The following is a 57,467-nucleotide window of genomic DNA, read 5'->3' on the forward strand; positions in this document are numbered from 1 at the left end:
GTGGACGCTCGACGGGCGGGGCGAGGACGTGGTGACGATCGCCGAGGCCGCCGCCGAGCGCCTCGGTCCGTCCGTCACGGTCGACGACGGCCGGTTCACGGACGCCGCCCTCGTCGCGGCGCGCGCCGCGGACGTCGTCGTCGCGTGCGTCGGCGAGCACCCTGCGCGGTCCGGCGAGGCCAACTCGGTGACCTCCCTCGACCTGCCGCCGGGGCAGCGGGCCGCGCTCGAGGCCCTGCGGCGCGTCGCGCGCCGGCTCGTCGTGGTCGTCGTGACGGGTCGACCGCTCGCGCTCGACGGCCTGCCCGGCGACGCGGTGCTCCTGGTGTTCCACCCGGGCGTCGAGGGCGGTCACGGCGTCGTCGACGTCCTCACGGGAGACGTGCCGGCGCGCGGCCGGCTGCCCGTGAGCCTCCCCCGCTCGACCGGTCACGTGCCGCTGCACCACGACCACCTGCCGACCGGGCGGCCGCTCGACCCCGACGGCGACGTCGACCGCTACCGCGACGACCGCGACCCCCCGCTGCACGTGTTCGGCTCGAGCGCCGCGGCGAGCGACGTCGTCTACGGACCGGTGACCACGTCGGCACCGACGGTCCGCACGGGCGGCGTCGTCACGGTGCGCGCACGGCTGACCAACGGCGGGCCGACCGCCGTGGTCGAGACCGCCCAGCTCTACGTGCGCGACGACGTCGCCGAGGTCTCGCGTCCCGTCAGCGAGCTCGCGGGCGTCCGCCGGGTCGCGCTCGACCCCGGCGCGTCGGACGACGTCGTCTTCGACCTCACCTCCGCGGAGCTCGCCCACCGGGACGCGTCGGGCCGGCCCGCGGCGGTGCCCGGCACCTTCACCGTGCGGATCGGTCCCGACGCGCGCACGGGCCCGACGGCGCGGGTCGAGCTGCTCGACGCCGACGCCGACGCCGACGCGCACGACGACGACATCGCGCTCCGGCGCCCGGCCGACGCGGGGAGGTGAGCACCGACCCCCACGACCCTGATCGACCGACGACGTTCGACGGAGGGACACGACCATGACCAGAGCACGACGAGCACGGACGGCCGCGCTGGCCACCGTGGCGCTCGCAGCGACGGGGCTGCTCGCCCTGCCGACCGCGGCCTCGGCCGGCGGAGGGCACGGCGGCGGCCACGGCTGGGGGCACGGCGGGGGCGACGCCGACCGGGCCACGCTCTACGAGTACGCCGCCGACACCTGGGCGTCGTTCGAGGCGATGGCGCACCCGGACACCGGCCTGCCGGCGGACAACGTCGCGGGCGACCTCGACCCGGCGTCCCGCAGCGGGTACACGTCGCCGACGAACATCGGCGCCTACCTGTGGAGCACCGTGGTCGCGCGCGAACTCGGCCTCATCGACCGGCGTGAGGCGCGCGACCGGCTGACGCAGACGCTGGGCAGCGTCGCGACGCTCGAGCGCCACGACGACTCGGGCATGTTCTACAACTGGTACAGCGAGGCCACCGGCGAGAAGCTGCGCGTCTTCCCGACCGACGGCGGCACGGTCTACCCGTTCCTGTCGAGCGTCGACAACGCGTGGCTCGCGACCGCCCTCGTGCTCGTGGGCAACGCCGAGCCGCGGCTGCGCGACGAGGCCGACGCGATCCGCTCGACCATGGACTTCGGGTTCTTCTACGACCCGGCCGTGCGCCAGCTGCGCGGAGGCTTCTGGGACGAGCCGCCGGCCGACACCGCCGCGGTCGTCGGGAACTACCGGGACCGCGGGCCGGACGTCTGGTACACCGGCCACCACTACGGGACGCTCAACACCGAGCCGCGCATGGCGAGCTACCTCGGCATCGCGTGGGGGCAGATCCCGCCCGAGCACTACTTCTCGATGTTCCGCACCTTCCCGGACGCGTGCGACTGGAGCTGGCCCGAGCAGCGGCCCGTGGGCGAGACGCGCACCTACCTCGGCGTCGACGTCTACGAGGGCGCGTACCGCTACCGCGACATGCAGCTCGTGCCGACCTGGGGCGGGAGCATGTTCGAGGCGCTCATGGTCGACCTCTTCGTGCCCGAGGCGGAGTGGGGCCCGCAGAGCTGGGGCGTCAACCACCCGCTGACCGTGCGCGCGCACATCGAGCACGGCATGGAGGAGGCCGGCTACGGCTACTGGGGCTTCTCGCCCGCGAGCGACCCGCGCGGCGGCTACCGCGAGTACGGCGTCGACGCGATCGGCATGGACACGAACGGGTACACGTCCGACCACGAGCGCACGAGCGTCGACCCCGGCTGGGACGACCCCGCGTGCTTCCGCGCTCCGAGCATCCCGACGGAGTACGGCGACGGCACGGTGACGGCGCACGCGTCGTTCCTCGCCCTGCCCTACGCGCACGACGAGGCGATGGACAACCTCGCGAAGATGCGGACCGAGCTGGGTGCCTACGGCCCGGGCGGGTTCTACGACTCGGTCGCCGTGCGCAGCGGGATCGTCGCGGAGCGGTACCTGTCGCTCGACCAGGGCATGATCATGGCGGCGCTGGGCAACGAGCTCCGGCACGACGCCGTGCAGCGGTACACGGTCCAGGGCCCGATCCGGCAGGCGATCCGGCCGCTCCTCGCGATGGAGGAGTTCAGCGCCGCGGGCTGAGCGGCGGGCGGCGGCCCCGGGCCGCGGAGGGAGGACGGCCGCCGGGGCCGGCGCCAGGTGCGCCGGCCCCGGCGGCGTCGGCGCCGTCCGGGAGCGCCCCGCCGTGCGTCCCCGCCAGGGCCCCCGCCAGCTCGGCCCGGGAGCGCACCCCGAGCTTCTGGTAGACGTGCCGCAGGTGGTACTCGACGGTCTTCGGGCTCAGGAACAGGGCGGCCGCCGTCTCGCGTGTCGTCCGGCCGCTCGCGAGCATCGCGGCGATCTGACGCTCCTGCGGGGTGAGTCGGTCCGCCGCGAGGGCCGGGCGACGCGTCGCGGTCTCCCCGGTGGCGCCCAGCTCGTGGGCTGCGACGTCGGCCCAGGGCGTCGCGCCCAGCGACTCGAAGGTCGCGAGCGCGGAGCGGAGCAGCGGACGCGCCTCGGTGCGCCTCCGTGCGCGCCGCAGCCACGCGCCGAACGCCAGCTCGGTGCGCGCGCCCTCATAGCGGTCCGCCGTGCGCGCATGGAGCTCGAGCGCGCTGCGGAAGTGGACCTCGCCGTCCGCCGCGGCGAGGCCGAGCGCGCGCTGCGCACGCGCGCGGGACCAGGGCTGGCCCTTGGCGTCCGCCGCCGCGGCGAAGCGCTCGGCGAGCGCTCCGGCCTCGTCCGTCCGCGCGAGGTGCACGTAGGTCTCCACCAGCTCGGGCGCGCAGGACTGGTCCGGGTCCCCGAGGCCGCGCTCGGTCAGCTGCCCGAGGAGCTGCTCGTAGTGCCGCGCGGCGTCCTCGACGCGCCCGGCGCCCGCGGCGAGGTCGCCCTGCGCGAAGGTCGCCCAGAACGACGCGAGCCGGATGTGGTGGCGTCGCGCGAGGCCCAGCGCGGCCGTGACCGCGCGCAGGCAGTCCGTCGACTCTCCCCGACGCGCGTGCAGGCACGCGAGGCCTGCGAGCGCCACCGTGAGCTCGGTGGTGTGGCCGGCCTCGTGCGCGAGCCGCACGGCCTCGAGGTAGGCGGCCTCGGCGTCGTCCCAGCGGTCCGTCGTGGCCGCGTCGCGCGCGAGGTGCATGAGCAGGTAGGGCAGGGAGCCCAGCGCCGACTGCTCGCGCAGGCGGTCGATCGTCTCGCCGACGACGTCGCGCAGGTCTCCCGCGTCGCGCAGCCACAGCGCGCCCTGGATGCGCAGCGGGAGCCGGAAGCGGTCCCCGCGCTGCACCCCGCCGTCGGGGGCGACCAGCGCGTAGGCGGCGGCGCGCAGGCGTGCGACCCCGGCCTCACCTGCGCCCGCGATGACCATGGCCATGCCGGTCGCGATGAGCCCCAGGGCGCGGGCGTCCGCGTCGGTCGTGACGTCAGCGAGCGCGTCGATCGCCTCGCTCGCGCGCATCGCCGCCGCGGGGGCGCCGAGGTAGAAGGCCACGTGCACGGCGTCGGCGAACAGGCGGACGGCGGCGTCGGGGTCGGTCCCACGGACGGCCTCGGCCGCCTCGACGAAGGTCACGAGGGCCTGGTCGAGCGAGCCGCACCGCGTCTCGACGGCGCCCCGGCGCTCCTGGATCCGCGCCCGCAGCAGGGGTGGCGGATCGGCGGCGAGGGCGCGATCGAGCAGTGCGACGGACCGTGCGGTGAGCCCTGCGAGCCACGCCGCCTCGCCGGCGGCGGCGAGGCGGCCCACCCGGCGCGTCGGCTCGGCGGTGAGCTCCGCGGCGCGCTCGTGGGTGCTCGCCGCGAGCGCGTACGCACCGCGCGCCGAGGCCTGCGCAGCGACGCGGTCGAGCGTGGCGGCCGTGTCCTCGTCGGGCGCCACCGCGCTCTCGGACAGGTGCCACGCGAGGCGGTCGGTCTCCGACCGCGGCAGCACCGCGGCGACGGCACGGTGCACCGCCCGGCGCGCGGCCGGGCCGGCCGACCCGTAGACCGCGGACCGGACGAGGGGGTGCCGGAACGTCACCCGGTCCCCCGTGACCGTGATCAGCCCGACGTCCTCGGCCTGGCCGAGCCCGGGGTCGGGCACACCGAGCGCAGCGCACGCCTCGAGCACCACCGCGAGGCTCGCGCCGTCGGCCGCCGCGACGAGCAACCCCGTCCGCGTGGCCGGGGTGAGCTCGCCCACACGCCCGAGGAAGGCCCGGCTCAGCTGCTCGGACACCGCGACCGGCGCCCCGGCGGGCGCGTCCGCGGCGGTGCCGCGTGCGCCGAGCTCGAGCAGCGCCAGCGGGTTCCCGGCGGTCGCCAGGTGCAGCCGCTCGACGCGGTCGTCCCGCAGTGCGGCTCCCGCGGCGCGCGCGAGGAGCGCTGCGGTCGCCGCGAGGTCCAGCCCCACGACCACGAGCTCCGGCAGCCCTGCCCACGCTGCGGCGCCGCCCTCGCCCGTCCGCACCCCGACGAGCACCGCGACCGGGTCGGCGACCAGGCGACGCGCGGCGAAGACGAGCGCCTCGGCCGAGGGCGCGTCGAGCAGGTGGGCGTCGTCCACGAGGACGGCGAGCGGGGCGTCCTCGGCGGCCCGGCACAGCAGGCTGAGCGTCGCCGCACCGACGGCGAAGCGGCTGGGCGGTGCCTGCGTGCCCGGGCCGGGACCGAGCAGGAGCGCCGCCTCCAGGTGGCGCGCCTGCGCGGTCGGGATCTCGTGGAGCACGCCGAGCACGGGCCGGAGCAGCTGGTGGAGTCCCGAGAAGGGCACGAACTGCTCGGACTCGACGCCCTGCGCGCGCAGCACGCGCATGCCCTCGGCGTGACGCGCGGCCTCGTCGAGCAACGCGGTCTTGCCGATCCCGGGCTCGCCGCGCAGCACCAGGACCCGGCTCTCGCCCGCCCGGGCGGCGGCCAGGAGCGAGCCGACGGCCCGCCGCTCGGACTCCCGTCCGACCAGCACGTCTGCGAGCCTACGCCCGCCCTCCGCCGACGGCGGTTACTAGGTGGGCCCCCTGATGCGACCGTCGCGGGCGGCGTCCTACGGTCGGCCGATCCCGGGGCGACGACGTCCCGGACGGCAGAGAGGACCACGATGATGACCACCGTCGAGGAGCCCGTCGGACTCGACGTCGACACGCTCATGGCCTTCGTCCTCCGCGCGGTGGACGAGGTCGGTGCGACGCTCAACGCCGGCCTCGTCGTCATGGGCGACGAGCTCGGCTACTACCGCGCGATGGCGACCGGGCCGACCACGCCCGCGCGCCTCGCGCACGACACCGGTACGGCCGAGACCTACGCCCGCGAGTGGCTCGCGGCGCAGGCAGCCGGCGGCTTCGTGGCGCTCGACCCGGTCTCGGGCGAGTACACGCTCCCGCCCGAGCACGCCGTCGCGCTCACGGACGAGCAGAGCCCGGCGTTCCTGCCCGGGCTCTTCCAGCTCGCGCTCGGCACGCTCGCCGACACGGGACGCGTCGTCGGAGCGGCGCGCGCCGGGGGCGGGCTCGGGTGGCACGAGCACGGCCCGGACGTGCACGTCGGCTGCGAGCGCTTCTTCCGGCCGAGCTACCACGCGCACCTCGTGAGCGAGTGGCTGCCCGCGCTCGACGGCGTCGTCGAGCGGCTCGAGCGCGGCGCGCGCGTCGCGGACATCGGCTGCGGCCACGGCGCATCCACCGTGATCATGGCTCAGGCCTTCCCCGCCTCGACGTTCGTGGGGTCGGACTACCACGCCGCGTCGATCGCGCACGCGCGCCGGCGCGCCGAGGAGGCGGGCGTCGCGGACCGCGTGGACTTCGAGGTGGCCCCGGCCCAGGAGTTCGGCGGGTCGGGCTTCGACCTCGTCACGACGTTCGACGCGCTGCACGACATGGGCGACCCGGTCGGGGCGGCGCGTCACGTGCGCTCCGCGATCGCCGACGACGGCACGTGGATGGTCGTCGAGCCCATGGCCGGGGACAGCGTTCACGACAACCTCACGGCCGTCGGGCGCGTGTACTACGGGTTCTCGACGCTCCTGTGCACGCCTGCGTCGCTGTCGCAGGACGTGGGTCTCGCGCTCGGGACCCAGGCCGGGCCGGCACGCCTGCGGGACGTGGTCACGACCGGCGGCTTCACGCGCTTCGCGCAGGTCGCCCAGACGCCGTTCAACCAGGTGCTCGAGGTCAGGCCCTGACGGGCCGGCGGGCGGCGGCGCACCCGGCGCCGCCGCCGCCGGGCTCACCGCGACGCGAGCAGCGTGAGGAGCGCCGTGGCGAAGGCTTCCGGGTCCTCCATGAAGCCCGCGTGACCGCCCGGCAGCACGACCGACGTCGTGCCGAGCCGGTCCGCGAGCGCGTCCGTCGCGCGCCGCGCGATCTGCGCCCCGGACGTGGCGCCGACCGCGGGCACGACGTGCGGTGTGCCGTCGCGCAGCGCCTCGACCGGGGCGTGCCACCGCGTGAACGGCACGAGCATGCGGAGGAAGAAGAGCTCGTCGTCGGCGTCGTCCTTGGCCGTGCGCGGCGGGGCGGCCGCGGCGGGGTCGCCCGTGCTGCCCGGGTCACCGCCGTCCTGCCCAGCGCCGTCCTGCCCAGCGCCGTCCTGCCCAGCGCCGTGCGGCGGCCAGGCGGCGGGCGGCACGCCGTCGGGACCGACGGGCCCCTCGTGCACGACCAGCGAGACGAACGCGCCCCACGCGGCGCCGGCGCCCGCGGCGCGGTAGGTCGCCTGGACGGCGTCGACCGCGTCGCGGAGGTGCGGCGCGTCCTCGAGCAGCTCGCAGAGCGGTGGCTCGTGCGCCACGACCGTGCGCACGTGGCCCGGGTGGCGCACGGCGAGCGCGAGCGCGGCGACGCCGCCCCCGCTGCTCCCGAGCACGTCCGCGGGTCCCCCGCCGACGGCGTCGACGACCGCCGCGAGGTCGTCCGCCTCGTCCTCGGGCGTGACGTCGCGGGCCGGGTCGTCCACCGTGCTGCGCCCCACGCCGCGCGGGTCGTAGGTCACGACGGTCCGGTGCGCCGCGAGCAGGTCCGCGACGGCAGCGAAGGGTCCGCTCGTCATGGGCTGGGCGACCGTCAGCAGGAGCGGGCCCGAGCCGCGGACCTCGTAGTGGAGCTCGGCGCCCGGGACGCGGAGGCGGTGCTCCCGCGGCGTGCGCGCCGTCGTGCCCGTCGAGGTCGGGGTGGTGGTCATCGTCGCCTCCGTCGTCTCGGGGACGTCGCGCGTCCCGGTCACCTGTCGGACCCCCGCGCCGCGCGGATCTCATCGGGTCCCGCGACCACGTGCGGCGCGGGGAGCGCCGGGCCGTACCCGTGGCGGCGGGCGCGCAGCGCGGCGACGAGCAGTCCCGGCCGGACCAGCAGGAGGGGCGAGCCCACGAGGTGGTAGACGCGGGCGACGGTCGCGCTCGCGAGCGCGTCACCGTGGCTCGCGAGCCGGTCGAGCTCCTGGGTCCACCGGCCGAGGGCGGCCTGCACGCGCGTCGGCGTGCCCTCGGCGCTCGCGTACCTCAGGTCGCTGCTCGTCGCGATGGCCCACGGCAGGGCTGCGACGCGCACGAACCGGCGCAGCAGGCGGCGCTCCTGCCCGGGCCGCCAGCCGCGCGCGAGGGCGCGGCGCAGGACCAGCGCCTCGCACGCCGCGACCGTGACGCCCTGGCCGTAGACGGGGTTGAACGCGCACAGCGCGTCCCCCAGGACCAGCAGCCCCGCCGGCCACCCGCGCACGCGCTCGTAGTGGTGCCGGCGGTTGCCGGTCTGCCGGTGCACGACGACGTCGCCCACCGGGCGGCCGGCCCGCGCGAGCCGGGCGACGGCGTCGTGCCGCAGGCCCTCGAGGAAGGCGTCGAACCCCGCCGGGTCGCGCGGAGGGCGCACGCCGCCCGCGCCCGTGGCGCCGACGAGCCACTCGCCGCCCTCCACGGGCAGGGCGATGCCGCCGGACGGGTCGCGGGGCGTCTGGAGGACGACGACCCCGGGCACGGCGACGCGGGCGCCGTCGAGCGCGTACCGGCGCGCCGCGTACCCGAGGTGCGCGTCCACCTCGGACGTCGCGGCGGGCGCCACCCCGGCCGCGGCGAGCCACGCGGGCAGCCGCGAGGAGCGGCCGGTGGCGTCGACGACGAGGTCGGCGGGCAGGGGCGCGCCCTCGGCCGGGTCGACCCACCACGCGGGCCCGCCGGGGCCGCCGCGACGCAGCCCGGCGACCCGTGTGCCGTCGCGCACGACGACGCCCGGCAGCGCGCGCACGCGCCGCAGCACGACGTGCTCGACGAGCGGGCGCGACGCGGACAGCAGCGGCAGCTGCGGCCGTCCGGTCGGCGCCCAGCCGAACTCGCCCAGCCACGCGAGGTCGCCGGTGTCGAGGGCGACCGCGCCGGCCGCCTCGAGCTCGGCGCGGAAGCCGGGCAGCAGCTCCTCGATCGCGAGCAGTCCGCGGTGGAGGTACACGTGCAGCAGGCGACCCTGCGGGACGCCGGGCCGTGGCCGGGGCGCGTCCGGCAGCTCGTCCCGCTCCACGAGCGTCACGATCCGCCCGTGACCGGCGGCGGCGGCGGCCGCGCACGCCCCTGCGAGCCCCGCGCCGAGGACCACGACCCGCAGCGGTGCGGCGGCGCGCGCCGCACGCCGCCCGGCACCGTCGGCCGCCCCCGTCGCTCTCACGCACCCTCCCGATGCCGGACGTCCCCAGCATGGGCGGCGCCGGGTCCCGGCGCCAGGGTCGACGCGCGCCGGACCCGCGCGGGACGGGACCGTCAGCCCGCCGCGACCACCCGGTTGCGACCCGCGCGCTTCGCCTCGAGCAGCGCGGCGTCCGCCGCCGCCCAGCGGTCGCCCGGGGCGCCGTCCGTCGGGCCGACGCCGATCGAGACGGTGACCTCGAGCCCGGCGGCGACCGCGGACCAGTCGTGCGCCGCGACCCCGCGCTGCACGCGCTCGGCGAACGCCGCGGCCGCGTCGCCACCGCCGGCCAGGAGCACGAGGAACTCGTCGCCGCCGAACCGGGCGACGAGGTCCGTCTCGCGCGCCTGGGACCGGACGATCCCCCCGACGGCCCGCAGGACCGCGTCGCCGACGCCGTGCGAGTAGGTGTCGTTGATCGCCTTGAAGCTGTCGACGTCCACGAACACGGCCCACGGGTAGTCGGCGTGCCGCTCGGCCGTCATGTCGATGAGACGGCGGTTGCCCAGCCGGGTCAGCGGGTCCTGGACGAGCACGCGGCTGATCCGCTCGGTCTCGGCCGTGAGCTCGCGCAGCTGGTGCCGGTCGTGGAGCGCCGCGAAGCGGCCCTCGCGCTCGGACCACACGCGCTCGAGCGCGACACGCGCGAGCGTGAGCAGGGGCTCGAGCGCCGGGTGCGGCCCGACCTCCTCCTGGTGCACCTGCGCGAGCGCCCACCGCGCGCTCGCCGCCCACACCTCGCGGCCTGCGGCGTCGGCGTCGACCACGAGGTCCTCGAGGCCCTCGCGCGCCTCGGCCCAGCGGTGCTCGTCCGCCGCCTGGCGCGCGAGCACGAGCCGCAGCAGGTGCGTCTCGACGAGCTCGGGCCGCGTGGTGAAGCGCGTGGCCGCGTCCCGGACCCGCGCGGCGGCGAGGCGGACGGTGTCCCCCGAGCCGAGCTGCATGAGCGCGAAGGCCTCGATGACCTCGCCGCGCGCGACCATCGCGGGGTCGTCGTCGGCGGCGGCGAGCGCGATCATGCGCCGGGCGGTCGAGGCGGAGTCGACGAAGCGTGCGGCGGCGTCGTCCGCGCGGCCGATGAGGATGAGGCTCGTGCCCCAGTACGCGGCGAGGAGCGCGCGCTCCTGCGCGACGAGCACGTCGATGCCCGGTCCGCCGCCGCCCGAGATGGACCGCAGGACGGCGTCGGCCTCCTCGAGCAGGTTGAGGGAGCGCAGCGCGAGGCCCACGGCCATGCTCGCCGAGAGGTGGCCGTAGGTGCGGGCGGGGACGGCCCCGAGCAGCCAGTACGCCTCGGCCACGTCCCCGATCGCCCGCGCGTCGCCGACCCGCGTGCTCGCCTCCGCGACGAGGGCGAGCGCCTTGGCACGCCACATCGGCTCGACGTCGTCGCCCAGCTCGGCCAGGAGCGCCTCGCCGGCGGTGACCGCGTCCGCGTGGCGCCCCAGCTCCTGCAGCGCGATCGCCTCGATGTACCGGAAGTAGCGCGCGCTCACGACGTCGCCGCCCGCGACCGCGAGCGCGCGGCCCGTCCGGCAGGCCACGACGGCCCGTGCGGAGAACCCCTCGATGTAGAGGCCGTGCGCGACGTCGGTGAGCGAGTCGAACGGCCCGAACTCGGGCAGCGGCACGAGCGCGCCGCGAGCGGGCAGCGGCAGGGCCGCGGCGTCGTCGGCCGCGGTCCCGTCCGCGCCGCGGGCGCGCGGCTGCCGGGGGGAGGGCATGGCCCCACGGTACGGGCGCACACCGCGTCGCGTGGGCAGGCGCGGGCCGCCGGACGCAGCCGTGCGCGCCCGAGCGGTCCGACGTCACCCACCCGGGTGTCACCCGGGTGGCCCTCAGGGGTGCTGGCGCTCCCTCGCGACGAGGACGGGGCACGAGGCGTGCAGCACGACGGCGTGGCTCACGGCGCCGAGCACCGACGGGTCGCCGCCCGTCCGCCCGTGCGCGCCGACGACGAGCAGCTCGGCGTCGCGCGCGGCGTCGAGCAGGGCGCGCGCCGGGCGGCCGCGGACGACCCGCTGGACGATCGGCACGTCGGGGTGGCGGAGGCGGACGGGGCCGAGCAGCTCGCGCAGCGCCGCGGCCTCCTGCTCGCGCAGCGCGTCGGCGAGACCGTGCCGCACGTGCCCCACCGACTCGTGGAGCTCGGGCGCGTCCCACGCCCGCACGACCTCGACGCGCGCGCCGGCGAGCTCGGCCTCGGCGACCGCGACGGCGAGCGCCGCGCGCCCGTCCGGCGAGCCGTCCACGCCGACGACGACCGTGCGCGCCGTCGAGCCGCGCCGCGCGGGCACGAGCGCGACGGGGCAGCGTGCGGCCGCGGCCAGGCGGTACCCGGCCGACCCGGCCGGCCCCCCGAGGACGTCGGGACCGCGCGAGCCGACCACGAGGAGCGCGGCGTCGTGCGCGCGCGCGAGCAGCGCACCGGTGGGGGTGTCGGTGCTGAGCACCGTGCGCACCCGCAGCCCGGGCAGCGCGCGCTCGGCGCGCTCGGCGGAGGCCTCGAGGAGGTTCTTGCCCTGCTGCTCGAGCACGTGGTCGAGGTCCATGTCGAAGCCCCAGGCGGGCTGACGGACCGCGTGCACGACCTCGAGCACGCAGCGCCGCGCCATGGCGGCGTCGGCGGCCCAGTCGAGCGCTCCCTGGCTGGCCTCGCTCGCGTCCACACCGACGACGACGTTCGCTCCCATGTGCCCCTCCTCGCGCGACCCCGGCGGGGTCCCCGCCCCCACCCTCTGCCCGGGCGGGCGGGTGCACGAGGGCCCTAGGGCCCGGGCGGGGGCTCGCGGACCGGTCACGCGCCGCTCCCCGGGCACGCCGCTCCGGTTGCGGCGGCGCGGGGGCTCCCTACGATCTCGACCACCAGGGCGCTCACGGGTCGAGGCGGGACCGATGAACGATCGCGGTGGTCACGACACGGGAGGACTAGCCATGGCAGGGCGCGGCGCGCGGGACGACCGCCTGCAGGACCCGGACGACGCCGGCGGCGCCGGGCGGGACGACGGCCGCCGTCCGGCCGGGCGGGGGCGCCAGGCCCTGAGGGTCGTGGTCGCCTTCGTCACCGGTGTGCTGCTCACCGCGGCGGCCGGCCTGGTCCTCACGTCGTTCGGCGTCATCGGCGCCGGGCGTGCACCCGAGGCCGACCCCACGAGCACGCCCACCCCGGCGCAGGCCTCGGGCGACGTGCCCGCGCCGTGCGTCCAGGCCGCCGAGTACAACGCGACGCTCACGGCTGCGCTCGACGAGGTGGCCCTCGGGCTGCGGGACCAGGACGCGCGGCGCGCCGCCGAGGCGCTCGACGCGGTGCAGGACGCCCGCCCGGGCTCGGAGCAGGCGTCGCGCGAGTGCCGCGAGCTCGCGGGCCAGGACGTCGCGGCCGCGGACCAGGACGGCAGCGAGCCGACCGACGAGCCGAGCGAGGAACCCACGGACGGGCCGACCGAAGAGGCCGACGAGCCGTCCGAGAGCCCCAGCGCCGAGCCCCGCTCGACGCCGACCGCGACGCCGTGAGCGCGCCGACGACCGCCGGCCCCGAGGCCGGCGTCACGCCCCACCGCAGCCTCGGCACCCGGCTCTGGTACGGCTACGCGCGCGTCGTCGTCGCGCTGCGCTGGCCGGTCATCGTCGCCTGGGCGGTCGCCGCCGTGGCCTCGGCCGTGCTCCTGCCCCCGCTCGGCGCCTCGGGGGACGACCTCGAGCAGCTCGGCGCCGACGACGTGAGCCTCGTCGCCGAGCGTCGCTCCACCGAGGCGTTCGGGTTCCCGCTGCTCAGCCGCGTCGCCATCGTCCAGCACGACCCCGACGGCATGGCCCCCCTCGCCCAGGCCGAGGCCGTGCTGCGCGGCGTGGCCCTGACGCAGGGCTCGTACGACACGTCGGTCCTCGGGGCCATCCCCCTGACCAACAGCGGTGGCCTCTTCCCCGGCGCGGCCGCCGAGGACACGACGGTCATGACGTTCCTGTTCCTGGACCCGGCGGACTCCTTCTTCGCGCAGCGCGACGACGCCGAGGCCTTCGCGGCCGCCGAGCTCACCGATGCCGAGGACGCGTACGTCGGCGTGACGGGCTCCGTCCCGGCGCGCGCCGCCCAGGGCGACATCGTCAACGGCTGGGTGCACGTCGTCGAGCTCGTCACCCTCCTCGCGATCCTCTCGGTCGTCGCGCTGACCTTCCGGTCCGTCGCGGCGCCCCTCGTGACGCTCGTGTCCGTGGGCGCCGCCGTCGGCGTGACCCTGGGCGTGTCGGGGTCGCTCGCGCGCATGCTCGACGTCTCGGTGCCGGCGGACCTGCGCCCGCTCATCGTGGCGCTCCTGCTCGGCGTCGTCACCGACTACTGCATCTTCTACCTCTCGGGCCTGCGCACCCGGCTCGCGGAGGGCCACTCCCGGCTCGAGGCGGCGCGCCTCGCCACGGCGTCGTTCACGCCGATCGTCACGGTCGCGGGCATCACGGTCGCCGCGGGCACGGCGTCGCTCGTCGTCGCCGGCTCGGGCCTGTTCCGCGGCTTCGGCCCCGGCCTCGCGATCACGGTGGTGCTCGGCGTGGTCGTCGCGATCACGCTCGTGCCCGCGCTCCTCGCGGTGCTCGGCCGGCTCGCGTTCTGGCCGCACGACCCGACGACCGAGACGACGCGCGGGCCGCGCGAGCGGCCGTCGGTCGTCACGCGCGCGGTCACGCGCCGCGCGTCCGCGTGGGCGGTGGCCCTCGTGTGCATCGGCGCGCTCGCCACGGCCGCGCTCCCCCTGCGCGAGCTCGACCTCGGCCTCGGCTTCGTCCAGTCGCTGCCCGACGACCACCCCGCGGCGCTCGCCGCGCAGGCGGCCAGCGACGGCTTCGCGCCCGGCATCGTGTCCCCCACCGAGATCCTCCTCCAGGGCGAGGACGTCGGCGCGGACCCCGACGCGCTCCTGCGGCTCGGCGACGCGATCGACGCCCAGGAGGGTGTCGTGGGCGTGCTCGGTCCCGGCGACATCCCCGTGGACGACGAGGAGCTCATGGTCTCGCCGGCCGGGGACGCGGCGCGCTACCTCGTCGTGCTCGACTCCTCCCCGCTCGAGTCGACGGCGATCGGCCGCCTCGCGGACCTGCGCGAGGCGCTGCCCGGGCTCGCCGACGGCGCGGGCCTCGGCGCGGTCGACATCAACGTCGCGGGCGACACGGCCCTGGCCGCGGGGATCGTGCAGGACACCACGGACGACCTCCTGCGGATCAGCGTCGCCGCGCTCGCCGTGAACCTGCTCATGCTCGTGCTCTTCCTGCGGGCCGTCGTCGCGCCGCTCTACCTGCTGGCCTCGAGCCTGCTCGCGCTCTCGGCGACCCTCGGCATCACGGTCTTCGTCTTCCAGGGCCTGCTCGGTCACGACGACCTGACGTTCTACGTCCCGTTCGCCGCCGCGGTGCTGCTGCTCTCGCTCGGCTCGGACTACAACATCTTCGCCGTGGGGCGCGTGTGGCAGCTCGCGAAGGACCGCTCGCTCCGCGACGCCATGGCCATCGGCGTGCCGCAGTCGACGCGCGCCATCACCGCGGCGGGGCTCGCGCTGGCCGCCAGCTTCGGGCTGCTCGCGCTGGTGCCGCTCCAGCCGTTCCGCGAGCTCGGCTTCGCGCTCGCGGTCGGCATCCTCCTCGACGTGTTCGTCGTGCGCGCGCTCCTCGTGCCCTCGCTGCTGACGATCGTGGGCACGGCGAGCGGCTGGCCCTCGCGGCGTCTGCGCGCGTCGGCGGCCCGCGCGTAGGCCGGCGCGGGGCGTGTCCCGACGCGCCCCCGCAGCGATCGCGGCCTACCATCGTGGGTGCGCCCGGCGCCCCCGCGCCCCGACCCCCGAGGGGTGTGCACGATGCACGACATGCAGACCGACATCGACGAGTACGCTCGCGGCGCCGCCGCGCGCCTCGGACCGAGCACGTTCTGCAGCATCACGCTGCGCTACCACGGCGAGCTCGGGTTCGTCGCCAGCAGCGACGAGCGCGCCAAGCAGTGCGACATGGTCGAGGTGCGCGCCGGTGAGGGGCCGTGCGTGGAGGCGATGCGCACGCTCCAAGGCGTGCTCGTGCCGGACCTGCACCCGGACCCGCGCTGGCCCGTGTGGCGCCAGGCCGCGCTCGACGCCGGCTTCCGCTCGGCGGCCGCGCTGCCCGCCGTCGCGGACGACGTCACCACGGTCGCGATCAACCTCTACTCCGACGTGCTCGACCCGTGGGCGCACGAGCCCCTGCTCGCCATGGACGCGTACATCCAGGAGATCGCCGAGGCGATCCGTACCCGGTTGGGCAGCTGAGCGTGGGCGCGACCGGGGACGTCGCCGGGCGGCGGCGGCGATGATGGTCCATCCTGACCCGATGGCCGTGGCGGAGATCTACCTCGACGGCCGGCCGTCCTCGATCCGGACCGCGCGGCAGTGGGCGGTCAAGCACGCCCGGGACGCGGAGGCCTCCCCCGGCGTCGTCAAGGTCGTCGAGCTGCTGACCAGCGAGCTCGCGGCCAACGCCCTGGCGCACGGTCGGGCCGAGCCCGTGCTCGTGCGCGTGGGCGTCATCGGGGACCAGTACGTCGTGCGCGTGACCGACGAGGGCGACACGCTGCCCGTCGTGCGCGACGACGGACCGCGCGTCCCGGGCGGCCAGGGGCTGCGGCTCGTCGAGCGGCTCGCGAGCGACTGGGGCGTCGACGTGCACCCGCGCGGCAAGACCGTGTGGTTCGCCGTCGCGCTCGACGCGACCACGCCGCTCGGCTGACGGCGGTCACGGGCGGGGTCGTGCCGCACCCGGGGGTCGCTCGTCGCGGCGCCGCCCCGTGCCGGCCGCGCACCCCGGGCACACCCGCCCCACGTCGTCGGCGTGGGGTCCGCTCTCCGGCTGGGCGTCCGCCCGCCTGACGTGCGGGAAGCGCTCGAGCGCCGACCGGGCTCCCGGGGCGCGCCGGCACCCGTCGTCTCGCGGCGAGCGCCCCGGAGCACGATCATTGACCCGTCCCGTCCGACCGAGGAGGCGCTGTGCCCGACGACCCCCGGTCGCACGCGACGCGCCGCCGACGCGACCGTCCGAAGGACGAGCGTCGGCGCAGCGCCGAGCGGGCCGTCGTCGACCCGTCCGAGGTGCTCACGGACCTCGCGCTCGCGGCCGCGGGCATCGGGACGTTCGAGTGGGACCTCGTCGCGAACCGGCTGCACTGGGACGACCGGATGCACGAGCTCTTCGGGTACGCGCGCGGCGAGTTCGACGGGACGCTCGGCGCGTTCAACGCGCGCCTGCACCCGACGGACCGCCCGGTGGTGGGCCGCGGCGTCCAGCGGGCGATCGACACCCTCGGCGAGTTCGAGCTCGAGTACCGGGTCGAGGTCCCCGGCGGACCCACGCGGTGGATCGTTGCCCGGGGGCGCGCCCTGCCCGGCCCGGACGGCAGCGCGGTCCGGGTGCTCGGCGTCGGGTACGACAGCACGGCCCAGGGCGACGCCGAGGTGCGGGTCACGCGCGTCCTCGAGTCGATGCCGACGGCCTTCTTCTCGCTCGCGCGGGACTGGCGCTTCACGTACGTCAACGCCGAGGCGGAGCGCCTGCTCGAGCGGCACCGCGACGAGCTGCTCGGCCAGGACCTCTGGGCCGCGTTCCCCGAGGCGGTCGGGTCGCCCTTCGAGCACGCCTACCGCGAGGCCATGTCGACGGGGTCCGCCGTCGCGTTCGAGGCGTACTACCCCGCTCCGCTGGACCGCTGGTACGAGGTCCGGGCGTGGCCGAACCCCGACGGCCTGTCCGTCTACTTCCTCGACGTGACCGCCCGGCGCGGTGCGCAGGAGGCGGCCGACGCCGCCAGCCGGAGGCTCGCGCTCACGGCGAGCGTGACGCACGCGCTGTCCGAGACGCTCGAGGCCGAGGAGGCCGTGGGGCGACTGGCGCGCCTGCTCGTCCCCGAGCTCGGCGACTGGTGCGTCGTCACGCTCGTCGAGGACCCGAGCGACGGCGTGAGCGCGCGGCGGCGCCTGCGGGACATCGCCTCGTGGCACGTCGACCCCGAGCAGCGCCCGCTCGTCGAGCGGTACGCGAGCGCACGGCTCGAGGCGCTGCGTGACGAGTCCTTCCTCGGCCGCGCGCTCGAGACGAACGACGTCGTGAACCTGCCCGTCGACGCCACCGCCGCCGTCTCCGCGGTGCTGCGCGAGGGCGAGGCGCAGGACCTGCTGCGTGCGCTCGCCCCCGAGTCGGCCGTCGTGCTGCCGCTGCGCGCCCGCGGCCGCACCGTGGGCGCGGTGAGCCTCTTCAGCGGCCCGGGACGCGCGCCGATCTCGCCGGCCGACCTCGTCAACGCGCGCGAGGTCGCCGGACGGGCGGGCCTCGCCCTCGCCAACGCGCGCCTGTACCGCCAGCAGCGCCAGCTCGCCGAGGGCTTCCAGCGGTCCTTGCTCACGGAGCCGCCCGAGCCCGACCACGTCCAGGTCGTCGTGCGGTACCGGCCCGCCGCCGAGGCGGCGAAGGTCGGCGGCGACTGGTACGACGCCTTCCTCCAGCCCGACGGCGCCACCGTGCTCGTCATCGGCGACGTCGTGGGGCACGACGTCGCCGCCGCGGCGACCATGGGACAGGTGCGGTCGATCCTCCGCGGCGTCGCCGTCACGACGGGCGCGGGCCCCGCGCGGGTGCTCGAGGACGTCGACCGGGCGCTGCGCACCCTCCAGACGGACGCGATCGCGACCGCTGTGGTCGCGCGCATCGAGCAGACCGACGACGAGCGCGCCCGCGGCGTCACGCACATCCGCTTCTCGAACGCGGGCCACCCCGACCCGATGGTCGTCAACCCCGACGGCACCGTCGCGACGCTGTCCGCCGTCCGTCCCGACGTCCTCCTGGGGGTGCTGCCCGACAACCGGCGCACGGAGTCGGAGATCACCCTCGACCGCGGCGCCACGGTGCTGCTCTACACCGACGGGCTCGTCGAGAGCCGCCTGCGGACGCTGCGGGACGGCATGGTCGAGCTGCGCGACACGCTCGTCGAGCTCGCCGCGCAGGACCTCGACCTCGACACGCTGTGCGACGAGGTCATCGCCCGGCTCCTGCCGGGCCACTCGGACGACGACGTCGCGCTGGTGGCCGTCCGGCTGCACCGCCAGGACCGCCCGCGCCCGCCCGAGGCGGGGCCGAACCGCATCCCGCCGGACGTGCCCGACACGCCACCCGTGGTCCCGCAGCCCGGCTGACGCGGCGGTCCCGCCGCCGCGTCAGCCGCGCTCGTCACGCCCGGCACCCGCGAAGGGCCCGTCGAGCACCGCCCACTGGAGCAGCACGACCGTCTTCGCGTCCGCGATCCGACCGTCCGCGACCCAGCGGCGGGCCTCGTCGACGTCGAGCTCGAGCACCTCGATGTCCTCGCCCTCGTCGACGAGGCCGCCGCCGGACGAGGTCCGCTGCCCGGCCGTGTACGGCGCTGCGTAGAGGTGGAGGCGCTCCGTGACCGAGCCGGGGCTCATGAACAGGTCCATGACGTGGGTGACCTCGCCCAACGTGACCCCGAGCTCCTCCTCCGTCTCCCGCCGGACGGCGGTCTCCGGGTCGTCGGTGTCGAGCAGGCCGGCCGCCGTCTCGACGAGCATGCCGTCGGGGTGGCCGTTGACGTACGCAGGGAACCGCAGCTGACGGGTGAGCAGCACGGTCCGGCGCGCGACGTCGTGCAGCAGGATCGTCGCGCCGTCACCGCGGTCGTACGTCTCGCGGTGCTGGGTCGTCCAGCGCCCGTCACGACCGCGGACCTCGAGCGTCGTGCGCCTCAGCACGTGCCACGCGCTCGCCACGAGCTCGACGTCGAGCACACGGACGTCGGGGTTCCGGTCGAGGTCGAGGCCGGTGCGGTCGAGGTCGGTCCGCCCCCGTGCGTCCGGCAGCGCGAGGCCGGGGCGGGCGCGGTCACAGCGGGGGTCGGTGCGAGCAGACGTCGTCGGGTCGAGGTGCATGGCGCTACGCTAGCCGGAACGTGCAGTTTCCGGTATCACTCGGCAGGATCGAGGGTTGCTCATGCTCGCAGCGCACAGACGCGACCTCCTCGTCGACCGCCTGCGACGGGACGGCCGCCTCGTCGCCAAGGAGCTCGCCGCAGAGCTGGGCGTCTCCGAGGACAGCGTGCGGCGGGACCTGCGCGACCTCGCGGCCGCGGGCCTGTGCCAGCGGGTGTACGGCGGCGCGCTCCCGGTGTCCCCCGCCGTCGCGGACCACGCGACCCGCGCCGGGATCGGTCCGCAGGACAAGGCGCGCGTGGCGCGCGCGGCCGTCGGCCTCGTCCGGCCCGGCAGCACGCTGCTGCTCGACGGCGGGACGACCGCGCTCGCCGTGGCCCGTGCGCTCCCCCGCGCGTCCGCGGCGCTCGTGGTGACCCACAGCCCGGCGGTCGCGACGGCGCTCGCCGAGCACCCGGACGCGGACGTGCACCTGCTGGGCGGGAGGCTCTTCAAGCACTCCGTCGTCACGTGCGGCGCCGTCGCCGCCGAGGCGGCCGCGCGCGTCACGGCCGACCTGTTCCTGCTCGGTGTGACCGGCGTCCACCCGACCGCGGGCCTCACCACGGGGGACGTCGAGGAGGCGGCGATGAAGCGGCTGCTCGCCGGCCGCGCGGCGGAGACGTGGGTGCTCGCGAGCCACGAGAAGCTCGGCACCGCGTCCGCGCACACCGTGCTCGGCCTCGACGACGTCGCGGGCGTCGTCACCGATGCGGGCGCGGACCACGCGGTCGTCGCGGCCCTGCGCGAGCGGGGCGTGCGCGTCCTCGCGGCGGACTAGGGGGAGGCGTCCGCCGCGGGCCCGTCGCCGGGTGCCGCGGCGAGGCGCTTCTCGAACCGCAGGCACGGCGCGAGGCCGGCGACCGTGCGGTCCGCGACGCCGCGCTCGGCGTACCCGCGCGCCGCGTAGTAGGCGCGCAGCACCTCGTTGGTCGCGACGCAGTCGAGCCGCACGACATCGTGCCCGCGCCGGCGGACCTCGTCCTCGGCCCAGTGCAGGACCGCCTCCCCGCGACCGGCGCCGGAGAGCTCCCGGTCGACCATGAAGCCGTGCAGGTAGCCCGCCGGGAGCCGGTCGGGCCACACGAGCGGGTCCTCGTCGAGCACCCGGATCGCCGCGACCAGCCGGCCCTCGTGATCGTCGTGGTCCTCGTGGTCCTCGACGAACCACTCACCGGCGGCGACCTGCGCCGCGACGACCGCGAGCGTGACCTCGCCCGGGACCCACTGCCGCACGCCGCGGGCGAGCTGCCACCGGGCGCACGCGTCGCGCAGCGCGACCAGGGCAGCCGCGTCGTCCGGTCGGGCCGGGCGGAGGTCGAGGGTGGTCACGCGTCGTTCTACCACCGCCCCGCGACAGCCCGCCGGGTCGTCCCGCGCCGCTCCCCCGGTTGCCGCGCGGGACACCCGGGGTGACCGTGGAGGACCACGAGGGGGAGGTCGCCATGGCGTTCTCGGAGGTCGCGGACGGCGTGCACCGGCTCGACCACGCCTGGGTCAACCTCTACGTCGTGCGCGGCGACGGCGGCCGCGTCCTCGTCGTCGACGCCGGGCTGCCGGCCATGTGGCCGCTGCTGGGCCAGGCGCTGCGGTCGCTGGGCCACCGGCCCTCCGACGTCGCCGGCATCGCACTCACGCACGCGCACTTCGACCACACGGGGTTCGCCGCCGTCGCGCGGCGGCGCCTCGGCGTCCCCGTCTGGGCCGATCCCGCGGACTTCTTCATCGCCGCGCACCCGTACCGGTACGCGCACGAGAACGTCCGCGCCCTGTACCCGGTGCGGCACCCGGGCTCGCTGCGGATCCTCGGCGCGATGGCCGCGGCGGGCGCGCCGCGGGTCCCCGGCGTGCGGGACCTCACGCCCTACGCCCCCGACGACGCCGGCGCAGCGCTCGACCTCCCGGGCTCGCCCCGGCTGGTCCGTACGCCCGGCCACACGGCAGGCCACGTCGCGCTGCACCTGCCCGAGCGCGACGTCGTGCTCGTCGGCGACGCGCTCGTGACGCTCGACCCGTACACGGGTGTCGAGGGTCCGCAGATCGTGGCGGGTGCCGCGACGGCGGACAGCGCGCAGGCGCTCGCCTCGCTCGATCTCATCGCCGCCACCGGAGCGTCCGTCCTGCTCCCGGGGCACGGCGAGCCGTGGCGGTGGGGCGCGGCCGAGGCGGTCGCCGAGGCCCGCGCCGTCGGCGCGCACTGAGCCCGGCGTCAGCCGCCGGGCCGGCCGCTCGTCAGTCCCAGAACGGGGGGAGGTCGTCCTCGTCGTAGCCGACGGACAGGGTGCTGCTCTCGTTCACGGTGACCTCTCGCGCTCGATCGCCGCCGAGGGTTCGGCGGCACCTCTCCACCATCGGCCAGCGTCACGCGTCCTGAGTGGGACCTTCTGCCCGACCGCGGCGCGGCGGGGGCGGACGGACGCGTTTCACCCCCGGGCGCCGGCGCACGCGACGCACCGCCGCGCGGTGGGACGCGCCTCGAGCCGCGCCCGGGGCACCGCCCGCCCGCACCGCTCGCACGTGCCGTACGTCCCGTCGTCGAGCCGGCGGAGCGCCGCGACCGCCTCGTCGAGGTCGGAGCGCGCCTGCCGGGCCAGGGCCGACAGCTGGGCGCGCTCGAACGCGATGGTCGCCCCCTCCGGGTCGTGCTCGTCGTCGGCGTTGGAGAAGGCGGACGCCGCGACCACCTCGTCGAACGCGACGCCGAGCCCGAGCAGCCGGCGGGCGGCGTCGTCCCGGACGCGCTCGACGGCGGCGCGCGCCCCGGCCTCCCTGGCGAGCGGGTCGGCCGCCTCGTCTGTCCCCATGCGCCCATCGTCGCCCAGGCGGGCACGGGCGCGCCGCGGGTATCCTCGCCGTGCGCGGCCACGGGAACCCTCGGAGGACCCGAGCCGTTACCGGGAAGGCCGGCGCACGGGCGCCCGCCACGTCGTCACCGCACGACCCACCCACCGCTCGACTCCGGAGGACACGCGCACGATGGTCGTCACCCCCCTCGTCTGGACCCTCACGATCGTGGGGATCCTCGCGCTCCTGGCGTTCGACTACGTCTTCCACGTGCGCAAGGCCCACACCCCCTCGCTGCGCGAGGCGAGCATCTGGTCCGCGATCTACGTCGGGATCGCCCTGCTGTTCGGCGTCGGCGTCTGGCTGCTCGGCGGGCACACCGCCGGCCAGGAGTACTTCGCGGGCTACATCACCGAGAAGGCCCTCTCGGTCGACAACCTCTTCGTCTTCCTCATCATCATGACGAGCTTCCGCGTGCCGCGGGAGGACCAGCAGAAGGTGCTGCTCTTCGGCATCACGTTCTCGCTCATCGCCCGCACCGGGTTCATCCTCCTCGGCGCCGCGCTCATCAACTCGTTCGCCTGGGTGTTCTACGCGTTCGGCCTCATCCTGCTCATCACGGCGGGCAACCTGCTCAAGCCGGAGTCCTCCGACCAGCACACGGCCGACAACCTGTTCATCCGGCTCGCGCGGCGCGTGTTCCACACGACCGACCACTACGACGGCGACAAGCTGTTCACGCGCGTGGACGGGCGCCGCGCGCTCACCCCGATGCTGCTCGTCATGGTCGCCATCGGCGGCACGGACATCCTCTTCGCGCTCGACTCGATCCCCGCGATCTTCGGCCTGACCCAGAACGTGTACATCGTGTTCACCGCGACGGCGTTCTCGCTCATGGGCCTGCGCCAGCTGTACTTCCTCCTCGACGGCCTGCTCGACCGGCTCATCTACCTCTCGTACGGCCTCGCGGCCATCCTCGGCTTCATCGGCGTCAAGCTGATCCTGCACGCGATGCACGAGAACAACCTGCCGTTCGTCAACGGCGGCGAGCCGGTCGACGTCGTGGAGGTGAGCACGCCGCTCTCGCTGAGCGTCATCATCGGCGTCCTCCTCGTGACCATCGTGCTGTCCGTCCTCAGCCCGGCGGGGCGCGCGCAGAACGCGCTCAACACCGCCAAGCGCCACGCCACGGAGTACCTCGACCTCGAGTACACGGCGGACCCGGCCGAGCGCGAGCGCATCTTCGCCGAGCTCGTCGACGAGGAGGCCGAGCTGCGCCGGACCGCGGCCGACCACGCGTCCGTCGCCAAGGCCCTCGCGGAGATCGAGGAGCTCATCGCCGAGGCCAAGGAGGCGCACCGGGCGCACCCCGCGACCGGGCAGGGCGTCGGCACGGTCTAGGGTCCTCGGGCCGGCCTCAGAGCCGCACGACCTCGACCGCGAGGTCGCTCACGGGCCGGCCCGGCACGACGTCGAGCATCATGACGGTGCGGTACGGCTGACGCCGCCGGTCGGTGGGTGAGCCCGGGTTGAGCAGCCGCATGCCGCCCGGCGTCGTCGTGTCCCAGGGGATGTGGCTGTGCCCGAACACGAGCACGTCGAGGCCGGCGTGCGCGGCGTCCGTCCGGCGCTCGCGCCCCGCTGCCGCGCCGGTCTCGTGCACCACGCCGAGGCGCAGCCCCTCGACCGTGCGGCGGCCGACCTCGGGCAGCCGCGCGCGGAGCGCCGGGCCGTCGTTGTTGCCCCAGCAGGCGAGCAGGGCGCGCGAGCGCGCCTCGAGCGCGTCGAGCAGCGCGACGTCGACCCAGTCGCCGGCGTGCACGACGAGGTCCGCGTCGTCCACCAGGCGCCACACGGGCTCCGGCAGGTCCTTCGCGCGGACGGGGACGTGCGTGTCCGCCAGCAGCAGGACGCGCGCGCCCACGCGTCAGACGGTCTCGGCCGTGAAGCCGTCCCCGGCCGCCCGGACGCACCACACCCGCACGTCCTTCCCGGTGCCCGCGGCCTTCTCGTGGACGCGGACGGCGTCGCCGTCCTGGTGGCCGGTGCCCGTCACGGAGCGCTGGCCCGAGCGGTCCTCGACCACGAGGGTGGCGTCGCCGAGGAAGTCCTCGAGCGACGAGGGTGCGCGCCCGTCGACCTCGCGCACGGGGAACGGCACGCCGGAGACCACCAGGTCGGGTGTGGGGCTGGTCATCGCGTTCCTCTCGGTCGCGCCGGCCGGGTGCTCGACCGGACCTCCCCAGCATCCGGTGCGCGAGGGTGCCTGTCCACACCGGGCGCAGGGTCGACCACCACGCGGACACGGTCGCCGGGCCGGAGCTGCGCGAGCCGGTCGAGGTCCGGGTCGACGACGACGGCGACGACGGGGTAGCCGCCGGTCACCGGGTGGTCCACGCCGAAGACGACGGGCTCGCCCGAGGGCGGCACCTGGACCGCGCCCGCGACGACGCCCGCGCTCGGCCGCTCCCCCGCCCCGGAGGTCGTCAGGGGGACGCCGAGCAGGCGCACGCCGACGCGGTCCGCGGCGTCGCTCACGACCCAGTCCTGGCCCGTGAGCGACGCACCCGGCGCGTCGCGCACGAGGTCGCGGTCCGGACCGGGAACCGCGCGGAGGCGGACGACGTCTGCCGCGACGACCGCGGCCTGAGGCTCCTGCTCGCCGACGGCACCCGCGACGTCGGCACCGACGGCGACCGCGTCCCCGGCGACCAGGGGTGGGGGGCCCAGGCCCGCGAGCACGTCCCGGGAGCGGCTGCCGAGCTCGGGGACGGCGTCGACGCCGCCGCGCACGGCGAGGTAGGAGCGCAGGCCCGTCCGCGGCGCGGCGACGCGCACCACGTCCCCGGCGGCGAGCGCGACCGGTGCCCCTGCGGACCGCTCCCGCAGCACGCCGTCGCGCTCGACCTCGAGCGCGGGCGCCGCCCCGGTGAGCGCGACGACGGCCGGGAGCTCGGCGCGGAGCGTCAGCCCGCCGAGGACGGTCTCGAGGACCGCGGCGCCGCGCGCGTTCCCGACGAGCCGGTTCGCCAGGCGCGCCGAGGCACGGTCGGCGGCACCGCCGGGCGCGACCCCGAGGTCGCGCCGTCCGGGCCGGCCGAGGTCCTCGACGACCGTCGAGGCACCGGGTGACAGCACCGTCAGGGTCGCCGTCGTCGCGCCGGGCCGCGGGCCGGTGGCCCCCGCGGGCCCCGCGGCGCCCGGCGTCGCGGGCCGCGGCGTGGGCGCGGGCGCGGGCGCCGAGGCGGTCGCGGCGGCGCGCACCGGGCGGAAGGTGACGACGTCGCCGGGCCGCACGAGCGCGGGGACGTCCGCCGAGGCGTCCCAGAGCAGCGCGTCCGTGCGCCCCAGGAGGTGCCATCCGCCCGGGCTGCGCCGCGGGTAGACCGCGCTGTACGCGCCGCCGACGGCGACCGACCCGGGCGGGACCGCGGTGCGCGGGCTGTCCCGCCGCGGGACGGGCGGGAAGTCGCCCACGAGGTAGACGAAGCCGGGCGCGAAGCCGGCGAACGCCGCGGTCCACTCCCCCGCCGCGTGCGCGGCGACGACGGCGTCCGGGCTCAGGCCCGTGAGCCGGGCGACGTCGTCGACGTCCGGCCCGTCGTAGACGACGTCCAGGGCCACCGCGCGCCGTCCCGCGGCGGCGCGCGGCGGGGGCCGGAGCGACCGCAGGGCCGCCGCTGCGGCCGCGAGGCGGCGTGGCCCGTCGAGGACCACCAGCAGGCTGCGCTCGGCCGGCTGGAGGTCGCGCTGACCGGCGAGCGGGGCCGCGCGCAGCGCGGCGTCCAGGGCCAGGACCTCCTCGAGGTCGGCGCACGCGACGAGGAGCGCCCGGTCGCCCATGGCCTGCACGAGCCGCGCGCCCCGCCCCGTGGGCGGCGCCGGGGGTGCCGTCACGAGACGAACGGGACGACCGGCACGCCGCCGCGCTCGAGGCCGGCGCGCACGGCCGCCGCCGCGGCCACCGCACCCGGCGTGTCCCCGTGCAGGCACAGCGTCTCGACGTCGAGCCGCACGAGGGACCCGTCGACGGCCTCGACCGTGCCCTCCGTCGCGAGCCGGACCGCGCGCTCCGCGGCCCGGACCGGGTCGGTGACCAGCGCGCCGGGCTCGCTGCGGGGCACGAGCGAGCCGTCCGCGCGGTAGCCGCGGTCGACGAAGGCCTCCGCGACGGTCCGCAGGCCCGCCCCGCGCGCGACGCGCTCGACGACCGATCCTGGCAGGACGACGAGCGGGAGGCCCGGGTCGACGTCGCGCACGGCCGCGACGACCGCGGCCGCCTGCGCCTCGTGGTGCGTGACCGCGGTGTACAGGGCGCCGTGGGGCTTGACGTAGCGCACGGCCGTCCCGGCGACCCGCGCGACCGCCGCGAGCGCGCCCACCTGGTAGACGACCTCGTCGGCGAGCTCGTCGGGGTCGACGTCGAGGAACCGGCGCCCGAACCCGGCGAGGTCGCGGTAGCCCACGTGGGCGCCGACGGCGACACCGCGCGCCGCGGCGGTGGAGCACGTCCGGCGCATGGTCGACGGATCACCCGCGTGGAAGCCGCACGCCACGTTCGCGCTCGACACCAGCGCGAGGAGGCCGGCGTCGTCGCCCATCGGCCACACGCCGAAGGACTCGCCGAGGTCGCAGTTGAGGTCGATGGCCACGCCCCGACGCTACTGCCCGCCCGCACCGAGAGCAGGCCCGCCCGCCCGGGCGGGCGGGCACGCGCGAGCCCCGGGCGGCAGGGCCGCCCGGGGCTCGGGTCGTGCGGGCCGGGTCCGCTCGCGCGGGCTCCGGCCGGTCGTCAGGGCGTCACCGGGGTCAGTACGACGGCGACTGGTAGCCCGACGTCGTGCCGGACGTGTCGTCCTGGCGCGACCCCTGGACGGTGTCCTTCGCGTCCTGCGCCTGGCCCTTGAGGTCCTGCGCAGCCGAGCCGGCCTCGTCCTTGAGCGTCTGAGCCGCGCCGGCCGCCGCGTCCTTGACGGACTGCGCGGCCTGCTGCGCGGGCTCCTTGAGCTCGGCGGCCGCCGACTGCGCGACCGACTTCGCCTCCTCGACCACCGAGGACGCCTGCTCCTTGACCTTGCCGGCGACCTGCTGCTCCCGCTGGCTCGCCGGGATCAGCGAGCCCACGAGCCACCCGAGGCCGAAGGCCACGAGCCCGGCGGCGAGCGGGTTGCCCTCGGCCTGGCGCTGGACCGTGCCCGGCACGCTCCGCACCGCGCTGCCCGCGCTCGACGCGAGCGAGCTCGCCGTCGACGCGACGCTCGAGGCGGCGTCCGAGACGCCGTGGCCGACGCTGCTCGCGGCGCCCGAGACCGAGTCGCCCACGCCGTGGGCGGCGTGCGAGACGCCCCCGCCCACCCCGTGCGCCGTGCCCTGCACGTGCTCCTTCGCGCTGTCCGACACACCCATCACCTTGTCCTTCAGAGTGCTGGCCTTGTCCTTGACCGCCTCGACCTTGCGGTGGGCGATCTGGCTGGGGCTGATCTTCTCCTCGAGGGCGTTGACGTCCGAGCTCAGCTCGGCACGCGTGCGCTCGATCTCGGCGCGGATCTCGTCCGGGTCGCTGCTGCTCATCGGTTCTCCTCCTCGTGGCCCTTGAGGGCGTTCGGGATCTCGGCGACGGTCTCCTGCGTCTGCGGGACGCCCTGGACCTGCTTGAGCTCGTCGCGGCCCTTGAGGGCCAGGACGGCCGCCACGACCGCCCACAGCAGGGCGACGACGATGGCGGAGATGGTGTTGTTGTCCATGAGGTCGCCGAGGCCCCACCACAGGGCGATCGACAGGAACAGCAGGATGAAGTGACCGGCGACGCCGGCCCCGGCGAGCATCCCGCTGCCCTTGCCCGCCTTCTTCGCCGAGTCGGCGAGCTCGGCCTTCGCGAGGGCGACCTCCTGACGCATGAGCGTCGACAGGTCGCGCGTCACGTTGCCGATCAGCTCGCCGAGCGACGAGTCGGCCGGCGACGAGGTCGTGGCGCCCGGTGCGCCCGTCGCCAGGGGGTCCGTGGAGCCGCTCACCGGTTCTCCTCGGTCCACCGCTCCTCGGACTCGACGCCGGCGAGCGGGTCACCGGACGCGGTGCCGCCGTCCGGGTCGTCGAGGGACGACGTCCCGGTCGTGTACCCGGTGCCCGTGCCCTCGCCGTAGGTCGCGCCCGCGTCGCCGTAGGCGCCGGTGCCCGAGGCGGGCGTGCCGTAGGTGCCCGTCGTGCCGTACTCCTGCGACGTCGGGTACTCCGGGGCCGGCGGCGGCGGGGGCGTCTCGTAGCCGGTGCCCGAGGCGCCGTAGGAGGCGCCCGTCGCCACGCCCGCCGTGGCGGCCGTGCCGTACGAGCCCGTGGTCTGGCCGTAGCCCGTGCCGTAGGACTGCGTCGGCGTCGTGTCGGCGAGGCCGTACGAGCCCGCGGTCGCGGTCGACGTCGAGTAGCCCGTCGTGCCGGACGTCGAGGTGTCGCTCGACGCGTCGCGCACCCCGCGCGTCAGCCGCCCGGCGAGGAGGCCCGCGCCCGCGGCGATGAGCAGGAAGGTGCCGGGGTTGCGGCGCGCGAACTGCTTGACCTCGTCGAGGATGTCGGCGGGCTGCCGGTTCTCGAACCACGACGCGACGCTGCTCGTCTGGTCGGCGACGGTCCGGGCGATCCCGGACGCGAGGCTGCTCTCGGCGCCGTCGGCCATCTGGCTGAGGTCGCTGCTGAACGTGCGGAGCCCGCCCGCGAGGCGCTGCTGCTGGTCGCCCGCCGTCGAGGAGAGCTGCGTGCGCCCCAGCTCGAGGAGGTCCTTGGCCTGACGGCCCGCCTCGGCCGCGACGGTCTTCGCCTGCGCCCCGGCCTCACCGGCGAGGTTCTTGCCGCTCTCGGCGGCGCTGTGCGCGACGTTCGAGGCCTCGTCCCGCGCGGTCTGCGCGGTCGACGTGCCCTCGGACGTCGACGAGGAGCCTGTCGAGTAGTCGTACGTCATGTCGTCCTCCATCCGTTCCTCGGTCGGTCGCGCACGCGTCCTGGTCGGTCCGCGCCGTCCGTCCCGGGTTCTGGCCTGCATGCCCTGCGGGCCGTCGGGTGTCCCCGTTCGCCCTGGTCTGCCCCCTTGACAAACCTCGTCCGGGTGCAGTCCGTTGTCTGCGACGCTAAGCGGGTCCTGCGGGGTCCGCCACCTGAACGAGTGACGGGGGGTGGGACCGGCCCGTGACGCGCGCTCCGGCCCGTGGCCTGCGACAATGCCCGGCGGCGACGGCGCGCGAGCGCGTCCCGCGACCACCCCGCCGGGGTGGCGCAGCACCGCTCGCGATCGTCGCGGCCCTGGTCGCGACGCTGGTCGGGTGCGGGGTCGCGGGTCCCGGGGCGCCGTCGTCGCCGGGCCCGGAGGCGTCCTCCGGCGCCGACGAGGACGAGGACGCGGGCGCAGGCCCCGACGCGGTCGACGCCGACGCCCTGCACGTCGAGATCCGCCAGGGCCGGGCGTCGTGGGCGGGCCGCGTGGTCCAGGTCCGCGTCGTCAACGGCGGGGACGCCCCGGTGCCCGTGCGCACCGCCGCGCTCACGACGACGGCGGTCGAGGGCACCGCGGTCTCGGACCCCGGGCGCGGGCGGGACGTCCCGCCCGGCCGTCACCGCGACTTCTCGGTGCCCCTCGGTCCGCCCGTCTGCGGACCGGGCGCCGCGGTCCCCGTCGTCGCGTCCGTCGTGCTCGAGCTGGGCGCCGCCGACGAGGACGGGCGAGCGTCCCCCGCGACCCGGACCGAGCCCCTCGTCGCGAGCGACCCGCAGGGGCACCTCGAGCGGATCCACGCCGAGGACTGCGCCGCCGCGACGGTGCGCGCCGCGCTCGACGTGCGCGTGGACGGGCTGAGCACCGAGCAGACGCCCGGGGGTCTGCTCGCCGTGCTGCGGCTCACGGTGACGCCCGTGGCCGGCGGTCCCGCGGCCGGCGTGACGTCCGTCGACGGCACGATCCTGCTGGGCCCCGTGGTCGCGGGCGTCCCGGCCGACGCCTGGGCGCCGTCCGAGCTCGCCGCCCCCCTCACCGGGCCCGTGACCGTCCTGCTGCCCGCCCGCGCGAACCGGTGCGACCCGCACGCGGTCGCGGAGGACAAGCGCGGCACGTTCCTCGGCCTGCACGCGACGGTCGGCGGGGTCCCGCAGCACGTCGTCCACGTCGGTGTGGACGAGGGCCTGGTGCACGACTACGTGGCGGCCGCCTGCGGCTGGTGAGCCGCCGCGTCCCTGCGGCTCCGCGCGACGCGGCCGCGGCCGCGGCCCGACCCGGACCACGCCCCCCCCCCCCCCCGGGGCCGGGGGGGGGGGGGCCGCCCGGGGCGTCGTCGTGCGTCGGGGCGTCAGCGCGACGCGTTGACCTCGGTGCCGATCTTGTGGACGAGCAGCGAGTTGGTCGTGCCGGGCACGCCCACCGGGCCGCCGAACACGATGACGACGAGGTCGCCGTCCTCCGCGAGGCCGTTCGCGCGCAGCGTCTGGTCCACCTGCGCGACCATGGCGTCCGTGTGCGCGACCGTCGGCACCTCGTACGTCTGCACGCCCCAGCTCAGCGCGAGCTGGTTGCGCACCGCGACGTCCGGCGTGAACGCGAGCATCGGGATGGCCGAGCGCAGGCGCGAGACGCGCCGGGCCGAGTCGCCGCTCTGGGTGAACGTCACGAGGTACTTGACGCCGAGGGTCTCGCCGACCTCCGCCGCCGCGCGCGTGATGGCGCCACCGCGCGTCTTGGGGCTCCAGCCGAGGGGCGCGATGCGCTCCCGGCCGTGCTCCTCGGTGTTCTCGATGATCCGCGCCATGGTGCGCACGGCCTCGATCGGGTACTCGCCCACGCTGGTCTCGCCCGAGAGCATGACGGCGTCCGCGCCGTCGAGCACCGCGTTGGCGCAGTCGGACGCCTCGGCGCGCGTCGGACGCGGCGCCGAGATCATCGACTCGAGCACCTGCGTGGCGACGATGACCGGCTTGGCCGACCGGCGCGCGAGCTCGATGGCCCGCTTCTGGACGATCGGGACCTGCTCGAGCGGCAGCTCGACGCCGAGGTCGCCGCGGGCGACCATGATGCCGTCGAACGCGTCCACGATCTCGACGAGGTTGTCGACCGCCTGGGGCTTCTCGACCTTGGCGATGACGGGGACCGTGCGGCCCTCCTCCGTCATGATCCGCGCGACGTCCTCGTAGTCCGCCGCGCTGCGCACGAAGGACAGCGCGATGAGGTCCGCGCCCAGGCGCAGCGCCCAGCGCAGGTCCTCCTCGTCCTTGTCGGACATCGCGGGGACGCTCACGGCGACGCCCGGGAGGTTGAGGCCCTTGTTGTTGGAGACGGGGCCGCCGACCTCGACGCTGGTCACGACGTCGGTCGCGGTCACGTCGGTGATGCGCACCGCGACGCGGCCGTCGTCGATGAGGATCCGGTCGCCGACCTTCGCGTCGCCCGGGAGGCCCTTGTACGTCGTCGAGACGCGCTCCTTGGTGCCGGGCACGTCGTCGGTCGTGATGGTGAAGACGTCGCCGTCGGCGAGGTCGTGCTTGCCCTCGGTGAAGCGCCCCAGGCGGATCTTCGGTCCCTGCAGGTCCACGAGGACGGCGACCGCGCGGCCCGAGGCCTTCGCGGCGGCGCGCACCCGGTTGATGACGGCCTCGTGCTCCGACGCGTCGCCGTGGCTGCGGTTGATCCGCGCCACGTCCATGCCGGCGTCGACGAGCGCCTGGATCTGCTCGGGCGACTCGGTCGCGGGGCCGATGGTGCAGACGATCTTGGCTCTACGCATGTCTCCAGCCTATGTCCTCGGTACCGGGACCTTGAGGCCCCGGAGGGGCGCCCGGAGGCGCCATCATGTGCGCCCCGCGGACGGGGCGTGGTCCAGCCGTGCTCCCGCACGGCCCGTCTCAGGGGCGCATCGCCCGGTCGCTCGGCCGCACCGGGGCGGGCAGCTCGGTGCTGCCGCGCAGGTAGGCGTCCACCTCGGCCGCGGCCGCACGGCCCTCGGCGATCGCCCACACGATGAGCGACTGCCCTCGGCCCGCGTCACCCGCGACGAACACGCCGGGCACCGACGTGGCGTAGTCCTCGCCGCGCGCGATCGCCCCGCGGCCCGTGACGTCGGCGCCCGTCTGCTCGACCAGCGCGGCGGTCTCGGGGCCGGTGAAGCCCATGGCGATGAGCACGAGGTCCGCCGGGATGTCCCGCTCGGTCCCCGGCGTGGGCACGCGCCGCCCGTCGGGCAGGTACTCGGTCGTCGCGACCCGCAGCGCCGTGACGTGGCCGGACTCGTCGCCGACGAGCGCGACCGTCGACGCGAGGTACGAGCGCTCGCCGCCCTCCTCGTGCGAGGTCGACACCTCGAACAGCAGCGGGTCCGTGGGCCACGGCTGGTTCTCGGGCCGGTCCGTCGGCGGCTGCAGGCCGATCGCGAGCGTCGTGACCGACGCGGCGCCCTGGCGCAGGGCGGTGCCCAGGCAGTCGGAGCCCGTGTCGCCGCCGCCGATGATGACGACGTGCTTGCCGGTGGCCAGGACCTGGTCCGGCACCTCGACGCCGGCGACGACGTCGTTCTGCTGGTGCAGGTACTCCATGGCCGGGTGCACGCCCACGAGGTCCGCGCCCGGCACGGGCAGCGCGCGCGGCACGGGCGCGCCCGTGGCGACGAGCACCGCGTCGTAGCGCGTGCGCAGCTCGGTCCAGGTGATGTCCGTGCCGATCTCGACGCCCGGGCGGAAGCGGGTGCCCTCGGCCTCCATCTGGGCCACGCGGCGGTCGATGAGCTCCTTCTCGAGCTTGAAGTCCGGCACGCCGTAGCGGAGCAGGCCGCCGATGCGCGCGTCCCGCTCGAACACCGCGACGGTGTGACCCGCGCGCGTGAGCTGCTGCGCCGCGGCGAGGCCGGCCGGCCCCGAGCCGACGACCGCGACCGTGCTGCCGGTGAGGAAGTGCGGCACCTGGGGCGTGACGTACCCGCGCGCGAACGCCTCGTCGGCGATCGACACCTCGATGTTCTTGATCGTCACGGGCGGCTGGCTGATGCCGAGCACGCAGGACGACTCGCACGGCGCCGGGCAGATGCGGCCCGTGAACTCCGGGAAGTTGTTCGTCTGGTGCAGGCGGTCGCTCGCCTCGGCCCACTGGTCCTTCCAGACCAGGTCGTTCCAGTCCGGGATGAGGTTCCCGAGCGGGCAGCCCTGGTGGCAGAACGGGATGCCGCAGTCCATGCAGCGCCCGGCCTGGGTGTGCAGCATCGCGGCGTGCTCCGCGTGCTCGGCGGCCGTGCGGTGCTCGACGACCTCGCGCCAGTCCATGAGCCGGACGGGCACGGGACGGCTGGGCGGGAGCTCGCGCTCCCGCACCTTCAGGAAGCCGCGGGGGTCAGCCACGGGACACCTCCAGGATCTGGTCCCACACGCCGGGGGCCGCAGGGTCGAGACCCTGCTCCTCGGCGGCGGCGAGGCTCGCGAGCATGCGCTCGTACTCGGTCGGCAGCACCTTGGTGAAGCGCGTGAGGGATGCGGGCAGGTCGGCGAGGAGCTCGGCCGCGCGCGGCGAGCCGGTCTCCTCGTGGTGCGTGCGCAGCAGCCCTTCGACGACGACGGCGTCCTGCTCGTCGAGCGGCGAGAGGGAGAGCTCGCCGTTCGCGAGCGCCGGGCCGTTGACCGCCTCGCGGCGCAGGTCGAGCACGTAGGCGCGGCCCCCGGACATGCCGGCGCCGAAGTTGCGCCCGGTGCGGCCCAGCACGAGCACGGTGCCGCCCGTCATGTACTCGCACGCGTGGTCGCCGACGCCCTGCACGACGAGCGTCGCGCCGGAGTTGCGGACCGCGAACCGCTCGCCGACGACGCCGCGCAGGAAGATCTGCCCGCTCGTCGCCCCGTAGCCGATGACGTTGCCCGCGATGACGTCGCGGTCCCCCGACAGGACGGCCGCGTGGTCGGGCCGGACGAGGATCCGCCCGCCCGACAGGCCCTTGCCGACGTAGTCGTTCGCGTCGCCGAAGAGGCGCAGGGTCACGCCGCGCGGCAGGAACGCGCCGAGCGACTGGCCGGCCGAGCCCGTGAGGGTGACGTCGATCGTGCCGTCCGCGAGGCCGTCGCCGCCGTAGCGCTTGGTCACCTCGTGGCCCAGCATCGTGCCGACGGTGCGGTTGACGTTCCGCACGGGCAGCGCGATCCGCACGGGCTCGGCACGCTCGAGCGCGTCGGCCGCGAGCGCGACGAGCTGGTTGTCGAGGGCCTTGTGCAGGCCGTGGTCCTGGACCGCCGTGTTGCGCAGCGACGATCCCGGCACGGGCTCGGGCCGCGCGAGCACGGGCGCCAGGTCGAGGCCCGAGGCCTTCCAGTGGTCGACGGCCGCGCGGGTGTCGAGCGACTCGACGTGCCCCACGGCCTCGTCGATCGAGCGGTAGCCGAGTGCCGCGAGGTACTCGCGCACCTCGGTGGCGATGAACTCGAAGAACGTCTCGACGAACTCGGGCTTGCCGGTGAAGCGCGCGCGCAGCTCGGGGTTCTGGGTCGCGACGCCCACCGGGCACGTGTCGAGGTGGCAGACCCGCATCATGATGCAGCCGCTCACGACGAGGGGCGCCGTCGCGAAGCCGAACTCCTCGGCCCCGAGGAGCGCGCCCACGACGACGTCGCGGCCGGTCTTCATCTGCCCGTCCACCTGCACGACGACGCGGTCGCGCAGGTTGTTGAGCACGAGGGTCTGCTGGGCCTCGGCGAGGCCGATCTCCCACGGCGTGCCCGCGTGCTTGAGCGACGTCAGCGGGCTCGCGCCCGTGCCGCCGTCGTGCCCCGAGACGAGGACGACGTCCGCGTGCGCCTTGGCGACGCCCGCCGCGACCGTGCCCACGCCGAACTCCGACACGAGCTTGACGTGCACGCGCGCCGCCGGGTTGGCGTTCTTGAGGTCGTGGATGAGCTGGGCGAGGTCCTCGATCGAGTAGATGTCGTGGTGCGGCGGCGGCGAGATGAGGCCGACGCCCGGCGTCGAGTGCCGGGTGGCCGCGATCCACGGGTACACCTTGTTGCCGGGGAGCTGGCCGCCCTCGCCGGGCTTGGCGCCCTGCGCCATCTTGATCTGCAGGTCGTCGGCGTTCGTGAGGTAGTCGGCGGTGACGCCGAACCGGCCCGACGCGATCTGCTTGATCGCGCTGCGCCGCTCGGGGTCGCGCAGGCGCGCCGGGTCCTCGCCGCCCTCGCCGGTGTTGGACCGCCCGCCGAGCCGGTTCATCGCGACCGCGAGCGTCTCGTGCGCCTCGGCCGAGATCGAGCCGTAGGACATCGCTCCCGTGTTGAACCGCTTGACGATCTCGCTGACCGGCTCGACCTCCTCGAGCGGGACCGGCGGCCGCACGCCCTCGGCGAAGGTGAGCAGGCCGCGCAGCGTCGCCAGGCGGTTCGCCTGGTCGTCGACGCGACGCGTGTACTGGCGGAACACGTCGAGCTGGCGCGTGCGGGTCGAGTGCTGGAGGCGGAACACCGTCTCGGGGTCGAAGAGGTGCACCTCGCCGTCGCGGCGCCACTGGTACTCGCCGCCGACCTCGAGCCGGCGGTGCGCCTGCGGGTTGCCGCTCGCGGGGTACGCGTCGGCGTGCCGCGCGCGGACCTCGGCCGCGATGACGTCGAGACCGACGCCGCCGAGCCGGCTGGTCGTGCCCGCGAAGTAGCGGTCGACGACGTCCTGCGAGAGGCCGAGCGCCTCGAACACCTGCGCGCCGCGGTAGGACGCGATCGTCGAGATGCCCATCTTGCTCATGACCTTGAGCACGCCCTTGCCGAGCGCCTTGATGAGGTTGGCGACCGCCTTGTCGGGCGAGACGGCACCGAGCGAGCCGTCGCGCGCGAGGTCCTCGACCGACTCCATGGCGAGGTACGGGTTCACCGCAGCGGCGCCGAAGCCGATGAGCAGCGCGACGTGGTGCACCTCGCGCACGTCGCCCGCCTCGACGACGAGGCTCACGCGGGTCCGCGTGTGGCGGCGCAGGAGGTGGTGGTGCACCGCGCTCGAGAGCAGCAGGGACGGGATCGGGGCGTTGTCCGCGTCCGAGTGGCGGTCCGAGAGCACGATGAAGCTCACGCCGTCCTCGACCGCGCGGTCGACCTGCTCGAAGATCTCCTCGAGCCGTGCCGCGAGGGCCTCCTCGCCGCCCGCGACCTTGAACAGGCCGCGCACGGTGGTCGACCGGAAGACCCCGCCCACCGTGGGGTCGCGGTCGATCCGGACGATCTTGGCGAGCTGGTCGTTGTCGAGCACCGGGAAGGGCAGGACGAGCTTGCGCGCGTGCTCGGGCACGTCGGCGAGCAGGTTCGGCTCGGGGCCGATCGCGCCGCCGATCGAGGTCACGAGCTCCTCGCGGATCGCGTCGAGCGGCGGGTTGGTGACCTGCGCGAACATCTGCGTGAAGTAGTCGAAGAGCAGGCGCGGACGCGCCGACAGCACCGCGATCGGCGTGTCCGAGCCCATCGCGCCGAGCGGCTCGCCGCCCGTCGCGGCCATGGGCGCGAGGAGGATCTTGAGCTCCTCCTCGGTGTACCCGAACGCCCGCTGGCGACGGCGCACCGACGCGGGGCTGTGCTGGACGTGCTCACGCTCGGGCAGCTGGTCGAGGAACACCGAGTGGTCGGCGACCCACTGCGCGTAGGGGCGCTGCGCGGCGAGCTGCGCCTTGATCTCGTCGTCCGCGATGACGCGGCCCGCGCCCGTGTCGACGAGGAACATGCGGCCGGGCTCGAGGCGGCCCTTGTGCACGATCGTCGCCGGGTCGAGGTCGAGCACGCCGGTCTCGCTCGCGAGCACGACGAGGCCGTCGTCGGTGATCCAGTAGCGCCCGGGCCGCAGGCCGTTGCGGTCCAGCACGGCGCCGATGAGGGTGCCGTCCGTGAAGGTGAGCGCGGCGGGGCCGTCCCACGGCTCCATGAGGTTCGCGTGGTACTCGTAGAACGCGCGCCGGTCCGGGTCCATCTCGGTGTGGTTCTCCCACGCCTCCGGGACCATCATGAGCACCGCGTGCGGCAGGCTGCGGCCCGCGAGGTGCAGCAGCTCGAGCACCTCGTCGAACGTGCCCGAGTCGCTGCTGCCGGGGCTGCACACGGGGAGCAGCGGGCCGAGGTCGCCGAGCGCGTCGCTCGCGAGGGTCGACTGGCGCGCGGCGATCCAGTTGCGGTTGCCACGGACCGTGTTGATCTCGCCGTTGTGCGCGAGCAGGCGGAACGGCTGGGCGAGCGGCCACGACGGGAAGGTGTTCGTCGAGAAGCGCGAGTGCACGAGCGCGAGCTCGGACGCGTAGCGGGGGTCGGACAGGTCCGGGAAGAAGGGCTCGAGCTGCGCCGTCGTGAGCATGCCCTTGTAGGTCAGGGTGCGGGCCGAGAGCGACGCGAAGTAGACGCCCAGCTCGTGCTCGGCGCGCTTGCGCACCCGGTACGTGCGCCGGTCGAGCTCGAGGCCGGCGAGCGCGCGCGCCGGGTCGGCGACGACGAGCTGGCGGAACACGGGCATGCTCGCGCGCGCCGTCGGCCCCACGAGGCCCGCGGTCACGGGGACGTCGCGCCACGCGAGCAGCTCGAGGCCCTCGTCGACGACGAGCTTCTCGATGCCCTCGACGGCGTGGTGCTGCGCGTCCTGGTCGGTCGGCAGGAACGCCATGCCGATCGCGTAGCGGCCGGGGGCCGGGAGCTCGGCGTCGACCACGTCGCGCAGGAAGGCGTCGGGGATCTGCGTGAGGATGCCCGCGCCGTCGCCGCTGTCCGTCTCGGCGCCGACGGCGCCGCGGTGGTCGAGGTTGAGCAGCGCGGTGAGCGCGGCGTCCACGATGTCGCGACCGGGCGTGCCACGGAGCGTCGCGACGAACGCGACCCCGCACGCGTCGTGCTCGGCCGTCGGGTCGTACAGGCCCGCCGCCTGGGGTGCCGCGGTGTGGTGGAGCGCCCGGCTCATGTGCACCGTCCTCGCTGGACCCGGCCTCGAGAGACCGGGTTCGGGATCATGGGGAAGTACCGGGACGCCGTCGGCCCAAAAGCGTGGAGACGATACCGGCGCGGCCGGGGCCTCGTCTGCCCTGAGGACGGGTGACATATCTCACCCGTCCGGTGCGTGCTGCCTCGCGTGTCAGCGCTGGTCGGCGCTCGTCGTGGCCTCGTCCGTGTCGCGCGACGTCGGGGAGCCCGGGTCGGGCGAGGGCGTCGATGCGGAGCGCTCGTCGTCCGTCCGGTCGTCCACGGCGGGGCGCGCCGCGGGGTCGTGGGCGGCGCCGTCGGCACCGGCCGTCCCGTCAGCACTGTCCTGCTCGGTGGCACCGTCCTGCTCGGTGGCACTGTCCTGCACGGTGGTCTCGCGCCCGGGGTGGCGACGTCCGACCAGCACGAATGCTACCAGCGCCCCCACGAACACCAGTATCGACGTCCAGACGTTCAGGCGGAGCCCGAGCACCTGCTCGGCGGGGTCGATGCGGAGCAGCTCGATCCACAGCCGGCCGACGGTGTAGAGCATCACGTAGAGGAAGAACACGCGGCCGTGCCCCAGCCGCAGGCGGCGGTCGACCACGACGAGGACGACCGCGCACGCGAGGTTCCACACGAGCTCGTAGAGGAACGTGGGGTGGAAGAGCGTGTCGGGCGGGAAGCCGTCGGGGAACGTCGGCCCGTCGGGGTCGATGCGCAGGCCCCAGGGAAGCGTCGTCGGGCCGCCGAACAGCTCCTGGTTGAACCAGTTGCCGAGGCGGCCGATCGCCTGCGCGACCAGCAGTCCCGGCGCGACGGCGTCCGCGAACACCGCGAACCGCACGCCCTGGCGGCGCGTGCCGATCCAGGCGCCGACGGCGCCGAGCGCGATCGCGCCCCAGATGCCGAGGCCGCCCTCCCAGATCCACAGGGCCCGCACGGGGTCGCCGTCGGGGCCGAAGTACGCGTCGGGCGAGCTGAGCACGTGGTAGATGCGACCGCCGACGATGCCGAACGGCACGGCCCAGAACACGATCTCCAGCACGGTGTCCGCCTGGCCCCCCCGCTCGACCCAGCGCCGTCGCGTCAGCCAGAGGGCGGCGAGGATGCCGGCCATGATGGAGAGCGCGTAGGCGCGCAGCGGGAAGGGGCCGACGTACCAGGTGTGCTCGGGCGGGCTCGGGATCTCGGTCGGCAGGCGCACGAGCGCGGGGGCGGCGAGGTCGACGAGACCCGTGAGCACGGCGCTCACCGCGTGCTCACCGGCTGCGCCAGGAGCGTCACGCGCGCGCCGTCCGGACGCCCTCGGCGAGGTCGGCGACGACACGCGCGAGGCCGCGGCGGCCCTCCTCCGCGGTCGCGGACTCCACCAGCGGGCGCACGAACGCGCTGCCGACGATGACGCCGTCGGCGTACCGCCCGACCTCGGCCGCCTGCTGGGGCGTGCTCACGCCCAGGCCCACGCACACGTGCTCGGCACCGGCACGGCGGGTGTCGGCGACGAGGCGCTCGGCGTCCGCGCCCACCGACGCCCGGGTCCCGGTGACGCCCATGGTCGACGCCGCGTAGACGAAGCCGCGCGCGGCCCGGGCGGTCGTCGCGAGCCGCTCGGCCGTCGAGCTCGGCGCGACGAGGAACACCCGGTCGAGCCCGTGCGCGTCGGACGCGGCGAGCCACTCCCCCGCCTCGTCCGGGATGAGGTCCGGGGTGATCATGCCCGCGCCGCCGGCGGTCGCGAGGTCGCGCGCCCACGCGTCGACGCCGTACCGCACCACGGGGTTCCAGTAGGTCATGACGAGCACCGGCGCACCGGTCGCGGCCACGGCCTCGACGGCGCGCAGCGTGTCCCGGACGCGCACGCCGCCGGCCAGCGCGCGCTCGACGGCGCGCTGGATGAGCGGCCCGTCCATCACGGGGTCGGAGTAGGGCACGCCGAGCTCGACGACGTCGACGCCCGCGTCGACCATGGCGCGGGCCGCCTCGATCGAGGCGTCGACGTCGGGGAAGCCCACGGGGAGGTAGCCGACGAGCGCGGCGCGGCCCTCGGCGCGCACGCGGTCGAGCGTCGCCGCGGTGCGCGACGCCACCTCGGGCGCGGTCGTGGCGGGGGCGGCGTCGGGCGCTGCGCTCACCGGGCGGCCTCCTCGTCGAGCAGCGAGAACCAGGACGCGGCCGTCTCGACGTCCTTGTCCCCACGGCCGCTGAGGTTGACCAGGATGATCTCGTCCGTGCGTCCCTGCGCCGCGGCCTCGCGGCCGAGCGCCATGGCGCCCGCGAGGGCGTGCGAGGACTCGATGGCGGGGATGATGCCCTCGGTGCGGCACAGGAGCCGGAACGCCTCCATGGCCTCGGCGTCCGTCACCGGGCGGTACTCGGCGCGCCCGCTCGCCGCGAGCCACGAGTGCTCCGGCCCGACGCCGGGGTAGTCGAGGCCCGCAGAGATCGAGTGGCTCTCGATGGTCTGGCCGTCCTCGTCCTGCAGCAGGTAGGAGCGCGCACCGTGCAGCACGCCGGGCTCGCCACCCGTGATGGTCGCGGCGTGCCGGCCGGTCTCGACGCCGTCGCCGCCCGCCTCGAGCCCGACGAGCCGGACCGACGGGTCGTCGAGGAAGGCGTGGAAGATGCCGATCGCGTTGGACCCGCCCCCCACGCACGCCGCGACGACGTCGGGCAGGCGGCCGGTGAGGTCGAGCACCTGCTGGCGCGCCTCGACGCCGATGATGCGCTGGAGGTCGCGCACCATGGCGGGGAACGGGTGGGGCCCCGCGACCGTGCCGAAGACGTAGTTCGTCGTCGCGACGTTGGTCACCCAGTCGCGCATGGCCTCGTTGATCGCGTCCTTGAGCGTGCGCGAGCCCGTCGTGACGGGCACGACGGTCGCGCCGAGGAGCCGCATGCGCGCGACGTTGAGCGCCTGGCGCCGCGTGTCCTCCTCGCCCATGTAGATGGTGCAGTCGAGGTCGAAGAGCGCCGCCGCGGTCGCGGTCGCGACGCCGTGCTGGCCGGCGCCCGTCTCGGCGATGACGCGCTTCTTGCCCAGGCGCCGGGTGAGGAGCGCCTGGCCGAGGACGTTGTTGATCTTGTGCGAGCCCGTGTGGTTGAGGTCCTCGCGCTTGAGGACCACCCGCACGCCGCCGCAGTGCCGCGCGAAGCGCGGGACCTCGGTGATGATGCTCGGCCGGCCCGTGTAGGTGCGGTGCAGGCGGGAGAGCTCCTCGGCGAAGGTCGGGTCCGCCTTGGCCTTGCTGTACTCGGTGTCCAGCTCGTCGAGCGCCTCGATGAGCGCCTCAGGGACGAACCGGCCGCCGAACTCGCCGAAGTACGGCCCGGAGCCGGCCTCCGCCGTCACGGGGCCCGGCGCGTCCGGGGCCGTCTCGGCGAGGTGGTCGACGGGGTGCTCGCTCGTCGTCACTGGCGCACCGCCCGCAGGGACGGGTGCGCGCCGGCGGCGACGAGGTCCGCGACGGCCGCGCGGGGGTCGCGGCCCGTCACGAGGGTCTCCCCCACGAGGACCGCGTCGGCGCCCGACCGCGCGTAGTCCATGACGTCGTGCGGGCCGCGCACGCCGGACTCGGCGACGCGCGCGACGCCGTCGGGGATCATCGGCGCGAGGCGCGCGAACGTCGTCCGGTCGACCTCGAGGGTCTTGAGGTTGCGCGCGTTGACGCCGATGCAGCGCGAGCCCGCGTCGAGCGCGCGGCTGACCTCGTCGACGGTGTGCACCTCGACGAGGGCCGTCATGCCGAGCGAGTGCACGCGCTCGACGAGCGAGGTGAGCACGGTCTGCTCGAGCGCGGCGACGATGAGCAGGCACAGGTCGGCGCCGTGCGCGCGCGCCTCCCACACCTGGTACGGCGTGACGATGAAGTCCTTGCGCAGGACGGGCACGTCGACCGCGGCGCGCACGGCGTCGAGGTCGGCGAGGCTGCCGCCGAAGCGGCGCTGCTCGGTGAGCACGGAGATGGCGGTCGCGCCGCCGGCCTCGTACTCGGCGGCGAGCGCGGCCGGGTCGTCGATCGAGGCGAGCGCGCCCTTGCTCGGGCTCGAGCGCTTGACCTCGGCGATGACGGCCACGGCCTCGTCGTCGTGCAGCTGGCACTCCTTGGCGTCCGGGACGCGCGCCGCGCGCTCCTTGACCGCGGCGAGCGGCACGCGCTCCTCACGCTCGGCGAGGTCCTCGCGGACCCCCGCGATGATGTCCTCGAGGACCGTCATGTCGCCACCTCCCCCGCGGGCCCACCCCCGCGAACCCGTCCCGGCCATCGTAGGGCCGCGCGCGGGACGCCCCCGCCACGCCCACGTGCTGGGACCGTCAGGGCGCGAGCCAGGGCGCGAGGGCCGGCACGTTGCGGCCGACGGTGAAGGCCACGAGCACCACGAGGACGGTGGTGAGCGCCCAGGGCGGCGCGGCCCAGCGGCGGGGTCGTCCGGTCCACGCGCGCACCGTCCAGGCGACCCAGGTCGCGACGGCGAAGGGCGCGAGGAGGAGCAGGAGCGGGTTCATGTCCCACGCCCCGGCGAGGTCGAGGTGCACGAGGCTGTGCACCGCGCGCAGCGTGCCGCAGCCCGTGCAGAAGAAGCCCGTGAGGGCGAGCACCGGGCACGTCGGGAAGTGGCCCGGCTCGTAGGGGTTCGAGGCACCGACGACGATGGCCGCGGCGGAGGCCGCCGCGGCCATCGTCAGGGGTGCGAGGAGAGCTCGTCGCACGGTGTCCTGCGGGTCGTCCCGAGGATCAGTACGTCGTGGTGGACAGGCCGCCCGCCATGACGCCCGCCGCGAGCAGGCCGAAGTAGAGGACCAGGCCGACCGCGCCGACGATGGTCGCCCACAGCGCGAACTGCTTCGCCTTGCGGGACGACTCCTGCGCGCCCGCCGCGTCGCCCTGGGCCCACTTGGTGTTGACCTGCGTCGAGAAGATGATCGCCGGGATCGCCAGCGGCCAGCACAGGAACACCGAGATGATCGCCCACACCAGGTAGTTCGGGGGCGGGCTGCCGGCGGGCTGGTAGCCGCCGCCACCGCCGCCGTACGACGGGGGCGGCGGGGTCGAGCCGTAGGACGGCTGCTGACCGTACGGGTCCGCGCGGTTCGGGTCCTGGGGTCCGGGGGGTGTGCTCATGCACTCTCTCCTGGGTGTCGTGGGATCACGCCGCGGCCTTGTCCGCGTCGTGGGACCCGGCACGCTGGCCGGGCTGGCCGAACCCGAGCATCTTCAGCACGCGTCCGAGGACGAGTGCGACGACGACGACACCCAGGCCGACCCAGAACAACCACGCCTCGGCCACGACCACGCCGAGCGACGACACGACCGCACCGACCAGCACCAGGGTCACCGTGACCCAGGCGGCCGTGGTGTGGCCGTGGTTGCGGGGCGGAGCAGCCGGCGGGAGGTAGCTGACCTCGCCGGAGCCGTCGTGTGTCTCACGCATGCGTCGTGCCTTTCGTGGAGTGGTCGAGAGCCTAGCGAAACAGCCGCACGACGGCGTCCCGGCGCGCGGCGGTGGACACCGCGTGCCGCGCGGCGTCGTCGGCACGGTCTCAGGTCGGGTCCTCGCCGCGCGACAGCGCGTCCCAGGAGTCGTGGTCGTCGGGCGGCGCGTCCGCCGACGAGGCCCCCCGAGGCCGGGCCGGCGCGCCCGCCGCGGGCGCGGCTGGGGCGTCGTGCCGCGCGGAGGGTGCCGCCCACCGCGCGGCCCGCGCGAGCGCCCACGCCCCGGCGGCGACGAGCACCACGCCGGCCGCGACCGCGAGCCAGGGCAGCGCGGTCACCTCGACGTCGGCGGTGAGGGTGGCCACGCCGACCGCGTCCGACGCCGCGGACGCGGCGGCCCGCTCCGGGTCGGCCAGGCCGCCCAGGGCGGAGCCGACGACGAGCGCGCCCGCGAGCAGGATGCCCGCGCCCGCGAGCCGCGCGCCCCACCGGCCGCCCAGGGCGAGGGCGACCGCGGCGGCGAGGGCGAGGAGCCCGCCCGCGTTGACCCCGGGCGCGACGACGGAGCCGACGACCGCGACCGGCACCTCGCCCTCCACCGGGCTCGTCGTCGCCGAGCGCAGCCAGACGGCCGTGCCCGTGACGAGGGCCGCGGCCCCGGCGCCGAGCGCCACGAGCACGGTCCGGCGACGGCTCGGGCCGCGCGTCATCGCGCCGGGCGCAGCCGGGACGCCAGCTGGACCGCGCGGACCGCCGCGGCCGCCTTGTTGCGGGACTCGGCGTACTCGAGCTCCTCGACGGAGTCCGCGACGATGCCGCCGCCCGCCTGGACGCTCGCCCGGCCGTCGCGGATGAGGGCCGTGCGGATCGCGATCGCCATGTCCATGTTGCCGGCGAAGTCGAAGTAGCCGACCGTGCCGCCGTAGATGCCGCGACGCGCGGGCTCGAGCTCGTCGATGAGGGCGATGGCGCGCGGCTTCGGGGCGCCCGAGAGCGTGCCGGCCGGGAACGTCGCCGTGAGCGCCTGCAGGGACGTCGCCCGCTCGCGGAGCCGCCCGACCACGGTCGAGCAGATGTGCATGATGTGGCTGAACCGGCGGACCGCCATGAGCTCGACGACCTCGACGCTCGTCGGCTCGCACACCTTGACGAGGTCGTTGCGGCTGAGGTCGACGAGCATGATGTGCTCGGCGCGCTCCTTGGGGTCGGCGAGCAGCTCCTCCCCGAGCGCGGCGTCCTCGGCCGGCGTGGCGCCGCGCGGGCGCGACCCGGCGATGGGGAACGTCACGACCTGGCGGTCGGTCACCTTGACCAGCGTCTCGGGGCTCGAGCCCACGACGGCGAACGGCGCGCCCGACGCGTCCTGGAGCGCGAAGTAGTACATGTACGGGCTCGGGTTGATGGTCCGCAGCACGCGGTAGACGTCGAGCGGGTCGGCCGGGCAGTCGAGGTCGAGGCGTTGGGAGATGACGACCTGGAACACCTCGCCCTCGCGGATCGCCTCCTTGCCGGCGCGCACGGCGGCCGTGAACTCCGACCGCGGGCTGCGGAACTCGAGCTGCGGCTCGGGCTCGTCGACGAGCACGGCGGGCGCGAGGGGCACCTGGTCGACGAGCTGCGCCTGCATCGCGTCGAGCCGCGCGACCGCGTCGGCGTGCGCGTCGTCGACGCGCGCGTCCGTGTCGTCGAAGTTGATCGCGTTCGCGACGAGCCACACGGACCCGTCGACGTGGTCGACGACCGCGAGGTCGCTCGCGAGGCAGAGCGTCAGCTCGGGCACGCCGAGCTCGTCGGGCGCCTTGGCGGGCAGCGTCGGCTCCCAGTGCCGCACGACGTCCCAGCCCAGCGCGCCCACCAGGCCGCCCGTGAGGGGCGGCAGGCCGCCGATCGCGGGCGTGCGCAGCGCCTCGAGCGTCTGCGCGAGCACGTCGAGCACGTCGCCCTCGCGCGGCACCCCCACGGGCACGTCGCCGAGCCACGCGGCCTGCCCGTCGGCGACCGTGAGGGTCGCGCGCGACGCGACGCCGACGAAGGACCAGCGCGACCACGTCCCGTCCACCTCGGCCGACTCGAGGACGAACGTGCCCGGGCGGCCCTGGGCGAGCGTCCGGTAGAGACTCACGGGCGTGACCTCGTCCGCGAGGAGCCGGCGCACGACCGGGATGACGCGCCGGTCCCCGGCCAGCTCGCGGAAGAGCGGCAGCTCGGGCCACGTCGTGCCCCAGGGCAGGTCGCCGACCGCGCGGGCGTGGGCCTCGGGCGCCTCCGCGGGCACGGCGCTCACCGCGCGCCCTCCGCCGACGACCCGACCACGGCGCCCAGGTCGCCGCCGGCCTCGAAGCACGTGCGCGCGCCCGTGTGGCAGGCCGCGCCCACCTGCTCGACCTGCACGAGCAGCGCGTCACCGTCGCAGTCGATCGCGACCGACCGCACGTGCTGGGCGTGCCCGGACGTGTCCCCCTTGCGCCAGTACTCCTGGCGCGACCGGCTCCAGAAGGTCACGCGGCCGCTCGTCAGCGTGCGGTGCAGCGCCTCGTCGTCCATCCAGCCGACCATGAGCACCTCGCGTGTCGCGTGCTCCTGCACGACGGCGCACACGAGGCCGTTCGGGTCCCGCGTGAGGCGGGCGGCGACGGCGGGGTCGAGGGCGGAGGCAGCGGGTCCGGGCACCCGCGAATCCTGCCACGCACCGGCCGCCGGACGCCCCGCGCGTCCGTCCGGCCGACGGGCGCGAGCCGCGCTCAGCGTGTCTGGGCGAGCCAGGCCGCGTGCATCGCGGCGTACGGGCCGTCCTGCGCGAGCAGCGCGTCGTGCGGCCCGACCTGGACCACGCGTCCCTCCTCGACCACGACCACCATGTCCGCCGCCTCGGCGGTCGACAGCCGGTGCGCGATCGTCAGCGTGCTGCGGCCCGCCGTGAGCTGGTCGAGAGCTCGCGCGATGCGCACCTCGGTCGCGGGGTCCACGGCCGACGTCGCCTCGTCGAGGACGAGCACGTCCGCGCCCGCGAGGTGGGCGCGCGCGAGGGCGACGAGCTGGCGCTCGCCCGCCGAGAGGCGCTCGCCGCGCTGGCCCACGTCGCTGTGCACGCCGTCCGGCAGGTCCGCGACCCAGTCGGTGAGGCCGAGCTCGGCGAACGCGCGCGCGACGGCCGCGTCACGGTCCGGCAGTTCGTCCTCGCGCGCGCCGTACGCCACGTTCTCGGCGATGGTGCCCTCGAAGAGGAAGCCCTCCTGCGGCACGAGCACGACGCGGTGGCGCAGGTGCTCGAGCGTCAGCTCGCGCAGGTCGACGCCGTCGAGCAGGACCGCCCCGCGCGCGGGGTCCACCAGGCGCGTGACGAGCTTGGCGAGCGTCGTCTTGCCCGAGCCCGTCGCGCCCACGACGGCGACCTTGGCGCCCGCGGGCAGGTCGAGGTCGACGTCGCGCAGCACCGGCGGGCCGCCCGGGTAGGCGAACGTCACGCCGCGCAGCTCCACGCGCGCCGCGCCGCGGGGGGTCGTCCGGCCGCCGCCGACGGGGTCCGCGACCTCGACCTCGGTGTCGATGACGCCGAGCACGCGCCGCCAGCCCGCGATGGCGTTCTGGAGCTCGTTGAGGATCTCCGTGGCCATCTGCACGGGGCCCGTGAAGAGCTGGACGAGGAAGAGGAACGCGAGCAGCGCGCCGACCGAGATCTCGCCGTTGACGCCGAGCAGGGTCCCCACGACGACGACCGCGCCGAGCACGGCGTTCGCGACGAAGGACCCGCTCGAGAAGACGAGCGCGACGCGGACCTGCGCGCGCACCATGGCGTCACGCGTCGCCGCGACCGCCGCGTCGATCCGGCGCTGCGTCCGGCCGCCGACCCCGTACGCCCGGATGGTCTCGGCGCCGACGACCGCCTCGGAGATCGCGCCGAGCATCGCCCCGACGCGCTCGCGCACGACGCCGTACGCGGCGCTCACGCGCTTCTGCGCCGGCCGGAGCACGAGGAACAGGGGGACGAAGCACGCCCACACGACGAGCGTGAGCTGCCACGAGTACACGAGCATGAGCGCCGTCGCGACGAGGATCTGCAGCACCGAGACGAGCAGCATGATGCCGCCCCACTGCACGAACAGCGAGATCGTGTCGACGTCGGACGTCACGCGCGAGACGAGGCTGCCGCGGCGCTCGGTCCCCTGGGTCAGCGCCGAGAGGTCGTGCACGTGCCGGAACGCGCGCACGCGCAGCTGGGCCAGGCCGGCCTCGCTGCTGCGGAACAGCCGGATGTTGACGAGCGCCGAGCACGTCCCGGCGACCACGAGGCACAGGGCCGCGAGGCCCACGAGGACCGCGACCCGGTCCGTCTGCGGCCCGCCCGGCGCCAGGATCGCCGTGTCCATGGTCTGCTGCACGGCGACGGGCACGACGACGCGCCCCGCGGCCGCGGCGACCGCGAGCGCGGCCGTGACGCCGAGGCCCTGGACGAGCTGGGGCGAGACCTGCACGCCGCGCCGCAGCGTGGCCATGGCCCCGAGCGCGCTGGTGCGCTCGAGGCGCACGCCCTCGGCGCCCGGCGCGTCGCGGTCGTCCGTCGCGGCGCTCACTCGGCCACCCCCCGTCCGGCACGTGCGGGCGCGGGCACGTCGTCCTCGGGCATCCCGTCCTCGGGCAGGTCGTCCTCCGTGAGGTCGTCGTCGGCGCCGCGCTCGGCGGCGCGCCGCTCGGACTCTGCGAGGTAGGCGGTCGCGAGCTCGCGGTAGCCCGGGTCCCGCTCGAGCAGCTCGGCGTGCGTGCCGCGGTCGGCGACCCGCCCGCCCTCGAGGTGCACGACCTCGTCGGCGAGCAGGACGGACGACATCCGGTAGGCGACCATGAGGACGGTGGGCACGCCCGGCGCGCCGTCGGCCGCCTCCCCGGCGGCCCCACCCCGCCGCAGGCCGGTGAGGATCGCCTGCTCGACGCGCGGGTCGACCGCCGACGTCGCGTCGTCGAGCACGAGCAGCCGCGGGCGGCGGACGAGCGCGCGGGCGATGACGAGGCGCTGCCGCTGGCCGCCCGAGAGGTTGGCGCCGCGCTCGCCGAGCGGCGCGTCGAGCCCGCCGGGCAGCGCGCGGACGACGCCGTCGACGCGGGCCAGGCGCAGCGCGTCCCACACCGCGTCGTCGTCGGGCGCGTCGGGGTCGTCCGCGTCGGCGAGCGTGACGTTCGAGCGCACCGTGTCCTCGAAGACGAACGCGTGCTGCGGCACGAGCGCGACCTGCGCGGCGAGGTCGGCGGGCCGGACGTCGCGCAGGTCGACGCCGTCGAGGCGGACCGTGCCGGCGTCGGGGTCGCGCAGCCGCGCGAGGAGCGACACGAGCGTCGTCTTGCCCGAGCCGGTCACGCCCACGAGGGCGACGGTGCGGCCCGGGGCGAGCTCGAGGTCGACGTCGTGCAGCAGGGGCTGGGGGCCGTCCTCGCCCGGGACCAGCACGCCGACGCCCTCGAGCGTGAGGCGCGCCCCGGTCGGGGCGGGCGGCAGCGGGGTCGAGCCGGGCGGCATGGTCACCGGCGCGTCGAGCACGCGCGCGATGCGGTCGTAGCCCACGAGCCCGCGCGGGAGCTCGCCGAGCACCCAGCCGAACGCCCGCACGGGGACCGCCATGATCGTCAGGAGGTAGGCGGCCGAGACGACGTCGCCGGTGTCGACGGCGCCCGCCGCGACCCGGGCCGTGCCCACCAGCAGGACGAGCAGGGTCCCGAGGCTGGGCAGGAGCTCGATGACCGGGTCGAAGACGGCGCGCACGCGCCCGACGTGGATGTTCGCGTCGCGCAGCGTCCGCGTGCGCTCGGCGAACCGCCGCTCCTCGCGGTCCTCGGTGCCGAGGGACTTGACGAGCAGCGCGGCCTCGAAGCTCTCGTGCGCGACGTCGGCGACCTCGGCGCGCAGCTGCTGCGCGCGGGTCACGGCGGGCGACATCGCGCGCTGGAAGACGACGTTGGCGAGCACCGCGAGCGGCAGGACGCCGAGGGCGGTGAGCGCGAGCCACCCGTCGACGCGGAGGAGGGCGACCGCGGCGACGCCGATCATCACGACCACGCCGAGCGCGAACGGCAGCGGGTTGAACACGCCCGTCGCCGCCTCGACGTCGGAGCTCGCGTTCGACAGGAGCTGGCCCGTGGGGTGGCGGCGGTGCCACGACATCGGCAGTCGGAGGTACTGGCGCGTGACCGCGCGGCGGTGGTCGGCCTGGATGTCCGCGTAGCCGACGCCCGCGAAGATGCGCCGGCCGGCGACGGCCAGCGCGAGCGTGAGGGCGACGCCGAGCAGCGCGAGACCCGCGAGCCACACGCGCCCGCGCGCGTCGCCGTCCCCCTCGAGCGCCGGGACGACGACGCTGTCCGTGACCGCCCCGAGGGCCTGGCTCACGCCGACCATCGCGGCACCGAAGACCGCCGACGTCGAGATGGCGAGGAGGTACGTGCGCGGCTGGCTCCGGATGCCGCGCACGATGAGCTGCACCGAGCGACGCACGGCACCGCCGGTCAGCTCGGCGCGGCGCGGCGCGTCGGCCGGTACCTCGTTGGAACGATTCGAGCGCACGCGGACGCAGTCCTTCCCATCTCTCGTCGGGGGATGACCCATCCTCGCATGTGACCATGGACCCATGCCCTGGAACCCCCTGGAACGCTCCGCGCTCGTCGACGCCCTCACCGAGTCCGGGCCGGGCGCGCCCACCCTGTGCGAGGGCTGGCGCACCGAGCACCTCGCGGCGCACGTCGTGCTGCGCGAGTCGTCCCTCGTGGCCGCGGGCGCGGCGGTGCCGGCGCTCGCGCCGCGCGCCGAGGCGGCGATCCAGGACCTCGGCCACCGCTCGGCGTCGCCCGCCAACTACGCGGCGCTCGTGGCGCGGCTCGCGGACGGGCCCCCACGCCGCCACCCGATGCGGTTCGCGGGCGACACGGTGAACCTGCTCGAGCTCTTCGTCCACACCGAGGACGTCCGGCGCGGCGTCCTGGGCGCCGCGGCGCCGGCGCGGAGCCGATCGACCGAGCACGCCGCGGCGCTGTGGCACCACCTGCGTCGCATGGCCCGGCTCGCGCACGCCCGCTCCCCCGTCGGCGTCGTGCTCGCCGCACCGCAGGGCGAGGTCCGCGCCGCCCCGGCGCGCGGCCGCGGGGAGGTCGTGGTGCGGGGCGCGCTCGACGACGTCGTGCTGCACACCTTCGGCCGGCGCGGCGCCGCGCGGGTCGAGGTCGAGGGCGACCCGGCCGCCGTCGCGGCGTTCACGCGGCGCGACGCCCGCTGACGGTACGCCCGCGCGGCGCAGGCGCGTCAGCGGACCGCGACGCCCGCCTCGCGCAGCGCGGCCTTGACCTCGCCGATCGTCAGCGTGCCGAAGTGGAAGACGCTCGCGGCGAGGATCGCGTCGGCACCGGCGAGCGCGGCGTCGACGAAGTGCTGGGCGGTGCCCGCGCCGCCGCTCGCGATGAGCGGCACGCGCACGCGCGGGCGCACGTCGGCGAACATCTCGAGGTCGAAGCCGGCGGTGGTGCCGTCCGCGTCCATCGAGTTGAGCAGCACCTCCCCCGCACCGAGCTCGACCGCGCGCACGGCCCACTCGACCGCGTCGATCCCCGTGCCGCGGCGGCCGCCGTGGGTCGTGACCTCGTAGCCCGACGGCGTCCGGGCGTCCACGGCGCGCCGCGCGTCGACCGAGAGGACGAGCACCTGGCTGCCGAAGCGCTCCGCGATCTCGGAGATGAGCTCGGGGCGGGCGATCGCAGCGGTGTTGACGCCCACCTTGTCGGCGCCCGCGCGCAGGAGGCGGTCGACGTCGTCGGCCGAGCGCACGCCGCCGCCGACGGTGAGCGGGACGAAGACCTGCTCCGCGGTGCGCCGGACGACGTCGTACGTGGTCTCGCGGTTGCCCGACGACGCCGAGACGTCGAGGAACGTGATCTCGTCCGCGCCCTCGGCGTCGTACCGGCGCGCGAGCTCGACCGGGTCCCCCGCGTCGCGCAGGTCGGCGAAGTTGACGCCCTTGACGACGCGTCCGGCGTCGACGTCGAGGCACGGGACGACGCGTACGGCGGGAGCCATGCTCAGCCCTCCGTCGGGCCGCCGCTGGCGGCGAGGATGTCCACGACGAAGACGAGCGTCTCGGCCGCGAGCTCGTTGTCGGTGCCGCCGTAGCCCTGGCTCGGCGGGACGACGAGCAGGACCTGGCTGCCGACGGTCTGCTCGACGAGGCCGGCGTCCCAGCCCTCGATGACCGAGCCGACGCCGATCGGGAACGGCGCCGGGAGCTTGCCCGGGCCCCAGCTCGAGTCGAACTCCGAGCCGTCCGACCAGCGCACGCCGGTGTACTGGACCGTGATGACCTGGCCCGGGGCCACCTGGGGCCCGGACCCGCGCAGGAGCGGCTGGACGACCAGGTCGGCCGGCGGCTCGGTCGCGGGGATCGTGATGCTGGGCGCGCCGTGCTCGCCGAGCTCGACCGTGGGGATGCCCTCGCGCGGGGGGACGGGCTCGCCGTCGGCACGCGTCGGCAGGAGGTCGAAGACGGCCACCGTCGGCGCCGACTGGCCCTCGGCGGGCGGGACGAGGTGCAGCACACGCGCACCCACCCGCTGCCCGCGCAGCGCCTCGAAGATGTCGATCCCCAGGGCCTCGGCGGTGAGCAGGTACGCCTTGGGCTCCCCGCTGTAGGTCTCGCCCACGACGGCCCCGTCGCCGCCCGCCTCGGCGAGGTAGTCCACGAGGATCGGCTGGCCGTCGACGAGCTCCGGGCCCGTGCCCTCCCAGACGACCTCGACCACGGGCTCGACGACCGTGAGCGGCATCTCGTACTCGAGGTCGGGCATCGCGCCGGGCTCACCGGTGACGGTGACCTCGGGCGCGGGCTCGGGCTCGGGGGTGCAGGCCGCGGCGCTCAGGGCCGCCGCGGTCGCGACGAGCGCGGCACCCATGCGGGCCAGGGCACGACGGCGCACGGCGATCCCTCCTCTGCACGCGGGCGACCGCCCACGGCGGACCACTGTAACGGCCGCGGGAGCCGGCCCCGCGCGCCCGCCCGGACCGCCGGGCGTCCGCCCCGACCGCTCAGGAGCGGGCGGCGACGACACTCCGGCCCGGGACCTCCGGGGCCACGTCCGGGACGGTCTCCGTGGGGGCGTGCCACCCGCCCGAGCCGACGCGGCGCCACGCGTGGTCCGGCGCGACCTGCTCCGCGATGACCTGCTTGCGTCGCAGGCCGGCGCAGCGCACGCGCTCGTAGAGCTCGGGCGAGACGCCGCGGTACTCGTACGCCGCCCAGCGTGTGCGGCTCGGGGTCGCGTAGGTGGCCGTGAGGACGGTGGTCGACGGGTCGTAGGCGAGGGCGTCCAGCAGGAGCATGCCTCCAGCGTGGCCCGGTCACCGGCCGCGGACCTGGGACCTCTGTCGGGTCCCGGACGTCTCAGAGGGTCTCGAGCAGGCGGTCCACGCGCTCGTCGACGCTGCGGAACGGGTCCTTGCAGAGCACCGTGCGCTGCGCCTGGTCGTTGAGCTTGAGGTGCACCCAGTCCACGGTGTAGTCGCGGCGCGCCTCCTGGGCCTTGCGCACGAAGTCCCCGCGCAGCTTGGCGCGCGTGGTCTGCGGCGGGACCGCCGTCGCCTCGAACACGTCGAGGTCGTCCACGACCCGCTCGACCATGCCGCGGGCCGCGAGCAGGTTGTACAGGCCGTGCGTGCGCGAGATGTCGTGGTACGCGAGGTCGAGACGCGCGATGCGCGGGTCGTCGAGCGTGAGCCCGTGCTTGGCCTGGTAGCGCTCGAGGATCCGCAGCTTGATGACCCAGTCGAGCTCGCGCTCGACGAGCGAGAGGTCGCCGCTGCGCAGCGCGCGCAGCCCCCGCTCCCACAGCTCGAGCGTCTGCTTGATGACGGGCGTGAGCTCGACCGAGGACGCGACGTGGTCCTGGACGCGCGCGAGGAACTCCTCCTGGATCTCCACCGCCGTCGCCGTCCGCCCGTTCGCCAGCTGCACGGGCTTGGTGCCGGTCACGTCGTGGCTGATCTCGCGGATCGCGCGCATGGGGTTCTCGAGCGCGATCTCGCGCATCGGGAGGCCCGCCTCGACGAGCCGGAGCACGAGGTCGGTCGCGCCCACCTTGAGCAGCGTCGTCGTCTCGGACATCGACGAGTCGCCGACGATGACGTGCAGGCGCCGGTACGACTCGGCGTCGGCGTGCGGCTCGTCGCGCGTGTTGATGATCGGCCGCGACCGCGTGGTCGCGCTCGAGACGGACTCCCAGATGTGGTCGGCGCGCTGCGACAGCGTGTACTGCGCGCCGCGCGACGTCGGCAGGACCTTGCCGGCGCCCGTGAGGACCTGCCGCGTGATGAGGAACGGGACGAGGACGTCCGCGAGCCGGCCGAAGTCTCCCTGGCGGCGCACGAGGTAGTTCTCGTGGCAGCCGTAGGAGTTGCCGGCCGAGTCGGTGTTGTTCTTGAACAGGTGGATCGTGCCCGGCACGCCCTCGTGCTCGAGGCGCTGCTGGGCGTCGACGACGAGGCCCTCGAGGATCCGCTCGCCGCCGCGGTCGTGCGCGACGAGCTGGCGCACGTCGTCGCACTCCGCCGTCGCGTACTCGGGGTGCGAGCCGACGTCGAGGTACAGCCGCGAGCCGTTGCGCAGGAAGACGTTCGACGAGCGGCCCCAGGCCACGACCTTGCGGAACAGGTACCGCGCGACCTCGTCCGCCGAGAGACCGCGCCCGGACTCGACGGCGCAGGTGACGCCGTACTCCGTCTCGAGCCCGAAGATCCGGCGGTCCACGTCAGGCCCGCTCGTCCGTGCCGTGCTCGCCGGTCGGACGGCCGTCGTGCGCGGCGTCGGTCTCGAGTCCCGTCGTCGACGGCTCCCCGGGCGTGGGCCGCTGCGTGAGCTCGTGCGCGGCGTCGTCGCCCGGCCCGGATCCCTCGGCGGCGCCGGCCCGCCCGTCCCCGCCCGCTGCCCGTCCGAGGAGCTCGGCGAGCAGCGGCGCGTGCAGCCGCCGGAACGCGCGCCGCGGGCGTGTCCGGTCGAGCACCGCGACCTCGAGCTGCTGCGGCGCGAGGGTCCGGTCCTCGCCGTCGGCGACCGTGCCCAGCACGCGGACCGCGAGCCCGACCACCTCGGCGAGGTCCATGCCCGGTCGCCAGCTCTCCTCGACGGCGCGCGACAGGCTCTCGGCCTGCCCGCCCATGACCACGTGCCCGTGCTCGTCCGCGACGGACCCGTCGTAGCTGAGCCGGTAGATCTGGTCCGTGTCGGGCGAGCGGCCGACCTCGGCCACGACGAGCTCGACCTCGAGCGGCTTGGACTCGGTCGTGAAGACCGTGCCGAGCGTCTGGGCGTAGGCGTTGGCGAGGCCCCGCGCGTTGACGTCGGTGCGGTCGTAGGAGTAGCCGCGCAGGTCGGCGTACCGGACGCCCGCCACGCGCAGGTTCTCGAACTCGTTGTACTTGCCGACCGCGGCGAACGCGATCCGGTCGTAGATCTCGGAGATCTTGTGCAGCGCGCGCGACGGGTTCTCGGTCGCGAACGCGATCCCGTCGTCGTACTGGAGGACGACGACCGACCGGCCGCGCGCGATGCCCTTGCGCGCGTAGTCGGCCCGGTCCTTCATCAGCTGCTCGGGCGAGACGTAGAACGGCATGCTCATCGGGCTGCTCCCCCGTGGTCCTCGGCGCGGCGCAGACCCTCGATCTGGGTCACGACGTCGGACAGCGCGTGGTCGTCGACCCGCTGGTAGCCCGCGGCGCTCACGACCGCGACGACGGGCCAGATGCGGCGCGTCGCGTCGGGGCCGCCCGTGGCGGAGTCGTCGTCGGCGGCGTCGACGAGCGCGTGCACGGCCGTGCGGACGGCGTCGCCCGCGTTCATGCCGGGCCACCACAGCTTCTTGAGCGAGCCGCGCGCGAACGTCGAGCCCGAGCCGACGGCGTGGAACTCCGTCTCCTCGTAGCGCCCGCCCGTGACGTCGAACGAGAAGATGCGGCCGCGGTCCCGCTGCAGGTCGAACCCGCCGAAGAGCGGGACGACCGCGAGACCCTGCATCGCGAGGCCGAGGCTGCCCCGGACCATGGTCGCGAGGCGGTTGGCCTTGCCGTCGAGCGACAGCAGCGTGCCCTCGATCTTCTCGTAGTGCTCGAGCTCGAGCTGGAACAGCCGGACGAGCTCGAGCGCGAGGCCGGCCGTGCCGGCGATGCCGATCGCGGAGTACTCGTCCGCGGGGAAGACCTTCTCGATGTGCCGCGAGGCGATCATCGAGCCGGCGGTCGCCCGGCGGTCACCCGCCATGACGATGCCGCCGTCGTACGTCAGGGCGACGATCGTCGTCGCGTGCGGTGCCTGCGGCACCTCACCTGAGGGCAGCGTGCGCCCGTGCGGGAGCAGCGACGGGTCGTGCGAGGCGAGGAAGTCGAGGAACGAGGACGTGCCGGGCGTCGTGAAGGACCGCGGGAGGCGGCCGGTGAGGTCCTGGCTCATCGAGGGTCACTGACCGCCCTTCTGCACGAACCCGCGCACGAAGGACTCCGCGTTGGACTCCAGCACCTCGTCGATCTCCTCGAGCAGCGCGTCGACCTCGGCGTCGCGGGCCTGGGCGGCCGGGGCGGCGGGCGCCGGCTCCGGGAGGTCCGCGGGCTCCTCGTCGCGACGGTCGTGCCGCTGCTGGTCCTGACCGGCCATGGTGACCTCCCGGTGCTGCGTCGTGCGAGCGGCCGCTGCCGGCCGCTGCGGGCAAGGTCGCCGCGCTCCTCGATCCTAGGCGGGAGTGATCGACGGGGGCAGGTCGTCCCACCGCGTGTCCGCCCACAGCGCACCGCCCGCCCGCACGGCGGCGGGCGCGGTGGCGGGCGCCGCGGGTCGCCCGGCGGTCGACGCCCCGTCGCCTCAGGGGCCCGCGAGCCGCTCGACGAGCTCGCCGGCGTCCGCGCAGCCGTCGAGCAGCGCGGCCACGTGCGCGGCCGTGCCCCGGTGCGGGTCGCGCAGCGGGATGCGGCGCAGGCTCGGCAGCGCCGGCACGTCGAGCACGACGGAGTCCCACGACGCGGCGCGGACCTGGTCCCCGAAGCGGCGCACGACCGTCCCGCGGAAGTAGGCGCGCGTGTCCCGCGGCGGGTCCGTCACCGCCGCCTCGGCGTCGCCCTCGGGCACGAGCCGCTCGACCGCGCCCGCGGCGAGCAGCCGGTGGTACAGGCCGCGCTCCGGACGCACGTCCGACCACTGGATGTCCATCGCGGCGAGACGCGGGTGGTCCCAGGCCAGGCGGTCGCGCGAGCGCATGCCCTCGAGGAGACGCAGCTTGGCGACCCACTCGACCTCGCGGGCGCACAGCGCCGGGTCCCGGGCGAGCCGGTCCAGGACCGATCCCCACCGGTCGAGCACGGCCGCCGTCGCCTCATCGGGCTCGTCGCCCGAGGCGCCCAGGGCCGCCCGGACGGCGTCGAGGTAGGCGCGCTGGACCTCGAGCGCGGTCAGGCGCCGGCCGTCGGCGAGCTCGAGGCGCCGGCTCAGCGTGAGGTCGCGGCTCACCTCCTGCACGGCGCCCACGGGGTCGCTCAGGCGCAGCCCGACCAGGGCGTCGACGAGGTCGGCGTGCGCCTCGGCGTGCTCCGCGAGCCAGAGCACGAGCGACGTCGTGCCGAGGCGCAGGTAGGTCGCGACCTCGAGCAGCGTCGCGTCGCCGATGATGAGGTGGAGCCGCCGCCAGCGCGTCCGGTCGGCGTGCGGCTCGTCGCGCGTGTTGACGATGGGCCGCCGCAGCGTCGTCTCGAGGCCCACCTCGGCCTCGATGTAGTCCGCGCGCTGCGAGAGCTGGAAGCCCGCCTGCTGCCCGGCCTGGCCGAGCCCGACGCGCCCGGCGCCCGTGAACACCTGCCGCGTGACCAGGAAGGGCGTGAGCAGCGCCACGAGGTCCTCGAACGGCACCGACCGGTCCACGAGGTAGTTCTCGTGCGTCCCGTAGGACGCGCCCTTCCCGTCGACGTTGTTCTTGTACAGGACGACGTCGGGCATCGCCGGGTTGGCCGTGAGCAGCCGGACCGCGCGGAGCATGACGTGCTCGCCGGCCTTGTCCCAGCGCACCGCGTCGAGCGGCGTGGTGACCTCGGGCGAGGAGTACTCGGGGTGCGCGTGGTCCACGTAGAGGCGCGCGCCGTTGGTGAGGATCGTCGTGGCGGCGCCCGGGTCCTCGTACTCCTCGACCGCGGGGCGGTCGACGGCGGCGGCG

At 75.9% G+C, this 57,467-nt stretch carries 51 protein-coding genes (2 of these 51 only partly in view); 13 read left to right on the plus strand and 38 right to left on the minus strand.

Features of this window, described 5'->3' with window-relative positions; all coding sequences use genetic code 11:
* Both JIG38_RS01780 and JIG38_RS01785 read left to right on the plus strand, forming a co-directional pair.
* Positions 1 to 976, plus strand: partial view of a glycoside hydrolase family 3 N-terminal domain-containing protein gene (locus tag JIG38_RS01780; RefSeq protein WP_199421758.1) — the 3' end only. It extends 1,247 nt beyond the left edge of the window; only the last 976 of its 2,223 coding nucleotides appear in the window; its start codon lies off the left edge, out of view; the stop codon is at positions 974 to 976.
* Between the two features lie 55 nt (positions 977 to 1,031).
* Positions 1,032 to 2,606 (plus strand): glucoamylase family protein, encoded by a 1,575-nt coding sequence (locus tag JIG38_RS01785; RefSeq protein ID WP_199421759.1) that lies wholly within the window; start codon positions 1,032 to 1,034, stop codon positions 2,604 to 2,606.
* Here JIG38_RS01785 and JIG38_RS01790 read toward each other — a convergent pair.
* Positions 2,590 to 5,454 carry an AAA family ATPase gene (locus tag JIG38_RS01790; protein ID WP_199421760.1) on the minus strand — a complete coding sequence of 955 codons (2,865 nt, stop codon included), beginning with the start codon at positions 5,452 to 5,454 and terminating at the stop codon, positions 2,590 to 2,592. The two genes, JIG38_RS01785 and JIG38_RS01790, sit on opposite strands and share 17 nt — an antisense overlap.
* A 132-nt stretch (positions 5,455 to 5,586) precedes the next feature.
* Here JIG38_RS01790 and JIG38_RS01795 point away from each other — a divergent pair, with 132 nt between their 5' ends.
* Positions 5,587 to 6,666 carry a class I SAM-dependent methyltransferase gene (locus JIG38_RS01795; protein WP_233404139.1) on the plus strand — a complete coding sequence of 360 codons (1,080 nt, stop codon included), beginning with the start codon at positions 5,587 to 5,589 and terminating at the stop codon, positions 6,664 to 6,666.
* A 44-nt stretch (positions 6,667 to 6,710) separates the two neighbouring features.
* Here JIG38_RS01795 and JIG38_RS01800 read toward each other — a convergent pair whose 3' ends face one another.
* From JIG38_RS01800 to JIG38_RS01815, 4 genes are all read right to left on the minus strand, one after another.
* The gene (locus tag JIG38_RS01800; RefSeq protein WP_199421761.1) at positions 6,711 to 7,664 is read right to left on the minus strand and encodes an alpha/beta fold hydrolase; all 954 of its coding nucleotides are present in this window, start codon (positions 7,662 to 7,664) and stop codon (positions 6,711 to 6,713) included.
* Between the two features lie 38 nt (positions 7,665 to 7,702).
* A complete protein-coding gene (locus tag JIG38_RS01805; protein WP_199421762.1) occupies positions 7,703 to 9,133 on the minus strand; it encodes a hypothetical protein in 1,431 nt (476 codons plus the stop codon).
* A gap of 92 nt (positions 9,134 to 9,225) precedes the next feature.
* Positions 9,226 to 10,875 (minus strand): GGDEF domain-containing protein, encoded by a 1,650-nt coding sequence (locus tag JIG38_RS01810; protein ID WP_199421763.1) that lies wholly within the window; start codon positions 10,873 to 10,875, stop codon positions 9,226 to 9,228.
* 114 nt (positions 10,876 to 10,989) lie between these two features.
* Positions 10,990 to 11,844, minus strand: coding sequence for a universal stress protein (locus JIG38_RS01815; protein ID WP_199421764.1), 855 nt, complete (start codon positions 11,842 to 11,844; stop codon positions 10,990 to 10,992).
* 241 nt (positions 11,845 to 12,085) lie between these two features.
* Here JIG38_RS01815 and JIG38_RS01820 point away from each other — a divergent pair, with 241 nt between their 5' ends.
* From JIG38_RS01820 to JIG38_RS01840, 5 genes are all read left to right on the plus strand, one after another.
* A complete protein-coding gene (locus JIG38_RS01820; protein WP_199421765.1) occupies positions 12,086 to 12,664 on the plus strand; it encodes a prolipoprotein diacylglyceryl transferase in 579 nt (192 codons plus the stop codon).
* Complete coding sequence (locus JIG38_RS01825; protein ID WP_199421766.1) at positions 12,661 to 14,889, plus strand: MMPL family transporter; 2,229 nt, start codon at positions 12,661 to 12,663, stop codon at positions 14,887 to 14,889. Before JIG38_RS01820 ends, JIG38_RS01825 begins: the two co-directional genes overlap by 4 nt.
* A 111-nt stretch (positions 14,890 to 15,000) precedes the next feature.
* Complete coding sequence (locus JIG38_RS01830; protein ID WP_199421767.1) at positions 15,001 to 15,432, plus strand: GAF domain-containing protein; 432 nt, start codon at positions 15,001 to 15,003, stop codon at positions 15,430 to 15,432.
* Between the two features lie 61 nt (positions 15,433 to 15,493).
* A complete protein-coding gene (locus JIG38_RS01835; protein WP_199421768.1) occupies positions 15,494 to 15,889 on the plus strand; it encodes an ATP-binding protein in 396 nt (131 codons plus the stop codon).
* Positions 15,890 to 16,146: 257 nt separating this feature from the next.
* Positions 16,147 to 18,342 carry a SpoIIE family protein phosphatase gene (locus JIG38_RS01840; RefSeq protein ID WP_199421769.1) on the plus strand — a complete coding sequence of 732 codons (2,196 nt, stop codon included), beginning with the start codon at positions 16,147 to 16,149 and terminating at the stop codon, positions 18,340 to 18,342.
* Positions 18,343 to 18,363: 21 nt separating this feature from the next.
* Here the strand turns inward: JIG38_RS01840 and JIG38_RS01845 are convergent, their stop codons facing one another.
* Entirely contained in the window at positions 18,364 to 19,092 is a 729-nt protein-coding gene (locus JIG38_RS01845; RefSeq protein ID WP_199421770.1) for an NUDIX domain-containing protein, read from the minus strand.
* Between the two features lie 61 nt (positions 19,093 to 19,153).
* Between JIG38_RS01845 and JIG38_RS01850 the strand changes: the two genes are divergently transcribed.
* Positions 19,154 to 19,912, plus strand: coding sequence for a DeoR/GlpR family DNA-binding transcription regulator (locus JIG38_RS01850; protein ID WP_199421771.1), 759 nt, complete (start codon positions 19,154 to 19,156; stop codon positions 19,910 to 19,912).
* On the opposite strand, the gene JIG38_RS19860 is transcribed toward JIG38_RS01850, so the two are convergent.
* On the minus strand, positions 19,909 to 20,463 hold the full coding sequence (locus JIG38_RS19860; protein WP_199421772.1) for a GNAT family N-acetyltransferase: 555 nt from the start codon (positions 20,461 to 20,463) through the stop codon (positions 19,909 to 19,911). The two genes, JIG38_RS01850 and JIG38_RS19860, sit on opposite strands and share 4 nt — an antisense overlap.
* 80 nt (positions 20,464 to 20,543) lie before the next feature.
* Between JIG38_RS19860 and JIG38_RS01860 the strand changes: the two genes are divergently transcribed.
* A complete protein-coding gene (locus JIG38_RS01860; protein WP_307844445.1) occupies positions 20,544 to 21,332 on the plus strand; it encodes an MBL fold metallo-hydrolase in 789 nt (262 codons plus the stop codon).
* A 222-nt stretch (positions 21,333 to 21,554) separates the two neighbouring features.
* On the opposite strand, the gene JIG38_RS01865 is transcribed toward JIG38_RS01860, so the two are convergent.
* Positions 21,555 to 21,935 carry a TraR/DksA family transcriptional regulator gene (locus JIG38_RS01865; protein ID WP_199421773.1) on the minus strand — a complete coding sequence of 127 codons (381 nt, stop codon included), beginning with the start codon at positions 21,933 to 21,935 and terminating at the stop codon, positions 21,555 to 21,557.
* Positions 21,936 to 22,107: 172 nt separating this feature from the next.
* Between JIG38_RS01865 and JIG38_RS01870 the strand changes: the two genes are divergently transcribed.
* The gene (locus tag JIG38_RS01870; RefSeq protein ID WP_199421774.1) at positions 22,108 to 23,316 is read left to right on the plus strand and encodes a TerC family protein; all 1,209 of its coding nucleotides are present in this window, start codon (positions 22,108 to 22,110) and stop codon (positions 23,314 to 23,316) included.
* 16 nt (positions 23,317 to 23,332) lie between these two features.
* Here the strand turns inward: JIG38_RS01870 and JIG38_RS01875 are convergent, their stop codons facing one another.
* From JIG38_RS01875 to JIG38_RS01905, 7 genes are all read right to left on the minus strand, one after another.
* Positions 23,333 to 23,839 carry a metallophosphoesterase family protein gene (locus tag JIG38_RS01875; protein ID WP_199421775.1) on the minus strand — a complete coding sequence of 169 codons (507 nt, stop codon included), beginning with the start codon at positions 23,837 to 23,839 and terminating at the stop codon, positions 23,333 to 23,335.
* 3 nt (positions 23,840 to 23,842) lie between these two features.
* Entirely contained in the window at positions 23,843 to 24,112 is a 270-nt protein-coding gene (locus tag JIG38_RS01880) for a hypothetical protein (protein WP_199421776.1), read from the minus strand.
* On the minus strand, positions 24,109 to 25,812 hold the full coding sequence (locus JIG38_RS01885) for a 5-oxoprolinase subunit B/C family protein (RefSeq protein ID WP_307844446.1): 1,704 nt from the start codon (positions 25,810 to 25,812) through the stop codon (positions 24,109 to 24,111). The genes JIG38_RS01880 and JIG38_RS01885 overlap by 4 nt, the downstream gene beginning before the upstream one ends.
* On the minus strand, positions 25,809 to 26,567 hold the full coding sequence (locus tag JIG38_RS01890) for a LamB/YcsF family protein (RefSeq protein WP_199421777.1): 759 nt from the start codon (positions 26,565 to 26,567) through the stop codon (positions 25,809 to 25,811). The genes JIG38_RS01885 and JIG38_RS01890 overlap by 4 nt, the downstream gene beginning before the upstream one ends.
* Positions 26,568 to 26,724: 157 nt before the next feature.
* Positions 26,725 to 27,486 carry a DUF3618 domain-containing protein gene (locus tag JIG38_RS01895; RefSeq protein ID WP_199421778.1) on the minus strand — a complete coding sequence of 254 codons (762 nt, stop codon included), beginning with the start codon at positions 27,484 to 27,486 and terminating at the stop codon, positions 26,725 to 26,727.
* Positions 27,483 to 27,908, minus strand: coding sequence for a phage holin family protein (locus tag JIG38_RS01900; RefSeq protein ID WP_233404308.1), 426 nt, complete (start codon positions 27,906 to 27,908; stop codon positions 27,483 to 27,485). Before JIG38_RS01900 ends, JIG38_RS01895 begins: the two co-directional genes overlap by 4 nt.
* A gap of 17 nt (positions 27,909 to 27,925) precedes the next feature.
* Positions 27,926 to 28,867 carry a hypothetical protein gene (locus JIG38_RS01905; protein WP_199421779.1) on the minus strand — a complete coding sequence of 314 codons (942 nt, stop codon included), beginning with the start codon at positions 28,865 to 28,867 and terminating at the stop codon, positions 27,926 to 27,928.
* Between the two features lie 224 nt (positions 28,868 to 29,091).
* On the opposite strand from JIG38_RS01905, the gene JIG38_RS01910 reads away from it, so the two are divergent.
* Positions 29,092 to 30,117, plus strand: coding sequence for a hypothetical protein (locus JIG38_RS01910; RefSeq protein WP_199421780.1), 1,026 nt, complete (start codon positions 29,092 to 29,094; stop codon positions 30,115 to 30,117).
* Between the two features lie 125 nt (positions 30,118 to 30,242).
* Here the strand turns inward: JIG38_RS01910 and pyk are convergent, their stop codons facing one another.
* The 15 genes from pyk to JIG38_RS01985 form a co-directional block, all read right to left on the minus strand.
* Positions 30,243 to 31,670 (minus strand): pyruvate kinase, encoded by a 1,428-nt coding sequence (pyk, locus tag JIG38_RS01915; RefSeq protein ID WP_199421781.1) that lies wholly within the window; start codon positions 31,668 to 31,670, stop codon positions 30,243 to 30,245.
* A gap of 118 nt (positions 31,671 to 31,788) precedes the next feature.
* Positions 31,789 to 33,270, minus strand: a complete 1,482-nt coding sequence (locus JIG38_RS01920) for a glutamate synthase subunit beta (RefSeq protein WP_199421782.1) — start codon at positions 33,268 to 33,270, stop codon at positions 31,789 to 31,791.
* Positions 33,263 to 37,825 carry a glutamate synthase large subunit gene (gene gltB, locus JIG38_RS01925; protein WP_199421783.1) on the minus strand — a complete coding sequence of 1,521 codons (4,563 nt, stop codon included), beginning with the start codon at positions 37,823 to 37,825 and terminating at the stop codon, positions 33,263 to 33,265. The genes JIG38_RS01920 and gltB overlap by 8 nt, the downstream gene beginning before the upstream one ends.
* Positions 37,826 to 37,996: 171 nt before the next feature.
* Entirely contained in the window at positions 37,997 to 39,070 is a 1,074-nt protein-coding gene (lgt, locus tag JIG38_RS01930) for a prolipoprotein diacylglyceryl transferase (protein WP_372419698.1), read from the minus strand.
* 37 nt (positions 39,071 to 39,107) lie between these two features.
* Complete coding sequence (gene trpA, locus JIG38_RS01935) at positions 39,108 to 39,959, minus strand: tryptophan synthase subunit alpha (protein ID WP_372419676.1); 852 nt, start codon at positions 39,957 to 39,959, stop codon at positions 39,108 to 39,110.
* Positions 39,956 to 41,176, minus strand: coding sequence for a tryptophan synthase subunit beta (gene trpB / locus JIG38_RS01940; RefSeq protein ID WP_199421913.1), 1,221 nt, complete (start codon positions 41,174 to 41,176; stop codon positions 39,956 to 39,958). Before trpB ends, trpA begins: the two co-directional genes overlap by 4 nt.
* Positions 41,177 to 41,235: 59 nt before the next feature.
* Positions 41,236 to 42,042 (minus strand): indole-3-glycerol phosphate synthase TrpC, encoded by an 807-nt coding sequence (gene trpC / locus JIG38_RS01945; protein ID WP_199421784.1) that lies wholly within the window; start codon positions 42,040 to 42,042, stop codon positions 41,236 to 41,238.
* A 97-nt stretch (positions 42,043 to 42,139) separates the two neighbouring features.
* Positions 42,140 to 42,535, minus strand: a complete 396-nt coding sequence (locus JIG38_RS01950; RefSeq protein ID WP_199421785.1) for a DUF2752 domain-containing protein — start codon at positions 42,533 to 42,535, stop codon at positions 42,140 to 42,142.
* Positions 42,536 to 42,560: 25 nt separating this feature from the next.
* Positions 42,561 to 42,947, minus strand: a complete 387-nt coding sequence (locus JIG38_RS01955) for a CD225/dispanin family protein (protein ID WP_199421786.1) — start codon at positions 42,945 to 42,947, stop codon at positions 42,561 to 42,563.
* Positions 42,948 to 42,972: 25 nt separating this feature from the next.
* A complete protein-coding gene (locus tag JIG38_RS01960) occupies positions 42,973 to 43,257 on the minus strand; it encodes an HGxxPAAW family protein (protein WP_199421787.1) in 285 nt (94 codons plus the stop codon).
* Between the two features lie 109 nt (positions 43,258 to 43,366).
* A complete protein-coding gene (locus JIG38_RS01965) occupies positions 43,367 to 43,969 on the minus strand; it encodes a Trp biosynthesis-associated membrane protein (protein WP_199421788.1) in 603 nt (200 codons plus the stop codon).
* On the minus strand, positions 43,966 to 45,543 hold the full coding sequence (locus tag JIG38_RS01970; protein WP_307844449.1) for an anthranilate synthase component I: 1,578 nt from the start codon (positions 45,541 to 45,543) through the stop codon (positions 43,966 to 43,968). Before JIG38_RS01970 ends, JIG38_RS01965 begins: the two co-directional genes overlap by 4 nt.
* Positions 45,540 to 45,929, minus strand: coding sequence for a phosphoribosyl-AMP cyclohydrolase (gene hisI, locus JIG38_RS01975; RefSeq protein ID WP_199421789.1), 390 nt, complete (start codon positions 45,927 to 45,929; stop codon positions 45,540 to 45,542). Before hisI ends, JIG38_RS01970 begins: the two co-directional genes overlap by 4 nt.
* Positions 45,930 to 46,000: 71 nt before the next feature.
* Positions 46,001 to 47,830: an ABC transporter ATP-binding protein gene (locus JIG38_RS01980; protein WP_372419678.1), complete on the minus strand. Its 1,830-nt coding sequence runs from the start codon at positions 47,828 to 47,830 to the stop codon at positions 46,001 to 46,003.
* A complete protein-coding gene (locus JIG38_RS01985) occupies positions 47,827 to 49,809 on the minus strand; it encodes an ABC transporter ATP-binding protein (protein WP_307844450.1) in 1,983 nt (660 codons plus the stop codon). Before JIG38_RS01985 ends, JIG38_RS01980 begins: the two co-directional genes overlap by 4 nt.
* 64 nt (positions 49,810 to 49,873) lie before the next feature.
* Here JIG38_RS01985 and JIG38_RS01990 point away from each other — a divergent pair, with 64 nt between their 5' ends.
* Positions 49,874 to 50,515: a TIGR03085 family metal-binding protein gene (locus JIG38_RS01990; RefSeq protein ID WP_199421791.1), complete on the plus strand. Its 642-nt coding sequence runs from the start codon at positions 49,874 to 49,876 to the stop codon at positions 50,513 to 50,515.
* Between the two features lie 26 nt (positions 50,516 to 50,541).
* Here JIG38_RS01990 and hisF read toward each other — a convergent pair whose 3' ends face one another.
* From hisF to dop, 8 genes are all read right to left on the minus strand, one after another.
* Complete coding sequence (gene hisF / locus JIG38_RS01995) at positions 50,542 to 51,309, minus strand: imidazole glycerol phosphate synthase subunit HisF (RefSeq protein WP_199421792.1); 768 nt, start codon at positions 51,307 to 51,309, stop codon at positions 50,542 to 50,544.
* 2 nt (positions 51,310 to 51,311) lie between these two features.
* Complete coding sequence (locus tag JIG38_RS02000; protein WP_307844452.1) at positions 51,312 to 52,202, minus strand: FKBP-type peptidyl-prolyl cis-trans isomerase; 891 nt, start codon at positions 52,200 to 52,202, stop codon at positions 51,312 to 51,314.
* Between the two features lie 109 nt (positions 52,203 to 52,311).
* A complete protein-coding gene (locus JIG38_RS02005) occupies positions 52,312 to 52,605 on the minus strand; it encodes a hypothetical protein (RefSeq protein WP_199421793.1) in 294 nt (97 codons plus the stop codon).
* Between the two features lie 61 nt (positions 52,606 to 52,666).
* The gene (pafA, locus tag JIG38_RS02010; protein WP_199421794.1) at positions 52,667 to 54,028 is read right to left on the minus strand and encodes a Pup--protein ligase; all 1,362 of its coding nucleotides are present in this window, start codon (positions 54,026 to 54,028) and stop codon (positions 52,667 to 52,669) included.
* A gap of 1 nt (position 54,029) precedes the next feature.
* Entirely contained in the window at positions 54,030 to 54,896 is an 867-nt protein-coding gene (gene prcA, locus JIG38_RS02015) for a proteasome subunit alpha (RefSeq protein ID WP_199421795.1), read from the minus strand.
* Positions 54,893 to 55,723 (minus strand): proteasome subunit beta, encoded by an 831-nt coding sequence (gene prcB / locus JIG38_RS02020; protein ID WP_199421796.1) that lies wholly within the window; start codon positions 55,721 to 55,723, stop codon positions 54,893 to 54,895. Before prcB ends, prcA begins: the two co-directional genes overlap by 4 nt.
* A 6-nt stretch (positions 55,724 to 55,729) precedes the next feature.
* Entirely contained in the window at positions 55,730 to 55,924 is a 195-nt protein-coding gene (locus JIG38_RS02025) for a ubiquitin-like protein Pup (RefSeq protein ID WP_199421797.1), read from the minus strand.
* A 204-nt stretch (positions 55,925 to 56,128) separates the two neighbouring features.
* On the minus strand, positions 56,129 to 57,467 hold the 3' portion of the coding sequence (gene dop / locus JIG38_RS02030) for a depupylase/deamidase Dop (RefSeq protein WP_307844453.1). Its footprint extends 335 nt past the window's final position; only the last 1,339 of its 1,674 coding nucleotides appear in the window; its start codon lies off the right edge, out of view; the stop codon is at positions 56,129 to 56,131.

Source organism: Actinotalea solisilvae (assembly GCF_016464425.1).
In the GTDB taxonomy this organism is placed as follows: domain Bacteria; phylum Actinomycetota; class Actinomycetes; order Actinomycetales; family Cellulomonadaceae; genus Actinotalea; species Actinotalea solisilvae.

Bases quoted from the DNA above. Each gene is read 5' to 3' on its own strand.
- JIG38_RS01785 (WP_199421759.1), top strand. From the start codon at position 1,032: ATGACCAGAGCACGACGAGCACGGACGGCCGCGCTGGCCACCGTGGCG.
- JIG38_RS01795 (WP_233404139.1), top strand. From the start codon at position 5,587: ATGATGACCACCGTCGAGGAGCCCGTCGGACTCGACGTCGACACGCTC.
- JIG38_RS01800 (WP_199421761.1), bottom strand. From the start codon at position 7,664: ATGACCACCACCCCGACCTCGACGGGCACGACGGCGCGCACGCCGCGG.
- JIG38_RS01810 (WP_199421763.1), bottom strand. From the start codon at position 10,875: ATGCCCTCCCCCCGGCAGCCGCGCGCCCGCGGCGCGGACGGGACCGCG.
- JIG38_RS01815 (WP_199421764.1), bottom strand. From the start codon at position 11,844: ATGGGAGCGAACGTCGTCGTCGGTGTGGACGCGAGCGAGGCCAGCCAG.
- JIG38_RS01820 (WP_199421765.1), top strand. From the start codon at position 12,086: ATGGCAGGGCGCGGCGCGCGGGACGACCGCCTGCAGGACCCGGACGAC.
- JIG38_RS01830 (WP_199421767.1), top strand. From the start codon at position 15,001: ATGCAGACCGACATCGACGAGTACGCTCGCGGCGCCGCCGCGCGCCTC.
- JIG38_RS01835 (WP_199421768.1), top strand. From the start codon at position 15,494: ATGGCCGTGGCGGAGATCTACCTCGACGGCCGGCCGTCCTCGATCCGG.
- JIG38_RS01845 (WP_199421770.1), bottom strand. From the start codon at position 19,092: ATGCACCTCGACCCGACGACGTCTGCTCGCACCGACCCCCGCTGTGAC.
- JIG38_RS01850 (WP_199421771.1), top strand. From the start codon at position 19,154: ATGCTCGCAGCGCACAGACGCGACCTCCTCGTCGACCGCCTGCGACGG.
- JIG38_RS01865 (WP_199421773.1), bottom strand. From the start codon at position 21,935: ATGGGGACAGACGAGGCGGCCGACCCGCTCGCCAGGGAGGCCGGGGCG.
- JIG38_RS01870 (WP_199421774.1), top strand. From the start codon at position 22,108: ATGGTCGTCACCCCCCTCGTCTGGACCCTCACGATCGTGGGGATCCTC.
- JIG38_RS01880 (WP_199421776.1), bottom strand. From the start codon at position 24,112: ATGACCAGCCCCACACCCGACCTGGTGGTCTCCGGCGTGCCGTTCCCC.
- JIG38_RS01895 (WP_199421778.1), bottom strand. From the start codon at position 27,486: ATGAGCAGCAGCGACCCGGACGAGATCCGCGCCGAGATCGAGCGCACG.
- JIG38_RS01905 (WP_199421779.1), bottom strand. From the start codon at position 28,867: ATGACGTACGACTACTCGACAGGCTCCTCGTCGACGTCCGAGGGCACG.
- pyk (WP_199421781.1), bottom strand. From the start codon at position 31,670: ATGCGTAGAGCCAAGATCGTCTGCACCATCGGCCCCGCGACCGAGTCG.
- gltB (WP_199421783.1), bottom strand. From the start codon at position 37,825: ATGAGCCGGGCGCTCCACCACACCGCGGCACCCCAGGCGGCGGGCCTG.
- trpC (WP_199421784.1), bottom strand. From the start codon at position 42,042: ATGACGGTCCTCGAGGACATCATCGCGGGGGTCCGCGAGGACCTCGCC.
- JIG38_RS01955 (WP_199421786.1), bottom strand. From the start codon at position 42,947: ATGAGCACACCCCCCGGACCCCAGGACCCGAACCGCGCGGACCCGTAC.
- JIG38_RS01960 (WP_199421787.1), bottom strand. From the start codon at position 43,257: ATGCGTGAGACACACGACGGCTCCGGCGAGGTCAGCTACCTCCCGCCG.
- JIG38_RS01965 (WP_199421788.1), bottom strand. From the start codon at position 43,969: ATGACGCGCGGCCCGAGCCGTCGCCGGACCGTGCTCGTGGCGCTCGGC.
- JIG38_RS01990 (WP_199421791.1), top strand. From the start codon at position 49,874: ATGCCCTGGAACCCCCTGGAACGCTCCGCGCTCGTCGACGCCCTCACC.
- hisF (WP_199421792.1), bottom strand. From the start codon at position 51,309: ATGGCTCCCGCCGTACGCGTCGTCCCGTGCCTCGACGTCGACGCCGGA.
- JIG38_RS02005 (WP_199421793.1), bottom strand. From the start codon at position 52,605: ATGCTCCTGCTGGACGCCCTCGCCTACGACCCGTCGACCACCGTCCTC.
- prcA (WP_199421795.1), bottom strand. From the start codon at position 54,896: ATGAGCATGCCGTTCTACGTCTCGCCCGAGCAGCTGATGAAGGACCGG.
- prcB (WP_199421796.1), bottom strand. From the start codon at position 55,723: ATGAGCCAGGACCTCACCGGCCGCCTCCCGCGGTCCTTCACGACGCCC.
- JIG38_RS02025 (WP_199421797.1), bottom strand. From the start codon at position 55,924: ATGGCCGGTCAGGACCAGCAGCGGCACGACCGTCGCGACGAGGAGCCC.